The following is a 57,671-nucleotide window of genomic DNA, read 5'->3' on the forward strand; positions in this document are numbered from 1 at the left end:
GGATCGATTGATTCGATATTAAACAAAGTGACTTGATTTAGTTACGCTAAACGAACAAACTACTGCAACTCAGATATCTCTGTTAATGAATTCTATTTGGTAGAAAGCAAGGCAAAACGTAAGACCTAGCAAGTATCCATAAACAGTTGTGCTGGCGACCATAGCAAGAGTGAACCACCTGATCCCTTCCCGAACTCAGAAGTGAAACCTCTTAGCGCTGATGGTAGTGTGGGGTTACCCATGTGAGAGTAAGTCATCGCCAGCTCATTATTCCAAAACACCCCCGACCATAAGGCCAGGGGTGTTTTTTTATGCGAAAAATTAAGTATTTAAACAATTATTAGTCGCGAAAGACTAGAAATTTAAAATCCAATTTGTATGTTTTTTGGTAAATCTGTGTTATAAAAAATAAAACGGCATAAAAATTGCTTATAAAACGGGATTTTCTATTAAGGGGGGTAACAATGAGATTATCAGTGGGTATAAAAATTGCGAACTCGCTGTCATTAACTCCACAATTACAGCAGGCAATTCGGCTATTACAACTTTCAAGTCTGGAATTGGAACAAGAAGTTCAGTTGCAACTTGATAGTAATCCTCTATTAGAAAAAGTTGAAGAGCAAATTACCCTTGAAAGCTTATCTACAATTGAGTCAAATAATGAAAATCAAGATCTAACTAATCAACTTAATGCCGATCATCTGCCTGATGACTTACCTGTAGATACCGATTGGGATGATGTCTATACCCATCAACCTACAAGTCTGGGGGCAGCCGAGTTCGAAGAGCGTGAAGATAATCGTCAAGGGCATCAGAGCCTGCAAGAATATATGCTAGAACAAATTAATCTGCTGAATTTTTCACAGGTTGATAAATTAATCGCTTATTGCATAGTCGATTCTTTGGACGACAAAGGTTTTTTAGATGCTGAGTTGAGTGAAATTACTGCATCGGTACAACATTTACTCTCTTCTATGGGGTCTGAAGAAGAAATTGAAGATGATGAGGTTGCCGTTGTATTAAAGCATATCCAGCGTTTGGATCCGGTAGGTGTAGGTTCTAGAAGCTTGGCAGAATGCCTATTGGTTCAACTTGATAATTTACCTGCGTCAACGCCTTGCCGAAATGATGCGATCAAACTTCTGCAACATTATGAATTATTGATCACCAATGAGCTTCCTAAGCTGATCAAACAGACTGGCTTAAATCCAGAGCAGTTGCGTTGTGCCGTAGATTTGCTAAAAACATTAAAACCGCATCCTGGTCTGGAATTTGAAAACAAGGAATCGGATTATCAGGTGCCAGATGTCGTGGTGATGAAAAAGAATAACTGCTGGCAAGTCAATTTAAACTCGGATGTGCTGCCAAAGTTACGCGTCAATTCTTTTTATGCCAAAATGATTCGTCGTGCAGATCAAAGCGATGATAATCAGTACCTGCGTAATCAGATGCTGGAAGCGAAGAACTTCATTAAAAGTATCGATGAACGACATAAAACCTTATTGAAAGTCGCGACTTGTATTGTGGAACATCAAAAAATGTTCTTGGAAATTGGGGCGGAAGGCATGAAACCTCTGGTTTTAAGAGATATTGCCGAAGAAGTTGAATTGCATGAATCTACAGTTTCGCGCGTAACCACCAATAAATATATGCTGACCCCACGTGGATTGTTCGAGTTGAAATATTTCTTCTCGAGTCACGTTGGCACGACTTCAGGTGGTGAAGCATCTTCTACTGCTATTCGTGCCAAAATCAAAAAACTGATTTCCGAAGAAAATGCCCGCAAGCCTTTGTCTGATAATGCAATTGCCAATATGTTAAAAGATGAAGGCATTGATGTGGCACGACGTACGGTGGCGAAATATCGTGAATCGTTACATATTCCTTCATCTTCTGAGCGAAAAGTCTTGATCTAAAATTTGAAATCTGGCTATTCTAGAGATTCATTATGACAGCATAATGAATCTTTTTTTCTTTTGAGGAGCAGTAAAATGATTTGATCCAGGACTTAAAATACGGATATTTTATTTATAAGTTGCTGTATTTAAATTATTTTATATTGTGACTCTTCTAATCCTAACGAAGGTGAGGGATAGAACTATGCAAATAACAATTCGTGGACATCATTTATCGATTACGCCAGCTATTGAAGAAAGTATAAAAACCAAGTTTTCACAGATGACGAAGCACCTGGATCAGGTGAATAGTATGCAAGTGAAACTCTCAAAAGATCATCAAATTGATAAACGCTCTAGAAAGGGCAGTAGTAATCATATCGCAGAGGCTATTATCCGATTACCGGGCATTGAATTTTTTGCTCACGCCACCGCAGATGATATGTATACCTCAATTAAAATATTGACTGAAAAACTCAAACGGCAGATTGATCGATACCGGGAAATGCATTTACAGCAGCATCCTTTAGCCCTATAAAGGACAAATGATGAAAAAGAGGTTTTAAAAGCCTCTTTTTTTTATATATATAATGTATGGATCCATGAATTATTTTTGCTATTTATAGTAAAATGGCTCGTTTTACACCCTTAGTCCTATAAGAGGTCTTGTGATGAATAATGAACAGCTCGCTGAAATTTTAGAAGCCGCTTTTCCAGAGGCGGATGTTGCTGTGAGTGGTCAGGGCGGAAAATTTGATCTCCGTATTGTGGATGATCAATTTGAAGGTAAGCGTCCAGTTGCACGCCAACAAGCTGTTTATGCTCCTCTCAATGCCCATATTGCCAGTGGTGCAGTTCACGCAGTAACGATTCGCGCGATGACAAAAGAAGAATGGCGCAAAGCAAGCTTATTTGGAGCTTAATCATTTAATGGATAAATTTTTAATTCAGGGCGGTATCAAGCTCGAAGGTGAAGTGCGCATTTCTGGTGCAAAGAATGCAGCACTTCCATTATTGGCAGCAATGATTCTGGCTGATACCCCGATTACGCTCAGAAATGTTCCTAATCTAAAAGATGTCAATACGTTGGTGAAGCTGATTGCTGGTCTTGGGATCACCATGACTTATGAAGGCGATACGGTTGTTGCTGATACGTCTACATTAGATAACCAGTTCGCACCGTATGAGCTCGTAAAAACTATGCGTGCTTCTATTTTGGTGCTTGGTCCATTATTGGCGCGCTATGGCAGTGCAAAAGTGTCTTTACCAGGCGGTTGTGCGATTGGTTCCCGTCCTGTCGATCAGCATTTGAAAGCTTTAGAAGCTTTAGGCGCCGAGATTGAAGTCGAAGCCGGTTATGTACATGCCAAAGTCGATGGTCGCCTGAAAGGTGGCGAAGTTGTCTTTGATATGGTGACTGTGGGTGGGACAGAAAATATTCTGATGGCTGCCGTGTTGGCCGATGGTGTGACCACGATTCGCAATGCAGCACGTGAACCTGAAATCACTGATCTTGCGCAAATGCTGATCAAGATGGGTGCCAAGATTGAAGGTCTAGATACCGATACTTTAATTGTGACCGGTGTCGAACGTCTGCATGGCTGTGAATATGCGGTTGTTGCTGACCGGATTGAAACCGGTTCATATCTGGCAGCAGCAGCGATCACTGGCGGTCGTATCAAAACCACGCATACTGATCCGTCCCTGATGGAAGCAGTGCTGGACAAGTTTGAAGAAATGGGCGCAGAAGTGACCCGTGGTGACGACTGGATTGAACTGGATATGCTGGGTAAACGTCCGAAAGCTGTCAGCTTCCAAACCTTACCACATCCAGAATTTCCAACCGATATGCAAGCCCAGATTATGGCTGTGAATGCCATTGCTCAAGGCTTTGCGACAATTTCTGAAACGATTTTTGAAAACCGTTTCATGCATGTTCCTGAATTGGCACGTATGGGTGCCAATATTCAGGTAGAAGGTAATGATGCTGTGGTAACGGGTGTAGAAAAACTTTCTGCCGCACCCGTAATGGCAACAGATTTACGTGCTTCGTTCTCTTTGGTGCTGGCAGCACTTGCCGCTGAAGGTGAAACGCTGATTGACCGCATTTATCATATTGACCGCGGTTATGAAGATGTAGAAGCAAAGTTACAAAGTTTAGGTGCCCAAATTAAGCGAGTAAATTAATGAGCGATATGAGAAACGATGATCCAAACTTTGACGTAATGGGCAATTTTGATCATGGTTTAACTTTGGCATTAAGTAAAGGGCGTATCTTAAAAGAGACTTTACCTTTGCTAGAAACAGCAGGGATTAATCTTTTAGAAGATCCTGATAAATCTCGTAAATTGATTTTCCCGACCACGCATAAACAGGTTCGTATCTTAATTTTACGTGCTTCAGATGTACCGACTTATGTTGAAAATGGTGCAGCCGATATTGGCGTGGCCGGTAAAGATGTATTGATGGAACATGGCGCGCAAAACGTCTATGAACCATTAGACCTGAAAATTGCGGTATGTAAATTGATGACCGCTGGTAAGGTGGGGATGCAACGTCCTAAAGGTCGTTTAAAAATTGCGACCAAATACGTGAATTTGACCCGTCAATACTATGCCAGCCTGGGTGAGCAAGTTGATGTGATCAAGCTGTATGGCTCCATGGAACTTGCACCACTGGTCGGTCTGGGCGATTACATTGTCGATGTCGTGGATACAGGTAATACCTTGCGTGCCAATGGGTTAGAGCCACTTGAAGAAATTTGTAAAGTGTCTTCACGTTTAATCGTGAACAAAGCCAGTTTCAAGCGTAAGCAAGCATTGTTAAATCCGATTCTGGCACAGCTTGAAAAAGCCGTGGAAGAACGTGAAAAGGCAAAACAGGCTTAAATTTGTTGCGTAAAAAAACCGTCCTCTTAGGGCGGTTTTTTTATTCGATTGAACATAAATACGATGTAAATTCTTTCATCAATTTTACCAAAAGTTATTTCCAATAAAACTCATAGGGCTAGAGCACTATAGCTGCCGACAAAAGTCTGGAAAACAGGTAAACTAAAGCCTTCGAATTCAAACCTGATGGGTAAATTGATGCGACGTTTATCGACCCAAGATCAAAACTTCAAGCAAGCATTTGCTGACTTGTTGGCTTTTGAAACTGTTAATGATCCTGAACTTTTAAAAACTGTAGATCAAATTATTGCTGATGTTCGTCAGCATGGTGATGCTCAAGTTCTTAAACTCACTCAACAGTTCGATCGACATCCGGCGCATCAATTCTCAGAGCTGGAGCTGACCCAGGAACAATTGAAAGCAGCATTTGATGGTCTAAGCACGGAAGTGCGTGAAGCGTTAGAGCTTGCAGCAAATCGTGTACGTGAGTTCCATCAAGCGCAAAAGCAAGATGGCTGGACCTACGTCGATACTCTAGGAAATACGCTCGGTCAGAAAGTGACCCCTCTGGATCGTGTCGGGATTTATGTACCCGGTGGTTTAGCGTCTTATCCATCTTCAGTATTGATGAATGCGGTGCCTGCACATGTCGCAGGAGTGCCGGAAATTATTATGGTGGTACCTGCACCGAATGGTGATTTAAATCCATTGGTATTGGCGGCTGCATATCTGGCAGGTGTGACGCGTGTCTTTACCATTGGTGGTGCGCAAGCGGTTGCGGCATTGGCTTATGGTACAGAAACTGTCCCAGCAGTAGATAAAATTACCGGCCCAGGCAACCGTTTTGTGGCTGCGGCAAAACGTGCGGTGTTTGGTCAGGTCGGTATCGACATGATTGCAGGACCTTCTGAAATTCTGGTCTATGCCGAAGGCCAAAATAATGCTGAATGGCTGGCGATGGATTTACTTTCGCAAGCTGAGCATGACACTGTGGCACAGGCTATTTTCATCACACCAGATGAACAGTTGCTGAATGATGTTGAGCAGGCGATTGAAATGCATCTAGCAACATTACCGAAGGCAGAAATTGCCCGTACCTCGATTGCCAATCGTGGTGCTTTGGTCTTGGTGAAAGACCGTCAAGAAGCGTCAGATTTGATTAATCAGGTGGCGCCTGAGCATTTGATGTTGTGTTTAGATGATGCAGAAGCAATGTCTGATAGCATTCGTCATGCAGGTGCGATCTTTATGGGGCGTTATACGCCTGAAGCCATTGGTGATTACTGTGCCGGGCCAAACCATGTCTTGCCAACTTCAGGTACTGCGCGTTTTTCATCGCCACTTGGTGTCTATGATTTCCAGAAGCGTTCAAGTCTGATTATGTGCTCACAAGAAGGTGTAAAAACTTTAGCAAAAACTGCGGATATCTTGGCGCAACAGGAAAACCTAGATGCACATGCACGTTCTGCACGTTATCGTTATCAACCATAAATAGCATTACTACCTCTCCCTGACCCTCTCCTAAAAGGAGAGGAGAATTTAAACCACAAAAATCTTGTGTCTTTATTAATGAAAATTCCTCTATTGCGCCATATATGGCTCAGGGAGAGGTTAGGAGAGGGTTTAAAGAGAATACAAAATGAATATCACAACAGAACAAATGCGTTTTTGGAGTCCTGAAGTACGTGAATTAGAACCGTATACCCCAGGCGAGCAACCAAAAATCCAGAATATTTTAAAACTTAATACCAATGAAAATCCGTATCCGCCATCGCCTAAAGTCGTTGCGGCAGTACAACAGGTATTGGCAAATTCAGCAGATGTTTTGCGTTTATATCCAGACCCTGATGCGTCAGAGTTGAAACAGGCGATCGCTAAACAACAAAATGTACCTGTAGACACTGTCTTTGTCGGCAATGGCTCAGATGAGGTTTTGGCACATATCTTTAAAGCATTTTTTGTTCAAGAACAGCCTCTGCTTTATCCAGATATTACCTATAGTTTCTATCCGGTCTACAGCCAGTTTTTTGGGGTTAAAACCAAAATCTTGCCACTGAATGATGACTTTGAAATTGTTGTGGATGACTATAAACAAGCTAATGGCGGTATTATTATTACTAATCCTAATGCGCCGACCAGTATTGATCTGGGTTTGGCAGTCATTGAGGAAATTCTGCAAGCCAATCCGGATTCAGTGGTGGTGATTGATGAAGCCTATGTCGACTTCGGTGCTGAATCAGCAGTCAAGCTGGTTGAGAAATATGAAAATTTAGTCGTATGTCAAACCACATCGAAGTCACGTTCTCTTGCAGGTCTGCGAGTAGGTTTCGCGATTGCTCAGCCACATTTGATTGCAGCACTTGAAGCAGTCAAAAATAGCTTTAACTCCTATCCGATGGACCGTTTTGCGATTGCTGCAGCGGTGGCTTCATTTGAAGATCAGGCCTACTTTGAAGCACAGAATCAGAAAGTTATTGCCAGCCGTGAAAAGTTGGTGTCCCAATTAAATGAGCTTGGTTTTAAAATTTTACCATCGAGTGCCAACTTTATTTTTGCCTCCTTGCCATCTAAGGATGCAGGCGAACTTGCAAGTGAGTTGCGTGAACGTGGCATTATCGTGCGTTATTTTAATAAGCCACGTATTAACCAGTTCTTGCGAATTACTATTGGTACAGATGAGCAAAATCAGCGTTTAGTAAATACGCTAAAAAATGAGATTTTGGTGTGATCAAAATCCCTCCTAGCCTCCCTTTGAAAAGGGAGGAGTTCCCTCCTTTAGCAAAGGAGGGTTAGGGTGGATTTGTAGAAAAAGCGAATCAAATGATTCGCTTTTTTATTTACTCAGGCTGATACCACGTATTTAACAGATCCAGCATCGCTGAAACCTTATCAAAGCATTCCTGATATTCCGCATCACAATCCGAAGAAATGGTAATACCACCACCCGCCCATAAAGAAACATCTTCCTGATATTTTTGGATGGAACGAATCAGAATATTCCAGGAACCGGTACCATCAAAATTAAAATAACCCATTGATCCACAATAAGCCCCACGTGCAGCACCTTCCAATTCAGCAATAATCTGCATGGCACGAATTTTAGGTGCGCCCGTAATTGAGCCACCTGGTAGGGCTGACATTAACACCTCGAAAGGATTAACATCTGCTTTTAAGGTCGCTTCTACTTCGCTCACCATATGATGCACTTGATTAAAACTTTCGATATTAAATAATTTGGGTGTTTTAACCGAGCCTGTTTCCGCATAAACACTTAAATCATTACGTAATAAATCCACAATCATGACATTTTCTGCCTGATCTTTTTCCGATGCTTTTAAGGTTTGTTTAGATTGTTCATCTAGCACAGGGTCGCTATAGCGTGGCATGGTGCCTTTAATTGGTTTGGTGATAATTTTCCGATTTTTTTCGAAGTCAATAAATAACTCGGGTGAGCAGCTGAGTAATTCAAAATCACCAATACGCAGATAACCCGCATAGGGCGCTTCGGTTAATGTCCAGAATGCTTGGGCAGTCGCTAAGAGGGAGCCTTGGGCTCGACCTTTAAATTCTTGGGTTAGATTAATCTGATAGCAGTCACCTGCAACAATATAGTCCTGAATTTTCTGAAAAGCCTGAGTATAGACAGATTTAGTCCAGCGTGAGGTACAAGGATTTTTTAAATGAAATGTCGAGTGAATTTTATCTTGGTTAAGTAAGTTCTGAATATGATTGAAAATCTGTTCTGCTTGTGGATCATCACTATAGAACATCCAGCCATCAGGGGTTGGTTTAATGTAGGAAGAAAATTGACCAATAAATAAACCAGGTTGAGGACGATCTGGATACTGAATATATTGTTGAGCCGCATAATCGTAGCCGATAAAACCAACATAACCTCCATGAAATCCATTCTTTTGAAGATTTTTTAATGCATCGATTGCTAAATTAAATTCAGATGGGATGGGCTGGTATTGTTCAATCCCTGTTCTTTTAAAAGACTGAATTTGTGATGTTGGCGCAACAAAATATTCTTGAGCGCAGCAGGCAATAAAAGGCTGACCATTATTATTTAAATACACCAGATGATCCAATGTCTTCAATGCGGACAATAGATCTGCAACCAGACGTGATTCAAACTTTAAGGGACGATGATAGAGAGCTTCGGTCATTCAGTTATAGAGAGTTCGATATGACTCACTATTTTATATCAAGAAGTCAGGGGAAATATTTTTAAATCATGAAATACCGTTTATCGGTAAGCGACAGATTGCGACCAACAACAGTTGATCAAAAACTGACTCGACGCTACTTTAAGTGGGCTAGCAAATTACTCAAGGAAAGATGCTTAAGCTGTCAGAAAATAAAAAATACAGCCTAAACACTGAGTAATTCACAACCAAAAAAAATAGTACTCTTGGGAGAGTAAACAATGAAAAAATTTACAAAATTAGTTTTAGCGACTTCAGTTGCATTTAGTGCCAATGCGATGGCGATGCAAGCAATGGATGATGCATCTCTAAGTGAAACAACGGGTCAAGACGGTATTAGTATTGGTATCGGTATTTCAAAAATTGAAATCGAAAAACTATATATTCACGATAATAGCGGTTTAGATGCAAACAAAACTACTAAATCAGTAAAACTTGATGTTACGAATCCTTTAAACCCTAAGGGTGTATTCGAAACTAAACAATGGGATACTGGAGTAAAAGATTCGACTGGTGCCCCAGTTTATCGTGATGTTCAGGCTTTAGCATATGAGAGTAAAAGCGCTGGTGGTACAGATAAGGCCGGTGCGCTTGCAATTTATGGTAATGGGGAAGCAGGTCATGTTAATGAAAAACATGGTGTGGTAATTGGTGCAAACTATGACGAGGGTGGAAAATATCTTTTAGCTTCGCGTAACCTTATGGATTTGAAAATTGATTCAGATGCTGGTAATAATAACCCTTTTATTAATATTGCTGCTGAAGTTTCAGGTTTGGATATTCATATTGGTAAGATTGGTGTTGTAGCATCGGGTCAGGAAGGCACAGGTGATAACTCAGGTTCAATTCGCCGGGGTGGGGTAGGTGCCGTTAATGAAATTTTAACAGGTCTTTCTGTTAAGACAGGGCCTATGTCTGCAAACATTCAATTGGGTGCAGCACCACAAGGCGCGATGATCAAATTAAATGCTACAATGATTGGTGGTCTTGAAATTAAAGATCTGGGTATTGTGGATAATTCAACTCTAGGTGCAACAGTTGTTCCTGCAGCACTCTCTCCTACTCAGGCTGATATTAAGACAACTAAAGCTGGCGTAATTCATATTGATAGTATTAAGCTTTCTGATGCAGGAACTACAGATTTAACATTGAATCAGAATATTAGTATATTTGGTGAAAGCGCTGCAAATAAAGGTTTCTTACGCATTGTAAGTAACAGTGGTGCACATGATACCTATGTGAAAGGTATCCACTTAGGTAGCAAAACAGCAGCATCAATTGGTGATATGGAAGTACAAGGCATGCAGACTTACTATAGTCCAGCACAAGGTACATATCTTCCTGGGGCAGTAATTACTATTTCTGGTCACTAATTTTTACTTAAAAAAAGCGCGTATTTACACGCGCTTTTTTTATGACTAAATCATTTATCCAAAAAATAAAAAAAATGCTGTATTTTTTTGAAAAAGAAGGTATCTTTCTAGTTACAGGGAAGTAGAGTGAATGCTCTATAAAAAGAAAAATAGGCACATCATGCCCATTATAAGAAAAGTTCATAATTATGTTAGAGATCGCGTTGGGCTCGGCATTGATGTATTACGCTGCCAAAGAAGCTCTGGATATCAAAAAACAGCCGAATGGTGCTGTTCACTATACTGAAGTTCTTGATTCAAGAAATGACTCTTTTGTGCGTATGCACCGTGAAGCTGTGGAAGTAAAACCGGCACTTCTGGATCAGTTTCAGGGCATTGTACGTCAGGCTTATGATTACAGTTGTGGTTCAGCAGCACTTACGACCCTGCTCAATGGTTATGTCGGTACGCAGCTGGATGAGCAGCAAGTCATGAGTGGGCTGATGAAATTCGGTGAAACGGATAAAATTGTTGAACGCCGTAGTTTTTCTCTGCTTGATATGAAGCGCTTTGTTTCAGCCTTAGGGTTGGAAAGTGGAGGCTATCGAGGGGAATTCAAAGATTTAGTTAATCAAGATCAGCCCGCCATTGTTCCGATTTCCTATGCAGGATTTAAGCATTTTGTAGTTTATAAAGGTTATAAAAATGGCCGGGTTTATGTTGCAGATCCGGCACTTGGTAATATCAGTTTTGAGGAACGGCGTTTTCAGGATATTTGGGAAAATAACACTTTGTTCCTGATTAATGTACCTGAACAATATCGCAAAAATTTTCTAGCATTAAAAGAATCAGATATGCGTCATGTAGAAGATGCTACGATCAATCGCTATGCCTTGGTTGACATGCAGTATCCACAATTTTATATGGACAAAATTGCTGATAAAGCTTCTACGATCCGTATGGACCGTAATCGTAATACAGAGTCAGAAAAATTTGGGGAATATCAACATAACTTCCTGAGACTGTATTACAAGAATAAATAAAACGCAAAACAGTAATAAAAATTAAAATGGTGAAATGGATATGAACAGTAAATGGATGAACAAGACGTTCTTGGCACTGAGCATTCAAATGGTAATGGGCGTTGCATTTGCTGCAGAAGAACCAGCACTAGGTGAATACGAAACGGTTGATGAAGAAGTTGTTGAAACTACTGCATCTGTACCGGCTCAAACCGGGCAGGTCGAAACGCAGACTGCAGAAGAATCAGAACTAGGTGGATATGAAGCAGGTGAAGAGGCTGTCGTGGAAACAGCACCACCTGTCGAGACTCAGGCTGGCCAAGTCGTAGATGCATCTCAAGCTTTACAGCAACAAGAAGGAGATGCTACTCAGGCAGCTAATCTGGAAGAAGTATTTACGTCAAATGAACGCCAATACTCTCTGATAAAACAAGGCGAAATTTCATCATATTACGATATTGATTATACTTATTATCGGGACACTCAACTCGATATAGAAATGGCTCAGGGTCAATTATATCAACTACGTGTTCAAGAAAATGCAACACATAGTATGACCAATACTTTCACTTTCCAATATGGCGTGAAAGATAACCTGACCTTAACTGCATCCCTACCTTTAGTGGCCAAAACTGACTTGTTAAAAGATACGTCTACTGCAGGTTTGGGCGATATTAGTTTGGGCGCTCGCTGGGAACCCTTTCCATTAAAAGCGGGTCGTCTGCCTCTGATTTTATTTGGTAATTTATCAACTAAAACGGGTGACAGCCCTTATGAAATTAATGCCGCGACAGATCTGGCAGCAGGAAAGGGTTATTACTCTGCTGGCGTGGGTGCCAGTACGCGTAAATACATTGATCCAGTCGTATTGTTTGCATCCGTTTCTGCGAACTATGGTTTTAAAGAATCAGGCCTAAACCAGCGTCGTGGTTATCGTATTATTGAAGAGTTTGAACCGGGGATTAGTGGAGGCTTTGCCTTTGGTTTCGCATATTCATTTAACTATGACGTTTCGATGACCATGTCCTATCAGCAAAGCTTTAATACTGGTGCGGAATTTAACTATAACACGGGTGAAAGTTATTCTGCTGCAGATCAGACCAGTTCTACCTTTGCAATTTCCTTAGGTGTGCGAGTCTCTCCAGAAACAATTGTTAATGGTACTGTTGGCCTAGGGCTGACCGAAGATGCACCGGATGTTTCGTTGGGATTGTCATTCCCACTTGATATTTTAGGTTTTGGTAAAAAAATCAGTTAATAGGGGTGTCGTATGAAAAACATTCGACTTAGCCCGTTATTAACAGGAATTATTCTTGCGGGCTGTTCAAGTTATACCTTTGCACAATTGGGAACCAACCTTTCAGTTGATTTACGTGCACTATCCATGGGGAATGCTGTCACTGCAGATCCTCCAGGGGTCAATGCGGTCCACTTTAACCCGGCTGCACTGACTAAAATTAATGGGCTGCAAACCGAACAGCAAATCATTGTGGCTAATTTTGATATCCAGCGTGAGTTTTCAGTACCCGCCGGATATAACGTATTTGGCTATTCTGATGATCCTATTGTCTGTAATGACGGACCTGAAGTTTCATCTGATTTGTGTACCGATTTTAAAGGTCCGGTCAAAGGCGATGTGGAATATGTCAGCCTTTATGTCCCTTTTCTGAAAAAAATGGTGGATTTAGGGGAAGGCCTTCCTTTGACTGCACCGACCATGGGGATTGCATACAACCCACCTGGATCTAAAGCCACGTATGCGACTGCTGTTTATGCTCCTCTCATGGCAGGTTTTGGTCATGAAGATGGTAACCCGGCAAACTTTATGGGGCAGCAGGTTGCTTTAGAGCGGATTACCTATCTATCACCATCTATCGGTTATGAGGTTAATGACCAGCTGTCGATTGGTGCTTCTATCGGGATGTCTTATCAAGCTATCGGGATGAAAACTGACTTGCGTTTCCCGAATGAGTTGATCGGGATGTTGCGTATGATCGACGAAGTCGTGTGTACGCCGTTTAAAGAAAATTCCGACATTATTACAGATATTCTTTTGCTCGGGATCTGTAATGCGGATGAGGGGATGAACCCATTTGGCAAGTTTGGTCAAATGCAACTGGAGCTTGAGCAAAACTTAAGCCCAAGCTATAACCTGGGAATATTGTGGGAACCGCGTGAAGACTTTAGTTTTGGTATGGTGTACCAAAGTGCTGCGAAAATGCGCTTAAAAGGTAAATATCATATTGATAATGCCAAAGCTCCTCAGGAAATGATCAAAGGTTTAATGACCTCACCGACCGGCCAGATTCTGGCTGCAATTCTTGGATTTCCTACTTACATACCATCGAGTGAATCTGGTCTGGTGTCGCAGGATTTTGAATATCCGGCGCATTTTCAGGCAGGTATCAAATATAAAGTGATGCCAGATTTGCAAGTGAATTTTGATATTGGCTGGACAGATTACAAGGTCTGGGACGAATTTAAATTTGAATTTGATCGTACCATTTCAGCCCTAAAGATTGCCAAAATTTTATCTGCCAATGTTACTGACTCAACCTTGGCTTTACCGATGGGATTTGAATCGCCGTGGAACTTCGGTATCGGGATGGAATATTCCGCTACAGACCGTTTGAAGCTTCGGGCAGGTTATGAGCCACGTACCAGTGCTATTCCGAAAAATAAGCGTAATACCATGGTACCGATCAATGGTGCACAGTTATTTGGTTTAGGTGTAGGTTACCGATTTGATGCAGACACTGATCTGGATCTCTCGATTGGTTTCTTGCGCAGCAAAGATCAGATTCCAGCAAATACCAGTAGTTTAGCCAACCAGACCGGGGTAAATAACCTGTTATTAAACCCATATGCAGGTTTAAACGTAAAAACAGATACCAAAATTACAATTTTAGGTTTGAATTATCGCACGCGTTGGTAAGGGAAAAATGATCAAGACAGGGAACGTTGGATTGACAGCGGTACTGGCATTAAGTCTGGTATCCGTGTCTTTTTATACAAGCGCTAAAGAATTTATTACGATTATTGGTCCGGATGGACGACCATTAGTCGTACCCCGTAATAATGCAGAGAAAAAAACTGAGGACAAATCTCGATTGTCGAAAACAGCAGGAATTGCAGCAGTTCATTCCACACCTGTAAAGCAAGACTTAGAAAAAGTGCCTGTCGTAGAAAATGGACAAGTTAAACCTAAGCATGGCCATAATATGGTTGTACAACCAGTACAACCAGTACAACCAGTACAACCAGTACAACCAGTACAACCAGTACAACCAGTACAACCAGTACAACCAGTACAACCAGTACAACCAGTACAACCGGATATTGCGCAAGAAAAGATTCAGTCTAAACCACAATTAAAATCTGAATCTCAAGCTATTCAAAATCCTGATACTGGAGCTGTATCTTCTGTTGCTACCATACAAAAGCCGGGATTTAGCCAGGTTGAAGGCATTGAATATGTGGATAGTGAGTATCTGGAAAATAAAGAATTTAATTTGGAAGGCAAAAAACGTTTCTATAGCATGCCTGAAGGAGTAGTAGATAAAAATATCGGCACGACCCGGATCCAGACAATTGAACGTGAAAAAGGGGTGGGACAATCCGTATTAAAATCCTTGTTTCAAACGCCAGAAGTAGATTCTGGTCCTGTGGTACTGGCTCAAAGTTATTATCGTATTTCACAGTCGGAGACCATCGATAGCTTGGGCAAACAGTGTTTTAATGATAAGAAAATTAAAAAAGCTAAAGAAATCAGCCTTAAAAAAGCAGTTAACCTCTGGCCTCGTGCGCCTCTTAAAGCAGACCAATTTGATTTTGAAGTGGTAAAGCTTCAATCCGATATCCAGAATATTCAGATCAATTCTTATGCCTCTAGCCAGAAAAATCCAACGTATTATTGGCCTTTTGTTGTGTTTTTAGACAGTCGTGGTTGTGTGCTTGAAGGAGCGGGCGGTTATAAAAATCAGGAAGAACAGGCGAATATTATTCAACATGAGCGTATCGAAGGGGTTCTCCAGATTCCTGCTCAAAGTGGATATATATTATTGACGCCTTTGGCCTCCGCGATAGATGTTGAAGACAAGATGCTGACAAATCATGGACAACTAAAATTAGTCGCCATTCGATAAGGACTATTCGAGTACAAAAAGATGAAAAATAAAATATTATTTCCATTCGCTTTAACCACACTTTTAACGGCACTGAGCGGGTGTGGGGGGGAAAGTGCCAATGTCATTCCAGAAAAAAACGATGAAGCCACAACCAATGGTACTTGTACCCCAGGTACAACTAACTGTGTGGAATGGGGGCTGGAATATCCGCTCGATGGTTTGAACTTTAACTGTAGTAGCGATACAGAAAATACCTTTATTACGTTATTTGACAGTAAAAATGGGGTTGCTTCTGGAACCTGTCAAAAGACGGATAATATTGAGTTTTATATTCAAAGTTTTGCTTCGCGCAAGATTAATTTAGGTCAAATTAAACTCAGCGATTATGCCAGTTTTAGTGCCCAGACTCAGCTGCCACGTTTAAGTGTTATTGATATTGCGAGTGGGATTAGCGGACGTCGGGTAAGTAACTTGGAGCCTGGTGATCCTACCGTTCAGGTGGCCATGCGTCTGGTTAAAATTCTGCAAGCTTTGGCACTACAAAAGGGAAGTATTGTTAATCCATCTGATGTGCAACCTTTATATATTACTGAAGACATGCGCAAAAATTTGGCTAAAATCAGTGGAAATATTAGTCTGACTGATACTGATTTGGCGACTAAAATCAAAGATTTTGTTGATATCAGCACAATTTCGGATGAGGTTGCTTTTACCACAGTCAAAAAACTGGTGACGATTGCCAACGCAGCTGTGTATCAGCCAGAATTTTCATTATTTTCAACATCCGGCGTGATTGGAGGTAACCTGACGGGTTCAGATGGACTGGTGGGTTGTAATCAAAGCCCTTGTGATATTAAGAATAAGAATACTAAATATTTATTTGGCCATTTTATGCTGATTACCGATCGCCAGGGCTATACCTTTGGCAGTGGCTTACAATGGCGTGATACTCAGTTAACCTTGGCTAAAGAAAATTTATCTTCCTTAGGGGGGATTAATGCTCAACTCATCCGTAAGGTGAAACCGGTACAAATGACCGCTGATCCGCAAAGTTCATGGATTCATCCAACCAGTAAAACCATTAACACGCCTTACCGCTTGAATGTCGCAAATAATGCGACTCAGCTTGAACTCTATCAAGGCAGATTATTGAATGATTATGTGATCGCGGGTAAAGAAGCTTTCTATAAAGTGGTGACTGATAAAAAATTGCTTGATACTTCGGATCAAGCCAACCTGGGGTTGTGGCGTTTGCAGGCCGATGGTGAAAACTATACGGGAAGCGTTGATCTCTACAAGATTTTCCCGATTAGTTATCTGGATCGTCAGGTCTTTAAAACAGCGCAGAATGTCCCAGATGGGGAGAAATATATCTTCCCAATGTATGCCAATCTGGAATTTAAATTTACAGATACCACTGTCAGCCCAATTACTTTAGGAATTGTAATTGACAGTAATGGTGATGTACGCACCAATATGCAATCCTCTAGTAATTTTGCGACTGATCCGGTGAATGGCTGTCAAGGTGATGTATTGGCAGCTACGCTCTTAGATCATCAAGGCATACAACAATATCGCCTTGGAACTTTGGGACGTGCATTTGTGGCTGATAAAGCGGTTTCCATGCGCCTGATTTTGGCCAATGAAAAGTTTGGTAATATCAATGGCGCATTGGTAGGGGTAGATTCACGCATCCAGTCTTCACCGGATTCTAGGGATTCGATTGTGATCGGTGGTGCGCTGCTCAATTTGTCTAATGTGCTGGATACTAATGTTGGCCAGAATGGGCGTGTAACTTTCCTGAATTCGGCAGGTGATGGGGTACAATGGGCCAATACCTATGCGAGTTTTCAAAAAGTTTATAATAATAACAATGAGGGTGAAACACCGGCAGATATTAGCCTGGCAAAATTAAACGGTGGTTCGGTTGAGTTTAAACTCGCGGATTGCTATCAAGTCAAAGCTAAATAATATTCCTTAGAAATAAAAAAAATCCCATCTTAGTATGGGATTTTTTATACAGATTAGATTTAACCCGTGTGGTCTAGACGTGTGCCTAAGGTTTCCAGATGCATTGGGAAAGTGTTGCTTTTACGATCTTCAAAATAATGTCTGAGGGTGTGTTCTACACTCGGGAAGGCTAGTTCGGTCCAGGGAATATCTGCTTCATCAAATAAACGTGTTTCGATGGTCTCTTCACCCGCACCAAATTTTCCATCAATCAGATTGGCTTTAAATAGCACATAAATCTGACCAATACGTGGAATGTTATACATACAGTACAACTGTTCAATGTCTACTTCAGCTTCGGCTTCTTCGCGGGTTTCCCGGGCAGCCCCTTGCTCCATGGTTTCAAACAGTTCCATATAGCCGGCAGGTAAAGTCCATAAGCCATAGCGTGGTTCAATGGCACGACGGCACAACAGTACTTTGTTTTCGAACAGGACTAAAGTGCCACAAATCACTTTCGGATTAATGTAATGAATAGAGCCGCATGAATCACATACGCTGCGAATTTGCTGATCGCCCAAAGGAATTTTAGCAGTGGTTTTATGTCCACAATTCACACAGAAGTTCATATTCATCATCAATGATAAAAGTATGCTCAGGATAACTGAAAAAGCAAAATTTGGCATCATTTCTCTCCCGCCCCGGCTAAAATCAGCTATGATGAAATTATGATCATCGTCAGGGTTGAAAGAATGGATGCATGTGAATTGACACAAAGGTTGCAGCAACGCTTACGTTTTTCCAGGCGTATCCGATCTGCACATGCTGCCGTGTTGATTGCAATTACAGATGAAGCTGATCCGAAAGTATTGCTGACGCGCCGTTCAGCTTATTTGAATAATCATGCTGGAGAAGTCTCATTTCCGGGTGGCAAGCGCGATCCGCAAGATACCAGTAATATTGTGGTGGCTCTAAGAGAAGCCTATGAGGAAACGGCACTCAATCCTTTTGATGTACATTTAATGGGTGATTTGCCGATGCAAAAAGCCCGCAATGGCATGCTGGTCAAACCGATTGTGGGACTGATTCCTCCGCAAGTGAAGCTGATTCCACAACCGACGGAAATCGACCGGATTTTCTTTGCCTCATTGCAGCATTTGCTTGAAGTGACGCCTACGCCTTATGAAGTTCGCTTTGCCCAGCAATCTTTATATTTTCCGAGTATGCGGGTAGAAAATGAAGTGGTCTGGGGATTGACCGCACGTATGCTGATTTCTTTATTTCAATATGGGCTAGATTATAAAAAAGACTGGCCATTCTTGCTTAATTCTCCAACGTTTAAACGCTCCAAATTTTTTTAACCATTGAACAGGATTTTATCAATGTTGTACAAATTTCAGGGACATATACCTACCGCTACACATCAGCCCTGGGATGGCTGGGTGGCACCAACGGCAACAGTGATTGGACAGGTTGAGCTTGGACGACAAGTCAGTGTCTGGTTTGGGGCTGTAGTACGTGCAGATAACAGTAAAATTAAATTGGGTGACTTTAGTAATGTGCAGGAAAATGCAGTGTTGCATACGGATGCAGGCATTGAGATGCACATTGGTGATTATGTGACAATCGGCCATCAGGCCATGCTGCATGGTTGTACCATTGGCGATAACAGCCTGATCGGGATTCAAGCAGTCATTCTAAACAATGCCGTGATTGGGAAGAATTGTATTATTGGTGCCAATGCCTTGATTCCTGAAGGCAAGATCATTCCGGATAATTCCGTGGTGATGGGCTCACCCGGTAAAGTGGTGAAAATGCTGGATGATGACAGTATTCAAAAATTAACAATGAGTGCCATGCATTATGCCGAGCATTTTCAGAAATTTCAGGATTTGGAAGAAGTGCAACTTTAAGGCACTCTTTTAATGAGTGAATCATAAGCCTAGATTTTCTAGGCATTTTTGTATCTGTTTCGGGAAAATCTCGCGTAGCGGATATGAGTGGAGTATCATATCCGCGTTTTTTATATTCTCTGAATTAAGGTTGTGCATGAAAGTGCTGGCATTGGAGACTGCCAATGAGCAGTGTTCCGTTTCTGTAATCGATGATACTCAAGAACTATTTTTTCAGCTTGATGCGCGCGCCAAGGCACAAACGCAAACGATTCTCCCGATGATTGAACAAGGTCTGCAAGATCTTGGGCTGGCCATTGCTGATTTGACCGCGATTGCCTTTAGTCGTGGTCCGGGTTCTTTTAGCGGTGTGCGTATTAATGCTGCCGTGACTCAGGCCTTGGCTTGGTCAAATGATGTGCCGGTAATTCCGGTGTCGACTTTGCAGGCTTTGGCACAAGCAGCCTACCGCTTGCACGGTCTGACTGAAGTGTCTGCGGTATTGGATGCGCGCATGAGCGAAGTCTATATCGCGAGCTATCAACTGGATGCACAAGGAATTATGCAACCGGTCGATGAAGAACAACTGTTAAGTTATGCAGAAGGCAGCCAAGCTGTGCGCTTTACCCCGGTTGGCTCAGGTGCTGAACTGGTACAAAGCGAAACTTCAATTTATAAAGATGTGCATGCGACCGCACAGGATATTGCCAGCATTGCACGTGCAGCGGCACAAGCAGAAAACTGGGTCAGTGCAGAATTGGCATTACCCGTATATTTACGCGATAACGCGTGGAAAAAAATTCCAGAACAAGGCAAAGCATAATTAATTAGGATAAAGCATGGATCTTTTACTGCTACTCAAAGCGGCCATCATGGGTATTATCGAAGGCATTACCGAGTTTTTGCCTATTTCCAGTACCGGCCATTTGATTTTGGCATCAGAATTAATGAATTTCTGGACCAAGGAAAAGAGTGATGTATTCGTCATCGCGATCCAGATGGGGGCAATTGCTGCCGTTATTTATGAATATTGGGCGCGTCTTTGGGGGGCAGCGACCGGGATTGTCAGCGGTGAACCGCAAGGTCGCCGTTTAGGCATTGGCCTGATTCTGGCTTCTATTCCGATTATATTGATTGGTCTGACGCTGGGACAAACCGTCAAACAATTACTGTTTAATGATATTGCGATTGCCATTGGTTTGATCGTCGGTGGTTTGATCATTATCTGGATTGAAAAGAATCCACCACAAGTCCGTGTACATGAAGTTGAAGAACTCAGCATTAGAGATGCGATCTGGATTGGCCTGATTCAGGTTTTATCCTTGATACCGGGGACTTCCCGTTCAGGCGCAACCATTATCGGTGCGATGTTCTTGGGTGTGTCCCGTAAAGCAGCGACTGAATTCTCATTTTTTCTGGGTATTCCGGTGATTATTGGTGCTGGCCTGCTAGATCTTTATCAAAGCTATGATGTCTTAAATACCACTGAAGACTGGACCGTGATTGGGGTTGGGCTTCTGGTTTCCTTTATCTCGGCATTGATATTAATCCGTGCGCTGGTCGCTTATGTGGCCAAACGCGACTTTATGATCTTTGCTTGGTATCGTATTGCTTCGGGTCTGCTGATTTTATTATTTGCCTATACAGGTTGGAAATTATGGTAAGTGCGATTCGCTTATATGCCGAATCTGACTATCAAGAGAAAGCACAGCACTTTGAGGCTGTGCTTTCTTCTCGTGGGGTACAGGTCGAGATTGCAACCGTTGAAAAACTCAATGCTCGTTTTTTCCGTTTAAATCCTGAACTGGCCCTTTGTGTTGATGCTGACGGACTCTGGTTATGTGCCAACGGCATGAAGATGCAACCGGACTGGCAAGCGGAAACCGGGCGTTTAAAACGCGCATCTTTAAAGTCAGAAATGATCGCACGCGCCTGCAATTTAAGTGAAAAACCAAGCTTGGTCGATGCGACTGCGGGTCTGGGGCATGACAGTCTGTTGATGGCACACTTAGGCGCGCAGGTCACCTTGGTTGAACGGCATCCGATTTTGTTCACCTTGCTTGAAGATACCCATACGCGTGCCCAGTCGGATGCATTTCTAAGTCAGGTCGTATCACGGATTCATTTGGTTTTTTCTGATTCAGCCGATTATCTGCAACAACAGGCCCAGCAGCATAAAGTTGTCGATGTAGTTTATCTTGATCCAATGTTTCCACAGCGGGATCAAAATCAGCAGGCAGTCAAAAAGCAGGCGCAGGTCAAAAAACAGATGCAGCTGTTGCATATGTTATTGCCTGAAGATGGTGAAATGGATCTGGGCGACAACTTACTGGAACTGGCCCAGAAAATTGGCAAGCGTGTCGTGGTCAAACGTCCGCGTCTGGCGGTATTTCTGGCCGGAAAAGAGCCAAATCATCAATGGCAAGGCGATGCTTGTCGCTTTGATGCGTATTTTCAGCATGAACTTGTAGCTGAATAGGATAATGGCTTCTTTATTAAGCAAAGATTTGTTATATATTTAAAATTAGCATTGATTAAATGCTTATCAAGCATAAACTTATTCAGCACATTAGCGAGCCACTCATCTCCTTGAAATCCTATGATCGACTTTAAACCCTCCATTAATTTTTGGCACGATTTTAAGAGCAACCAAATTGCCGGGATGTGGTTATTTCTGGGGTCGAGGCGTTCTTTACAACTGGTCCGTCCATCCATCATGCAACTGGTGTTCTGGGGGATCTTGGGTGGCTGCGCCAACAGTTTGTTTAGCTGGCTCAGTTCAGGCCGTATGGGAGATTTTAACTCTCAAGGTCTGATCAGTTATGCGCTTTGGCCTTTCATTGCCCTGATTGTCGGTATTTTTCTGTCACAGCGGGTCAATAATCCACGCTTGATGCTGGTGCCAGCCTTGTTGTGGCTGGTGTTAGATACCCATATCATGCTGTTCCAATGTCTGATCCAGTATCTGGGTGATCTGGATTATCTGCCTTATATCCTCTACGACTATATTCCAACGCTCTTTGTCATGCTGTTTGTCTGGCAAAGTCTGGCAGTGGTCTGGGTGATTTCACGTGAATTAAAATGGCCGTGGTGGGAACGTGCGCTGATTATGCTGGCGACCTTGTTTACGCTAGTGGTCTGGCAGATTTCAGTCAAAGATCAGCCGATCTGGAAAGTTGAAGAAATTCCACCGAGTTTTGCCGAAGATGCTTTCTATGCCCAGCCAACTCTGCTGAACAAAGCGCTGGAAAATATTGAATATGGTGAATTCGCACAGTCGCACTGGTATTTCATGGGGGTGGCCGGAGCGAGCTATCAGGATGTATTCCATTCTGAAGTTGAGCGGATTAAAGAACAGTTTGATACCCGTTTTGGTACTTTTGGCCGATCGATTGCCTTGGTCAATCACCCAGCGACACGTACCACCATGCCGATTGCTTCCAAAACCAGTATGGAGCTGGCATTGCGCCGTATGGGGCAGCAGATGAACCGGGAAAGTGATGTGCTGTTTTTATACATGACCTCTCACGGTTTGCCGAATGTGTTTGAAATGGAAAATGCCCCACTGGATCTGGCGCAGGTCGATCCAAAATGGTTGCGTGAGACACTGGATGCCTCCGGAATCCGCTGGCGCGTGATTGTGATCTCGGCATGTTTTTCAGGCAGTTTTGCTTCTGCCTTACAGAATGATAATACCTTAGTGATTACGGCTTCAGCAGCCGACCGTCAGTCTTTTGGCTGTTCGAATGAAGCGGATTATACCTATTTTGGCCGTGCGTTCTTTGATGAAGCCATGCGTGAAAATAGCAGCTTGCAAAGCGCTTTCGCACAGGCCACAGATACCGTAGCAAAATGGGAATCAGCTCAAGGTTTTGAGCCATCAGAACCGCAATGGGTCATCGGTAAGAATATGGAATTGATGTTGCCACAACTGGAGCAACGTTTATTTCCACAGACCAGTACGGCGACACCATCTCCCTAGATCAATGTCATCCACAGACCGGTTGTAATAATAAGGAATAGCCATGGAACTTATACAGAACAATAGAAGCTTTGAAGGTGAACAGCGGATTTATCGTTTTGATTCACGCTATCTTAAAACACCGACCAAGTTTGGCATTTTTCTGCCGCCTCAAGCTTTAGAAGGTCACAGCTGTCCTGCTTTATTCTATTTGGCGGGTTTGACCTGTACCGAAGAAACCTTTGCCATCAAGGCACATGCACAGCGTCTGGCGGCACAGCTTGGCTTGATTCTGATTACACTGGATACTTCGCCACGTGGCGAATGTGTGGCAGAAGGCGACAACTGGGATATCGGTCAGGGCGCAGGTTTTTATATTAATGCCACTCAGGCACCATGGGCTGAACATTACCAGATGGAAAGCTTTATAGTCGATGAACTCTATGCACTGGTCACTGAGGAGTTCGTGATCCATCCCGGAAAAATCGGCATCTTCGGCCACTCTATGGGCGGTCATGGCGCATTGACCTTGGCATTTAAATATCCAGAAAAATTCAAATCTGTTTCAGCCTTTGCACCGATTTGTGCCCCGAGCCAGTGTCCTTGGGGTGACAAAGCCTTTTCAAATTATCTGGGTACTGAGAAAGAGGAATGGCTGAAACATGATGCGACCGCTTTGGTTCAGGAAAAGGGGGTATTATTTAGCGATATCTTGATTGATCAGGGTTTTTCAGACCAGTTCTATAGTCAGCTTAATCCAGCCCTGTTTCAGCAAGCTTGTGATGCCGTCAACCAGCCGCTAACTTTGCGTGAACATCAGGGCTATGATCATGGTTATTACTTTATTCAAAGTTTCGTAGATGATCATTTGCAATTCCATGCCGTGCAGTTAAATCCTTAAAGCAAGACTGCACATATGTAGTAAAGCCAAAAAGATTAAAAAACCTCCAAAATGTTTTTACATTCTGGGGGTTTTTCTTTTAATATCAGGTGTATAAAGGTATAAAAAATTGGGGTCGTCATGCAGCAGACAGCAGACGGTATTCATGTCAGTGAGCCATTATTTCCAGCTGCTTCAAGTTTTTCGACTGAAGCCATGCCTTCGGTCAGACCGAAATACCAGCGTTATGGATTCAGGTTTCATGGCAGTGCATCCGAATATTTTGGTATCTGGATGGTGAATCTGATGCTGACCATAGTGACATTGACCTTGTACAGCCCTTGGGCCAAGGCACGCCGTATGCGTTATTTCTACGGCAATACCCAATTTTTAAACCATCGCTTCGACTTTGTGGCCATGCCGAGCCGGATCCTGCTGGGTCGTCTGTTTGCACTGGAACTGTATCTGGTTACCGTCGTACTGACCAACTATTCAATCCTTGCTACCAGTTCTTTATTGATGGTTGCTGCGCTGTGTTTGCCTTGGCTTATTCGGATGACCCTGAAATTCAAGGCCAGAAATAGCAAATATGGCAATGTGCGCTTTTATTTTAATGGCAGCAATCGCGAGGCTTATAGGGTCTTATTTCTGGCCATCCTGATCAATATCTTTACTTTGCTGCTGTTTAGTCCGGTGATGATCTGGCTCTATAAACGCTATTGCTTTAATCATTTATCGATTGGTCAGCTGCAATTCAAGCTGAATATTAACTGGTCCAAGTTTATGTCTGCCGTTTATCTGCCCTTGGGTCTTTGCCTGCTGGTTGGTATTGGCTGGCTTGCAGCAGTAGTGTACTGGGTGGACCGGATTGGGACCAACTTGTTTAGCCTAGGTTTACTGCTTAGCTATCTGCTTTGTCTGGCGCTGGTCTGGCCGGTCATTTCTGCACGTTTATACCTCATTACCTGGAATCATGTGGAGCTTGGTCAAAGTTACTTTAAAACACGGGTAACTACCTGGCGTTATAGCTGGATTGTGCTGAGCAACTGGATAGTGCGTGTTCTTAGTCTGGGCTTAATGACGCCTTGGGCTGCCATCCGTTTATATCAATATCAGTTAAAACACTTAGAACTATATGTGGCAGAAGATGAAGCTAATCTTGAGCATATCTTGCAACCTGACCCGAGTGCTTTGGCCGATGAAATCCTGGACGTATTTGATTTCGATGCGTCGTTATAGGAGTAAATGTGATGAAACGACCTGTCGAAGTTAAGTTTTATGATGGAATTCTCGCTGAAGCTCGTCGTGCCTGGATTGTACCGGATCAGCAACAAGGGATTGTCCTGAAACTTGATGAGGATATTCCAGCACAAGTTAGCGATGCAGATTTTTATTTTGCTTATCCGGACATGGCCTATATTGGTGGTGTCGGTGGTCGTAAACCGATTATTGAGCTGCCTGAAGAGCGTCGGATTGAGTTTTTAAGCAAAGCGCCGCATTGGCTCAGGATTAAACATAAAGATATTTATCATGCGATCTGGAAGTTTGAACGTTCACCGATCCTGATTTTCTTTTCCATGATCATCGTGATTAGTGCAGTGATTGTTATTTTAAAATGGGGGATTCCTTATAGCGCCAAACAGCTGGCAAAACTCCTTCCGGAGCAGACTCTGGTTGAAGTAGGCAACCGGACAGAGCAACAGTTAATTGCCCAGACCCAACCAAGTACACTCCCGGCAGAACAGCAGACACGATTAAAAACTTTGTATGAACAAAAGATTGCCGTTGGACCACCGGCAAAAATTATTTTCCGTCAAGGTGGAATAAGCATGGGCATGAATGCCGCAGCCATCCCGAATAACACCATTATTGTGACCGATGAACTGGTGAGAATCAGCGGCACCGATGAAGAAGTCCTTGCAGTACTGGCCCACGAACAAGGCCATCTGGTACAGAAGCATAGCATGCAAAAAGTGATTTCTAATCTGGGTGTGGCGGGACTGTTTGCCTTGGTAACCGGAGATTTAAATGATGTGGTCACAGTCTCTGTAGTCGTGTTGACCGATGCCGGATATTCGCAGGCGATTGAACTGGATGCCGATGACTATGCCATGCAGCATTGGCATCAACAGCAGATTTCCAGTATTCACTTGTCTAACTTTTTGCAGCGGGTGGAAAATGCCAGAATACTGGCAGAGGAGTCTCAAACCTTAAAAATGAAAAATTTCACCCTCAATATCGATGGAAAAGACCGACACCTGACAGAAACCGAACTGAAATGGATTCGCCTGATCGGGAAGTTTAAAAAATATCTGGAATCTCACCCCGAACTGGATAAAAGAATTGAGCGTATTCATGCCTTTAATGAACAGGCGAATCATCGTATTTAGTTTCTGATCATTGCTATGCCTTGATCATCAAGGCATTTTAGTCTCTATCTTTGCCAGTCGGCAGTCAGATGTTCCTGTCCCATACGGATCAGATGATCCAGAACCACATTTTCGAGTTTATTCAGGTCAGTAAATTCATCTGTACTTTGAATCGTTACGGTTAGATGATCCTGTTCAGGAGCCAATATCACTTCAGCATTTGGAAAATGAATCAGGAAATTTTGTTCGGTTTCATCAATATTAAATTTATGTTTCCAGTGATTGGCCAGGCGTTTGGCAATTCGTGAAGCTTGTTGCGTCTGGATATGGGCCATACTTTTCATCAGTTTTCTACACTATTCATCATTATCCTGCACTTTAAACCAAGCGGTGATGCCGGCATAAGCCTCAAAGCGTTACACAGCGTTTTAATCTTGCAACATCGAATCACAGTAGCCGGAGCGGATTTGATATAATGGGAAAAATCCAATTTCAACAAGCCAGGTTCTCCCATGTCCAAGCCTTATTTAATTGCCCCTTCTATTTTATCTGCTGACTTTGCCCGTTTAGGTGAAGAAGTCGAGAATGTGTTGGAAGCAGGTGCAGACGTTGTTCATTTTGATGTCATGGACAACCATTATGTACCGAACCTGACTTTTGGTGCAGGTGTTTGTAAGGCCTTGAAAAATTATGGGATCAAGGCGCCCATTGATGTGCATTTGATGGTTAAGCCGGTGGATCGCATGATCGGGGATTTCCTTGAAGCGGGTGCTGATATCATTACTTTTCATCCAGAAGCTTCTGATCATATTGACCGTTCTTTACAGTTGATCAAATCAGGTGGTGCAAAAGCGGGGCTGGTATTTAATCCGGCAACACCATTGCATTACCTGGATTATGTGCTGGATAAAGTCGATCAAATCCTGCTCATGAGCGTGAACCCGGGCTTTGGCGGACAGAAATTTATTCCAATGACTTTGGATAAATTGCGTCAGGCACGCAAACTGATCGATGCTTCAGGTCGTGATATTCGTCTGGAAGTCGATGGTGGCGTTACGCCAAGCAACATTCGTGAAATTGCCGAAGCGGGTGCCGATATGTTTGTAGCTGGTTCAGCTATTTTTGGCAAGCCGGATTATAAAGCTGTGATTGATGAAATGCGTACGGAATTAGCGAGAGTAGGGCAGGTTCAACTGTAATCGTTAAAAACTCATAAGTGCATAAATATGTGGATAACTTTATGGATAAGTGTGTAGATATCTATGTTGATAACCATATGGATATGTTGCATAAAATGTAATCGTTTGTAGCCTGATTGATTGCGATTTAGACAAAATTTGTATAAAAAGAACTCAAATTGGGTTCTTTTTTATCGCCTATAACTCTTGTCTTTGGTGGTTGTTTATTCATCATAGGTTGATAATGGAACCGGGTAAAAAGTGATCAATGTGTCGTATATTTGTGTTTCATTATGTAATTTCTCCAGACAAAGTTTAAATTTAATTGATGTGTATAACTTAATATTCTGAGTCCATTCTCATGTAATTGTTGTGAATGAATTGCCCGATTATTAGAACTATTTCTGAGTTGACATTTTCAACATCTACCATAACCAGAGTGGCTATGAATGTCGTGAAGATTTGAGTAAGACAAAGTTAAGTTGTATCTCGATAAGTGATGTTTTGTAAAAATAGCCAGATTGCTGAAACGCGGTTTTATCAAATTTTTACACCTAGGAGGAACGACCTCCCTTGTGAATTACGTATCGGAATTTACAGGAAAAATCGTCAGGACGGCCTGATTCTTATATAAAAGGAGGAGGGCTGCATGGCCTGGATCGTACTTATTCTTGCGGGTATTTTTGAAATCGTTTGGGCATATTCGATGAAGCTGTCTGAAGGCTTTACCAGACTCACTCCAAGTATTATTACCATTGTCTTCATGGTACTCAGTTTTGCTTTACTGGCTTATGCGATGCGTACTTTGCCGCTAGGTACAGCCTATACGATCTGGACCGGGATTGGTGCAGTGGGTTCATTTCTCATCGGTATTTGGGTTCTGGGTGAACCTGCTACAGCATTGCGTATGCTGGCTGCCGTACTCATCATTTCCGGTCTGGTACTGATGAAAGTATCCTCTTCATAATTTGTTTCTGCCTGTCTCGGTGAACTGGGTTAATATAGAAAATGAATCAGTGATTGGGACAGGGCGCCATCATGAACTTAAGTTATCTCTATATGGATTCTCCCGTAGGTCAGCTACAACTGGTCGCGAATGAAACCTCGCTGGTGGCTGTGCTTTGGGACTGTGAACAGCCGAATCGGGTGAAACTGGCGACCTTGGTTGAAGATCCGCAGCATCCGGTTTTGATTGAAACCAGACGTCAGCTCCAGGAATATTTTGCCGGTCAGCGCAATGTTTTTGACCTGCCTTTGGACTTTGCCGGTACTGATTTTCAGAAAAAAGTCTGGCAGGCCCTACTGAATATTCCCTACGGACAAACGCGAAGCTATCGCGACATTGCTGAACAGGTAGGTAATATCAAGGCTGTACGCGCCGTGGGTGCAGCCAATGGCAAAAACCCGATTTCGATTATTGCACCCTGTCATCGGGTGATTGGTCGCAGTGGCAAGCTGGTAGGATTTGCCGGTGGTTTGGATAAAAAAGAAATCCTGTTAAATATTGAGCGGACGCATTCATAAATCTCTTTTATAAATCAAAAAATGATCGTTCTATTCATTTTAAAATGAATATTAAAAGTTCCTTCTCCCTCTGGGATAAGAAGCACTGCTTAGCAAGGAGATGAGGGGGTAAAAACCTCTCCCTCGCCCTCTCCTACAAGGAGAGGGTATTTCCTTTGTAGTGATTATAAAAAATGATTTATGAAAGAACTTTAATATCTAAAAATTTAAAACAAATGAAAAATTAGAATATGGATGTTCTGCTAGTAGAAATTAATCTATTCATACTTTGTGATTGGATTTATTTCGAAGTGGTATTCAAAACAGCCTAAGCAGTCATAAGCTTTTACGAGCCCATAAAAAAGCCTTTGAATGATTCAAAGGCTTTTTAGTTTTAAATATTTGAAGCTTTCAGTTTTTCGGTAATCTCGGCCAGAACTTTAATCCGTTTTACTTCATCCCATAATACTTTGGCTTCAGGATAATGTTTCGACATCATGCCCAGCCATTGTTTGTAACGACCGACCATGCCAATTTCAGTTTTGGCGGGGCCATTGATAAAACGAATTTGCAGTTCCAGCAGTTCATTCCAGTTCATCAAAGGTGCATCCGAGTTTTGACGGATACATTGGGTCAGGTCGGGTGTGGTCACGGCACCACGGCCAATCATCAGGTCTTCGCAACCGGATTCCAGACGGCACTGTTTGGCATCGGCATTGTTCCAGATTTCACCATTGGCAATCACATTAATTTTCAATGCTTCACGGATCGGTTGTAACTGGTCCCAAAATGCAGGCGGGGTATAGCCATCGGCTTTGGTGCGCGCATGCACCGTCACCCAAGATGCTCCTGCATCTTCAATAGCATGGGCATTGTCCAGCATAAAGTTGCGATCCATATAACCCAGACGCATTTTCGCAGATACCGGAATATGCGCCGGTACTGCATCACGCACGGCTTTGACTAACTCATGCACCACTTCGGGTTCATCCAGTAAAACGGAACCGCCGCGATGACGGTTCACGGTTTTCGCAGGACAACCAAAATTCAGGTCAATCGCCGGTGCGCCCATTGCGGCAACTTTGGCTGCATTTGCTGCCAGCATTTCCGGATTATTTCCCAGAAACTGCACATGTACCGGCGTACCCGCCGCCGTCTTGCCATCATTTAACAGTTCCGGGCAGTAACTGTGATAAACATGATCGGGCAGGATAGAGTCGGTGACACGGATAAACTCGGTCACGCACCAGTCAAAGCTACCTACGGATGTCAGCACATCACGCATAATCGGATCGGTTAAGCCTTCCATGGGAGCAAGCACAAGTTTCAACGGTGCACACCTGTAAATTTAAAACGGTGTTATACGTTTTTTTAGCCAGCCTGTCTAGGTTGGAGGGAGAATTGAAATTTGAGAACTTGAAAATTGAGCTTGTGGAATGGATATAAAAAAGGCCTTTAATGTGGATTAAAGGCCTTTCACAGTGAAGCTTAAGATGGCTGATTAATATCCAGCTATTTTAGTCAGCCAGTTTTTCGACTTTCATACTCTCACGATAATACTGACAGCCCTTATACAACAAGAAGAAGCCAATCACTCCGGCAATGGCATTGACGATCGAAATAGAATTACCAACCATCATCGTGTTCTGAAAATATTTATCCGTGATCAACGCCACTGCGGTGGTTCCGATGCCTAAGGCAATCAGATTTGAAATTAGCAGAAACTTGGCAGAGACCTGGGCTCGTAACTGGTTTGGTGTCAGCATTTGCGTAGCAGCAGCGGATGCAGGAATCGGGAAAGTGGAGAAGAACATCGCCACAAAAATCAGCGCAAATGAAAGCTGCATATTATCGACCTGAGTAAACAGCACACTCGGAATAATCAGCGCCGCACAGCCAATGGCACCGGTACGAATTGCAGCATCGCTATAGCCACGCTTTGAAAAGAAGTCGATCAGCCAGCCACAGAACAGGGCACCAGAGGTATTTGCCACTAAAATAATCGTCCCAAGGATATAACCGGTTTGACTCGCATCCAGACCGAAATTACGCATGTAATAGGCAGGTGCCCAGCCCAGCAGCGAATACAGCATCATGGTGTAAAAAGAAAAGCCGATAAAATGACAGAAAAAGGTCTTTTTATGTGTCTTGATAAAACCGATCGAATTTTTGAAAGAGGCTTTAATGACCTGACCATCCTGACCGACTTTCATGCCCTTACGTGCAGGCTCACGCACCGTCAAAACCATCAGCAGGGCCAGCAATACGCCTGGTAGACCCACAATCATAAAGGTAAGTTGCCAGGTTTTTACTTCACCAATGAGCGGTAAAGCCACGAAGCTGACATCTTTTAGCAGGCCAATCACATAGCCGCCAATCAGGAAAGCTAAACCCGAACCAATAAAGGCACCAATCGCATATACCCCGAGTGCACGGCCTAATTTATCTTTGGGAAATAAATCGGCAACGATTGAATAAAAGGCAGGGGAAAGCGCAGCTTCACCGGCACCCACACTCAAACGTGCAATAAACATTTGAATAAAGTTTTTACTGAGACCACAGGCCGCTGTAGCGAGGCTCCAGAATGCAATCCCGGTCGCAATAATTTTAATCCGGGACTTTTGATCCGCCAGCGCGGCAATGGGCAGACCCATAATGGCATAAAACAAGGAGAAGGCTAGACCCTGTAACAGGCTGAACTGGGTATCGCTTAGCATTAAATCGGCTTTAATCGGTTCAATCATTAAGGATAAAATTTGACGGTCTACAAATGACAGAATGTAAGCCACCATACAAATGACCACCACATACCATTGATAGGTGCTGCTTTCCGGTGGTGGTTCAATCTGTTCAGACAGCGGCACGGCCGTTTCTGTCGGTGTAGGCTCAAAACTTTGATTGGGCGGTTGAATCGTCCTTTCAACCATGTCTATGTCTAGCGATTTATCATTCATCATGCAACATCCTGTGCTGATCGTTTGAGATATTTATTTGATACTTTTAATTTATATATCATTTTTATTTTGTATCGTGTTTGATCAATCTAAAGTTTAATTGGATTGACGTCAATCTGTTTTTTAAGAATAGATACAAATAATATTTGAATCAAAAAAAAAGGAATCATAATGATTCCTTTTTTGAGTTTAAATGTTTAGCCGCGCTCAACCAGGGTCAAAATATCATAGGTTGCGACCAGTTCATTGCGCTGATTTTTGACTTTAATATCCCAGACCACCACACCATGTGGTTTCTGTGCCGGATCGCGCAGTGCTTTTGGAGTTTTCTGCTTACAGGTCAGTTCTACCTGAATGGTATCGCCAATTTTCACCGGCTCTACAAAGCGCAAGTTGTCCATGCCATAGTTGGCAATGACCGGGCCTGGAGCAGCCTCGACGAATAAACCGGCCGCGGCAGATACCACAAAGTAACCATGGGCCACGCGCTCACCAAACAGTGATTCTGCCGCAGCAATTTTGTCCATATGCGCATAAAAGTGATCACCGCTCAGGCAGCCGAAATTCACCAGATCGGCTTCGGTCACGCTACGTCGTGCAGTCAGTAAACGCTCACCGATACGCAATTCATCAAATGATTTTTTGAATGGATGCACACGGTCTTCAAAGACCTGAGCACCAGCCGTCCAGCTATGACCGACTTGGGTCATGGCATTCGGGGAACCTTGAATTGCAGTCCGTTGCATATAATGTTTCACTGCACGTAAGCCACCGAGCTCCTCACCGCCACCGGCACGTCCCGGTCCGCCATGCACCAGCAAAGGTAGTGGCGAGCCATGTCCGGTACTTTCTTTGGCACTTTCAGCATCCAGAATATGGACACGGCCATGCCATGGCGCAATTTTGCTGAGCAGTTGTTCAATATTTTCATCGGTATTGCGTACGATGGATGCTACCAGACTACCTTCGCCACGTGCCACCAGGTCAGCCAGCTGAGCCAGGTCAGTATATGGTATTAAAGTGACTACAGGTCCAAATGCTTCAATTTTATGAATATTTTCTGCCTGAGCCGGTGCTTTGCAGACCAAGACTGTTGGTGGATAACATGCGGACTTCTCAGTATTTTGTACTTGAATCTTAAAGTCCTGACGCAAGTGACTACCGAACACAATTTCTGCATCCTGGCTGAGCTGTTCAACTTTTGCCGCGACATCATGTTTCTGTTTGACGCTGGCCAAAGCACCCATTGTCACGCCTTCCTGAGCCGGATCACCGACAACCACTTTTTTCAGTTTTTCAATTAGGCGACTCTGTACGGTGTCCAAAAGTTCAGCCGGAATGAACGCACGACGAATTGCGGTACATTTTTGTCCGGCTTTAGAGGTCATTTCACGGAAAACTTCACGGACAAATAAATCAATCGTTTCATCATTGGCCTGCTCGGTCAAAATCGCACTGTTGACCGAGTCTGCTTCCATGGTAAATGGAATCGAGTAGGCATTTAAATGTGGATGCGAACGGAGTTTTTGCCCGGTTGAAGCAGAACCGGTAAAAGTGACCGTATCTTGAGGATTTAAATGATCAAATAAATCATAGATCTGTCCACAAATGAGCTGCAGTGAACCTTCTGGCAAGAAACCGCTTTCATGAATGGCTTTGACCACGGCATGGGTCAGCTCGGCACCTTCGGTCGCCGGTTTGACAATACAGGGTACGCCTGCCAGCAGTGTCGGTGCGATTTTCTCCAGCATGCCCCAGATCGGAAAGTTAAAGGCATTGATATGAACGGCGACACCGGCTTTAGGCGTCAGAATATGCTTCGCGCCAAAGCTACCTTGCTTAGAAAGAGGAATCCAGGCATCTTCAACCCATGCGGTTTCATCACTCAATTCACGACGTACCAAACTTGAATAGGCATATAAGGTTCCAATCCCGCCTTCAATATCAATCCAGGCATCTTTACGGGTACAGCCGGTCGCCTTGGCAAGCTCATAAAAGTCTTCTTTGCGCTCCATCAAATACTGTGCCACTTGCTTCAGTGCATTGGCACGTTGATGAAACGTCCATGTGGCAATAGTCGCGCCTTTTTGTTTGGCATACTTCACCACGGCTTGGGTATTGATGCCCTGACTGCCGACCTGATAAACCGCTTCACCACTAATGGCATGATAAACCGTACGTAAATCGGCTTGCGCTGTGTATTCATGGCCGTACACCAGTGAAGCTAAGCTTTTGATAGTAATGGGATTATTAATTGATTCAGTATCTTGATAATCCATTGTGCTTGAGCTGCTGTCTAACTCTAACATTGTAAAAACTCCATTTGTGATACGTTTTGAGAAGTATTTTTAATTTTGATGTTTCATAATTTGTGTTGAAAAATTGAAAATGTCAATCATAAATCTGTATTTAAAAATGAGTAATAATAAAATAAAAAATATTAAATGATATAAAACATATATTTATAAAAAATAAGGGGTAAAAATTAAATGATACAAATAAATATATATTGATTTTAATTACGTATCGTTTTAATTTGAATATATCAACACTTGGGATAAGTGAGGGAACAATGAATAATCAAATGAATAATCAACAACAAATCTTTGATCAAAAGATTGAAAAGGATATTTCCATAGAGCCGAAGGACTGGATGCCAGATGCTTATCGTAAGACTTTGATTCGTCAGATCGGTCAGCACGCGCACTCTGAAGTGGTGGGCATGTTACCGGAAGGCAACTGGATTACCCGTGCACCGACCTTGAAACGTAAAGCCGTGCTGATGGCAAAAGTCCAGGATGAAGCCGGTCATGCTTTGTATCTGTACAGCGCTGCAGAAACCTTGGGTGCGGATCGTGACGACATGATGGATAAACTGATTGCCGGTCGCATGAAATATTCTTCAATTTTTAACTATCCAACCCTGAGCTGGGCCGATGTTGCCGCGATTGGCTGGCTGGTGGATGGTGCGGCAATTGTCAATCAGGTTGCGCTGTGCCGTACGTCTTATGGTCCTTATGCCCGCGCTATGGTGCGTGTGTGTAAAGAAGAAAGTTTCCATCAGCGTCAGGGCTTTGAAGCCATGATGGAATTGGCCAATGGTACGCCGGAACAAAAGCAGATGGCACAGGATGCAGTGAACCGTTTCTGGTGGCCGGCACTGATGATGTTTGGTCCAAGTGACGATAATTCACCGAACAGTGCACAAAGTATGCAGTGGAAAATTAAATTATTCAGCAACGATGAGCTACGTCAGAAATTTGTCGATAACACCGTGTCGCAAGTCTTACAGCTAGGTTTAACCGTTCCAGATCCAGACCTCAAATTCAATGAAGCTACCGGACATTACGAATTTGGTGAAATCAATTGGGATGAGTTCTTTGCGATTCTTGCAGGCAAGGGACCTTGTAACCATGAGCGTATCGAAGCACGCCGAAAAGCCTGGGAAGGCGGTAAGTGGGTACGTGATTCAGCAGCAGTCTATGCGCAAAAACAGCAGCAACAGTCAGCAGCACAAAAAGTTGCTTAAAACATTTTGATCAATATAGGGAAATTTGCTCATGAATAACAAAAACAACTGGTCACTTTATGAAGTGTTTGTGCGTAGTAAACAGGGTCTGAGTCACCGTCATGTTGGCAGCCTGCGTGCGCCAGATGAGGAGGTCGCACTACAAAATGCCCGCGATGTGTATACCCGCCGCAATGAAGGGATCAGTATCTGGGTGGTGAAATCTGAATTGATTACCTCTTCCCAGCCAGATGAAAAAGCAGAATTTTTTGAACCGGCTTTGGACAAGGTCTATCGCCATCCAACCTTTTATAACATTCCAGCTGGCATCGAGCACATGTAAAGGGAAAGGTGAAGATTATGACAAATCAAGTATTGGCAGAATTTCTTTTACATGTGGGCGACAGTCAACTGGTGTTGTCGCATCGTTTGGCAGAATGGTGTGGCCATGCCCCTGAACTGGAACTGGATATTGCCTTGGCCAATATCGGACTGGATTTATTGGGTCAGGCACGTACTGCCCTCAGTCTGGCCGGTGAAGTGGAAGGACAGGGCCGTGATGAAGACAAACTGGCATATTTCCGCACCGAACGTGAATACCGTAATTTGCTGCTGTGTGAACAGCCGAATGGTGATTTTGCCCAGACTTTGGTGCGCCAGTGGTTGATGGATCACTACCACGCTTTATTGTTTAGCGCCTTAAGTCACAGTCAGCATGCTGAACTAGCTGCTTTTGCAGTGAAATCGCTCAAGGAAGTGAAATATCACCAGCGTTTTTCCACCACCTGGATGGAACGCCTAAGTTTAGGTACCGCAGAAGCGCATGAAAAAATCCAGCAAGGTCTAAACCAGTTATGGCGTTTTACCGAGGAACTTTTTGTCTTGACGGCTGATGAAAGACAGTTGGTCGATAGCGGTGTTATTCCAGAGATTGAACACTTGAAAGCCCAGTGGCTGGAAACAGTTACAGCAGAGTTAGCCCGATTTGAATTAAGTCTGCCAGAGCTGGGTGCTTATCGGAGTGGAGCTAAACAGGGTTTACATACAGAACATCTCGGTTTTGTTTTGGCTGAACTGCAATACATGCAGCGCTCATATCCAAACATGAACTGGTAATTCGGCACAATCACAGGGAGTGAGTCGCATGAATCTGATTCGACACGTAGAAGATCAATGTTGGGACGTTTTGCAGCAGGTTTCTGATCCAGAGATTCCGGTATTGTCAGTGATTGATCTGGGCATGATTCGTGGCGTCGAGCTGAATCAGCAGGATGAAATTGTGGTGCGACTCACGCCGACCTATAGCGGCTGTCCGGCCACGGATGTATTAAAAGCAGAAATTACCCAGGCTTTTGAGGCGAACGGTTTGACGCCGGTCAAAGTCATTGTAGATCTGTCTGAGGCTTGGACCACGGACTGGATGAGTGAATCGGGCAAACACAAATTACAGCAATATGGGATCGCCCCGCCGCAAGGTCAAGCGCATAGTTGTGGTACGCATGTGGCATTGAGCGATGGCATCACCTGTCCACAGTGCTTAAGTAACAACAGCAAACTATTAAGTGAATTCGGTTCGACCGCCTGTAAAGCTTTATATCAATGTCGGGACTGCTTAGAAACTTTTGACTATTTCAAATGTATTTAATTGTAACGATTGCGCGGTGGGCAGGGTAAACCAATAACAAGCCTGAACACCGTCACCTAAAAGAAGGATTTTGCCATGAGCCAATTTATACCATTAACCATTAAATCGATTCAGCCACAAACCGAGCAGGCGATCTGCATTGCCTTTGATCTCGCGCCTGAGCAGTTGGATGCTTTCCAATATCAGCCGGGTCAACACCTGACCATTCGTCATTTAACCGATGACGGCGAGCTGCGCCGTTGCTATTCGATTTGTAGTGATACTCAGGAAGACATGAGTATTGCGATTAAAAAAATTGATCAAGGTCAGTTCTCGACCTGGGCCAATGCGCATCTCAAAGCGGGCGATGTACTGGAAGTCATGCCACCGCAAGGGGTGTTCTTTCAGAAAGCAGCCAAGGCCGGTGGCCAGAATTATCTAGGGTTTGCAGCAGGCAGTGGCATTACGCCAATTTTATCGATTGTAAAATCGGTGCTAAACCGTCAAGCAGAAGCCACATTTACCTTGGTATATGGCAACCGTTCCTGGAAACAGACCATGTTTTCTGAACAGATCATGGACTTGAAAGACCGTTTTAAGGAACGTCTGCAACTGGTAAATATTTTTTCACGTGAACTGAATGACAGCGAAATCTTTAACGGTCGTATCAATGCGGATAAATTGCAGCAGCTGTTTCAGGCCAATCTGATTTCAGCCGACACAGATCACTGTTTTGCCTGTGGTCCTGAAGAAATGATGGCGGCGGTCGAAACGGTATTACCGACTTGGGGCATTCAACGCAGCAAGATTCACACTGAACGCTTCAATACGGGTACTGCACCGAAAGCAACCGCCCAGCAGATTGAAAGCCGCAGCGAAGAACGCGTCAATATCATCCTCGATGGTCGCGAGCTGATTGTTGAAGTCTCCAAACAGGATGACAGTATTTTAGATGCTGCGCTACGTGCCGGAGCCGATCTGCCTTATGCCTGTAAGGGCGGTGTTTGTGCCACCTGTAAATGTAAGGTGTTAGAGGGCCAGGTTGAAATGGCGGTGAATTACAGTCTGGAAGAAGATGAAATCCAGAAAGGCTATGTGCTCAGTTGTCAGGCACGTCCAACCACGGCCAATGTACGTCTGAGTTTTGATGAATAACAGCTGAATTTACAGCACTGAGCACAGCAGGAGTTCAAGGATGACCTATATTAAAACCAGCTCACCAAAACCCGGCGTAGTCCTGATTGAGCTGAATCGCCCGGAAAAGCGCAATGCCCTAAATAATGCGACCTTGCAAGGTATTGCAGCTTGTTTACAGGACTTGGAAGCAGATGCTGCCGTGAAAGCCGTGGTCATTACCGGAAATACGCAATGCTTTGCTGCCGGTGCTGATTTAAATGAATTGGCGCAGTTAGATGTGGTCAGCATCCAGCAGGATCAGCGGCCACTGCTTTGGAAAAAAATTGATGAATTTTCCAAGCCTGTAATCATGGCGGTGAATGGTTATGCCTTTGGTGCAGGGTTTGAACTGGCTCTACATGGTGACATGATTTTAACTGGCGACAATGCCCAGTTTGCCTTGCCTGAAATTGGTTTAGGCATGTTGCCGGGCGCCGGTGGAACACAGCGCCTTGCCCGTCTGGTCGGTCAGCAATTAACGATGCGCTGGGCCATGACCGGTGAAATGATTTCGGCACAGACCGCATTGCAACATGGCATAAGCAGTCAGGTTTGTCCGACAGGACTGACCGTGCAATACGCACTGGAACTAGCGGAAAAAATTGCCAAGCAGGCACCGCTGGCCATTCGCGCCATCAAGCAATCTTTAAAGTCGATTCATGAAGTGACATTAAGTCAGGGACTGAAATTGGAACGTCAGCATTTTGTCTGGCTGGCGGCGACCCAAGATCGCCAAGAAGGCATCAATGCATTTTTACAAAAAAGAAAACCAGAATTTAGAGGTGTGTAATGGATTATCAAACAATTATTGTCGAAGAAAAAAATGCAGTGGGCTACCTGACCTTTAACCGTCCAAAACAGCTCAACAGTTTTAATGAAACCATGCATCAGGAAGTCTCTAAAGTCATCAAGGCCTGGGCCAAAGACAGCCAGATTCGTGCCGTAGTGATTTCAGCAGAAGGTCGTGGTTTCTGTGCTGGTCAGGATCTGAATGATCGTGTGGTCGATCCGAATGCCGATGCACCGGACTTAGGCCTGTCGATTGAAAAATACTACAACCCTTTGATCAAGCTGATTACCGAAATGCCTAAACCCGTGATTTGTGCGGTGAATGGTGTGGCAGCAGGGGCAGGCGCCAATATTGCCCTGGCGTGTGACATTGTGGTGGCAGCAAAATCAGCCTCATTTATTCAAGCCTTCTGCCGTCTTGGTTTGGTGCCAGATTCAGGCGGTACCTGGTTCCTGCCGCGTCTGGTCGGCCGTGCCCAAGCGATGGGTCTTGCCATGCTTGGCGATAAAATTCCGGCTGAGCGCGCAGTACAACTCGGCATGATCTGGCAAGTGGTTGAAGATGAGCAATTGCAGGCAGAAGCGAAAAAACTGGCAGAGCATCTGGCGCAGCAACCGACCTATGGTCTGTCCCTGATCAAAAAAGCCATTCATGCCGCAGCAGAAAACAATTTGGATGAGCAGCTCATTTTGGAACGTGATTTACAGCGTCTGGCCGGACGTTCAAGTGATTATAAAGAAGGTGTACAAGCCTTTATGCAGAAGCGTACCCCTGAATATAAAGGATGCTAAATCATGCAACAGATCAATTTAGAGCAAGTCAAAGTTGCTGTGGTCGGTGCTGGAACCATGGGGATTGGCATTGCACAACTGGCAGCCATGCACGGGCATCCGACCTATGTGTTTGATCTCGATCGCAGCAAAGTTCAGAGTGCCCTAACTGCTTTAGAGGCGCAGCTCAGCAAGCGCGTACAAAATGGCAAAATGACCCAGCAATTGCTGGAGAGTACCTTCGCTAATCTGATCGTGGCAGAGGATATTCAGCAGCTTGCTGATGCGGGCTTGATTATTGAAGCCATTGTCGAGAAGAAAGAAGTGAAGCAAAACCTGTTTCAACAGCTTGCTGTTATTTGCCCGGAACAGACGATTTTTGCGTCCAATACTTCCTCTATTTCCATTACTGCAATTGCCTCGGCGATTCCGCATCCGGAACGAGTGATTGGGCTGCATTTCTTTAATCCGGCCCCCGTGATGAAACTGGTCGAAATTATCCGCGGACTGAAAACCTCAGAAACTATTGCAGATGCTGTATTTGAGCTAATGAAGGGCTGGAACAAAGTTCTAGTCAGAGCCAAATCGACGCCCGGTTTTATCGTCAATCGTGTCGCGCGACCTTATTATGCCGAAGCCTTTCGCGCCTTGCAGGAAAATGCTACCACCCCGGAACAGCTCGATTACATCATGCGCGAATGTGGCCGTTTTGCCATGGGACCGTGTGAACTCACCGACCTGATTGGTCAGGATGTGAATTTCTCGGTCACGCAAAGTGTCTATCAGGAATTTTTCTATGAGCCACGCTACCGCCCATCCTTGATTCAAAAAGAGCTGGTCGATGCCGGCTGTTATGGCCGCAAGTCCGGTCAGGGTTTTTATGATTATACGCAGTCCCAGCCTGCCCCTGTATATGAATTGCCAGTGTGTTATGCCAAGTCGCTGAATAAGCTCAAAGTCACGATAAAAGGTGAATGGCTGCATTCAGCAGCACTGATTGAACGTTTAAAACAGGCCTCTCATGTGGAGCTGAGTTTTCAGGCGGCAGAACAGAATGAAATCCTGATTGGTGATCTTTCCCTGCGATTATCGCTCGGCGAGTCGGTTGAACTGGCTTATCCGCATGAGCCTGTGGTGTTGATGGATTGGCATGCAGATTGGGAAAATGCCCAATCGATTCCAGTCGTTGCATCACCAGCATGTAGTGCTGAACAACGCCAGGCAGTGGAGCTATTCCTCATAGGTATGGATATGATACCTATTTGGTCTAAGGATCATCCCGGTCTTTATGTTATACGTAGTATTGCCATGTTGGTGAATGAAGCCTGTGAAGCGGTACTGCATGATACCGCATCAGAACAAGATATTGATTCTGCTATGAAATATGGTGTGAATTATCCTTGTGGTCCATTCGAATGGGCAGATAAAATTGGATATTACACAATTTTACAAATTTTAGAAAATATGTATCGTATTTATGGTGAAGACCGCTATAGAACTAGTATATATTTAGCAAAGAAAGCGGTGCAGGGATATGCACAGAAAACTCAGCAGCAACCATTACGTGTTGCTGGCTAAAAGGAAGAATCATGGAACAGGTTTATATTTTTGATGGAATTCGCACCCCGATCGGACGCTATGCCGGTGGACTGAGCAGCATTCGTGCTGATGATCTGGCAGCGCTACCGGTTCAATATCTGAAAGATCAGCATCCGGCCTTGCCATGGGCAGAACTGGATGAAGTGATCCTAGGCTGTGCCAATCAGGCCGGTGAAGATAACCGCAACGTGGCGCGTATGGCTGCTTTACTCGCAGGGTTGCCTGAATCTGTTCCAGCGCTCACCGTGAACCGCTTATGTGCTTCAGGTCTGGATGCCATTGGACTGGGAGCACGTGCCATCAAATCGGGTGAAGCACAATTTGTTTTGGCGGGTGGCGTAGAATCCATGAGCCGAGCGCCTTTCGTGCAATCCAAACCTACGACTGCCTTTAGCCGTACCCCTGAAATTTATGACACCACCATTGGCTGGCGTTTTATCAACCCAAAATTTAAAGCACAGTTTGGCGTTGACAGCATGCCGGAAACGGCCGAAAACGTCGCTGAAAAGTATCAGATTAGCCGTGCAGACCAGGACCTGTTTGCCTATCACAGCCAACAGAAAACCGCAGTAGCCCAGCAGAAGGGTATTTTTGCCGAAGAAATTCTGCCAGTCGAGGTCAAAGGTCCGAAGAAAAGCACTCTGACCATTTCCCAAGATGAGCATCCGCGCGCAGAGACGACGCTGGATAATCTGGCCGCCTTAAAAACCCCATTTCGTAAAGAAGGCGGCTCAGTCACCGCTGGCAATGCTTCGGGTGTCAATGACGGGGCGGCTTGCGTATTACTTGGGAATCAGCAGTTTGCCGAGCAGTATGGTTTGAGCCCGAAAGCTAAAGTGATCGGGATGGCCAGCGCCGGTGTCGAAGCTAAATATATGGGTATTGGGCCGGTTCCAGCGGTACAGAAAGTGCTGAAACAGACTGGCCTGAGTCTGGAGCAGATGGACGTGATTGAGCTAAATGAAGCATTTGCAGCGCAATCGCTGGCCGTGATTCGTGAACTCGGCTTGCAAGACGATGATTCCAGAATTAACCCGAATGGCGGTGCCATCGCTTTGGGTCATCCGCTGGGTATGAGTGGCACCCGTTTGGTGATCACGGCCATGAAAGAATTAAAACGTCGTAATGGCAAATATGCACTGTGCACCATGTGTGTCGGTGTGGGTCAAGGTGTTGCACTGGTTTTAGAAAATATGGATTAAACACATCATTCAATCAATGAATTAAACCGTGGTCAGGAAGACTGCGTCAGGAGTAAGAATATGAATAACAATGCAATGGAAAAAATTGAAAAAGTATCGGTTGATGAGCTACGCAGTGTTCAGCTACAGCGTATGAAAAAGACGTTGCAACATGCTTATCAGAACAGTCCGGTTTATAAAAAGAAATTTGATGATGCTGGCGTGCATCCAGACGATTTTAACTCTTTGGAAGACCTGGCCAAATTCCCGTTTACCACCAAACAGGATTTACGCGATAACTATCCGTTTGGCATGTTCGCTGTGCCACAGGAACAGATTGTACGTGTGCACGCATCTTCTGGCACCACTGGTCAGCCAACCGTGGTGGGTTATACCCAAAATGATATTAATGTCTGGTCAGATGTAGTGGCGCGTTCATTACGTGCAGCCGGCTTGAGCAGTAAAGATATCATCCAGGTCTCTTATGGTTATGGTCTGTTTACGGGTGGTTTAGGTGCGCATTATGGCGTTGAACGCCTGGGTGCAACCGTGATTCCAATGTCTGGCGGACAAACCGATAAACAGGCGCAACTGATTCATGACTTTAAACCGACAGCACTGATGGTCACGCCATCTTACTGCCTGAACATTATTGAAGCGCTTGAGAAGAAATTTGGCACAGCTAAAAACTGTTCGATTAAAACCGGTGTGTTTGGTGCAGAGCCATGGACCAATGAAATGCGCAAGGAAATCGAAGAACGTCTGGGTATTGATGCGCTGGATATTTATGGCTTATCTGAAGTCATGGGACCGGGCGTCGCAATGGAATGTCTGGAATCCAAAGATGGCCCAACCATCTGGGAAGATCATTTCTATCCTGAAATTATCCATCCGGAAACTGGCGAAGTGCTGCCAGATGGCGAACTGGGTGAACTGGTATTTACCACCATTACTAAAGAAGGCATGCCGGTGATCCGTTACCGTACCCGCGACCTGACCCGTTTATTGCCAGGCACGGCACGCACCATGCGCCGTATGGACAAGATTGTGGGCCGCAGTGATGACATGATGATTATTCGTGGAGTCAATGTATTCCCATCGCAGATAGAAGAGCAGATTTTACAGATCCAGCAACTGATTCCGAACTACCAAATCCAGATTTGCAAACAGGGACATCTGGATACATTGCATATCCGTACCGAAATGCGTAAAGATAGCAGCGACATTATGGCGCACCAGCTGGCAACTCAGCTTAAGGGCCAGATTAAAACCATGGTCGGAATCACTGTAAGTGTCGAAGTATTGCCTGAAGGAAGCCTGCCACGCTCTGAAGGTAAGGCACAGCGCGTTTTTGATATCCGCAAGTCTGCATGAAGTACTATTGGATGATAGCCAAATGGTCTATCATCCAGTTTCTATAAGGTAAAGTTAAACGCAATGAATCCGAAATTAAAACAAATAATTGATGACTTTATTCAAACTGAAGCACTCAGCGGAACCTCATTAATCATGACCATCTTCGGTGACTGTATTTTTCACCGCGGTGGCATTATCAGTCTGGCCAGCCTGATTCAGCTCATGGATGTCTTCGGATTTAATGAACGATCGGTACGGACCGCTGTATTCCGTCTGGTCCAAAATGGCTGGCTGATGTCTGAAAAAATTGGTCGCACCAGCTATTATCGCGTCACTGAAAGTAGTCGTCAGCGTTTTATTATGGCAGATCAAAAAATTTATAGTTTTCAGCATACCGAATGGGATCAGAAATGGGATCTGGTGCTACTCAGTTCGGTGGAACTGGACAATAAACTGGTTCTGAAAAAAGAACTGGAATGGCTAGGCTTTGCCAATATCGCCACCAATGTCATGGCCTATCCGGGCTGTGATCATCAGAAACTGCAAAACCTGCTGCTAAACCTGAAAATGACCGATCAGGTCGTGGTGTTTAAGGCCGAAACCTTGCAGCTCTGGCAGGAATCCTATCCAACCGTGAAACGCATGGTCGCCACCAACTGGCCGGTACAGGAACTGCATCAGCGCTATGAAAAATTCATTGCAGATTTCCGGGAATTCTTTCATCTGGTGGAACAGGAAGATGAACTGGATCCGGTTCAGGCTTTTCAGTTGCGAATTTTGCTGATTCATCAATTTCGCCGGATTTTATTAAAAGATCCGAATCTGCCTTTTGAATTATTGCCATCCAACTGGCTTTCCCTGAATGCTCGTAATCTTAGCAGTAATTTATATCAAACCGTGGTTGCGGCAGGGGATGAGTTTTTTATGGAGATCGCCCGAACTTCGGAAGGTTCGATGCCGCCGGTACATCCACAATTCTATAAACGCTTTGGCGGTTTGCGACTGGAAGCCGTCAGCTAATCTAATTCTGCATTTTTAAAGGAATAAAATAATGCCGTGTTATGCCATTGATGGTGTGATTCCTGTGGTCAGCCCTCGTGCTTATGTACATCCACAAGCCGTTCTGATCGGGGATGTGGTGATTGAAGAGGGCGTATATATCGGGCCTTTCGCAACTTTAAGAGCCGACTTTGGCGGGATTCACATCCAGAAAAATGCCAATGTTCAGGATTCCTGTACCATTCATGGCTTTCCCGGCAATGTCACGCTGGTCGAAGAATATGGTCATATCGGACACGGCGCGATTTTACATGGCTGTATCATTCGTAAAAATGTATTGGTCGGCATGAACAGCGTGATTCTGGATGAAGCCGAGATTGGTGAAAATACCATTATCGGTGCCAATAGCACGGTTAAAGCCAAAGCTCAGATCCCGGAAAATTCATTGGTGCTCGGTAGTCCAGCGCGGGTTATCCGTCCTTTGGACACCAAAGAAATCGCCTGGAAAAGCAAGGGAACGCAGGAATATATTCAGCTGACAGAGCGCTGCTTGTCCTCCATGCAGGAAGTCAATCCTTTAACGGAAGTCTCCGCAGACCGGCTGAGCTACAAAGCCTTCAAGGCAGAGTATCAGATCAAGCAGAATAGCTTGAATGACTAAGTCAAGAACATGATTCTATTCATTGGATGAATTCTGCATTTTAAAAACAGGAAGTGACTGAAACCAAATTCCAACTGCATTCCCTGACTGGCTATTTAGACTGAAATAAAACTGGTCTGGAAAGCATATATGGAAAACAGGGAATTTAAAGATCATTTCTCCCAGCAATCACAGGATTATGCCTTGTTTCGTCCGCATTATCCGGATGCATTGGGAAAGCTATTGGCAGAGCTGTCACCAAGTACTAAATTGGCTGTAGATGTCGGCTGTGGTTCTGGACAGCTTTCAGAAGTTTTGGCGAATTACTTTGATCAGGTGCTTGCTATTGATGCGAGTAGTGAACAGATTGCCCAAGCCAAACCGCATCCAAAAATTCAGTATGGTCAGGCGCTCGCTGAAGAGATCCCGTGTGCTGACCATAGTATTGATCTGATTTCGGTGGCTCAAGCAGCGCATTGGCTGAATCTCGAAAAATTCTACGCAGAAGTTCGCCGGATTGCTAAACCCAATGCCATTCTGGCTTTAATTAGCTATGGCGTGTTCAGTGTGGATGAGCCACATCTGGATCATTATTTTAAGCATTTTTATAAGGTGACACTCGCACTGTACTGGCCACCTGAACGTCGCCATGTAGATGAAGGATATAAAAATCTCCCATTTCCATTTCAGGAAATGGTGATTCAGCCACCGGTATTACAGGTTGAATGGAATTTTTATCAGTTAATTGGTTATATGAGTACTTGGTCAGCCGTGAAAGCAGCCACTCAAGCACTTGGACATAATCCATTAAATGCACTGGCAGATGCCTTATTGCCAGAATGGGAAGATCCAGAATTGCCTAGAGTGATTCGCTGGCCATTGTCAGTGCGTGCGGGGCGTATAATCGTTTAAAAAAATATTAGAGCTAGAATCTGTTTATTGAACAATGAATTGAATATTCACGGCTCAGAATTATCGCCCTAGAATCATTTCCAGCACAAATTTAGAACCAATAAAACCCAGTGCCAGCAAGCCAAAACCGAGTAGGGTAAAGCGCACAGCTTTTTGGCCACGCCAGCCAAACTTCCAGTGTCCAATTAATAGTGAACCGTAAACAAGCCAGGAAATGATACTGAACGCCGTTTTATGTGCCAGATGCTGAGCAAAGAAATTGTCGATAGTAAAAAAGCCAAAGCCCAAAGCGAGGGTAAGTAAAACAAAACCGGTCATCAGCATATCAAACAGCAATGATTCCATGTCTTGATAAGAGGGTAGCAAACTGACCCAAACGCGGCGTTTTTGCTTCTTTTTCAGCTCACGATCCTGAAAGCGTAAAATTACGGCCTGAATGGTCGCCATGAGCAATACCGCATAAGCAGACAAAGACAGGATAATATGAATATCCAGACCCAAAGAGTTTTGTGTGATGATTTTTGCAGGCTGAGTAAACGCAAAGCCAAGAATTAATCCGGTCGCAGCCACCGGAATCCCGATCAGGTTCAGGGCAATAATCGGACGATAAGTGCTGTAAATAATGCTGAGTAACAGCATCAGACCAGAGGTAAAGGAAAACAGGGCAAAGACATCATAATTGATGCCCAGCGGGGTATGCATATCGCCATATAAAACCAGCGCATGCAAGCCCAGTCCAAGCAGTGCGGTTAGCGAGACAAACCATTGATTAGGAGCACGTTTAGACATTAAATGAATGAACAGATACCAGAAGGAAGCGGTATAAGCGACTAATGCTAAGATCGTATAAACCAAGGGGAGGCTAACCATGTCAAACCTTTTTAAGGGTGATGAATATTCATTTATATAAATTCGCTGCGAACTACAGTATCCTATAGCATTCTATGCATAAATTTTCTATTTTAAGAAACAATTTTTTGCTCATGGCTATTTTAAGCGGATTTTGCAATGTTTGATACCTTAACAGAACGACTCACGCAGAGTTTAAGAAATGTTACTGGCTCAGGGCAGCTAACCGAAGACAATATTAAAGATACGTTACGTGAAGTGCGTATGGCGCTTCTTGAGGCCGATGTTGCGTTACCTGTAACTCGTGAATTCATCGCGAAAGTTAAGGAAGAAGCATTGGGCCAGGAAGTGATGACTCAGTTATCTCCTGGGCAGGCTTTTGTCAAAATCGTTCATGACGAATTGACCAAAATGATGGGCGAGGCCAATGAAAGCCTCGACCTCGCTGCAAAACCACCTGTGGTTGTCCTGCTGGCAGGCTTGCAGGGTGCAGGTAAAACAACAACTGCAGCGAAACTTGCACGCTTCTTACAAGAACGTCAAAAGAAAAAAGTCGCGATGGTCTCTGCCGATGTGTATCGTCCGGCTGCGATCAAACAGCTACAGACTGTCGCAGGTGAAGTCGGTGCGATTTTCCTAGAATCCAGCGCAGACGAAAAACCGATTACGATTGTGAATCGCGCGATTGAACAGGCAAAAATCCAGTTTGCCGATGTACTGATTGTCGATACGGCAGGCCGTTTGCATATCGATGATGACATGATGGGTGAAATCAAAGAGCTGCATGCAGCGATAAACCCGACTGAAACCCTGTTCGTGGTCGATGCCATGACCGGTCAGGATGCGGCAAACACCGCCAAAGCATTCAACGATGCCTTGCCTTTAACTGGTGTGATCCTGACCAAAACTGATGGTGATGCGCGCGGTGGTGCGGCATTGTCAGTACGCGCGATTACCGGTAAGCCAATCAAATTCTTGGGTATGGGTGAGAAACTCGATGCCTTGGAGCCATTCCATCCTGAGCGTGTCGCACAGCGTATTTTGGGTATGGGTGATGTACTTTCTTTGGTTGAAGAACTTGAACGCAAGGTCGACAAAGAAAAAGCCGAAAAAATGGCGAAAAAACTGCAAAAAGGCGGCAGCTTCAACTTTGAAGACATGTTGATGCAGTTTGAGCAGATGAACAAGATGGGCGGCATGATGGGCTTCCTGGACAAGCTTCCTGGCATGAGCAATGCCGGTCTGCAAGATGCGTTGGCGCAAGCCAATCCTGAAAAGCAGGTCAAGAAAATGGAAGCGATTATCCAGTCAATGACCTTGAAAGAGCGTCGTAATCCGGACTTGATGAACCCAAGCCGTAAAAAACGTATCGCAGCAGGTTGTGGTATGGAAGTGGCAGAAGTCAACAAGCTGATCAAGCAACATGCCCAAATGGCCAAGATGATGAAAAAATTTGCCAATCCATCCGGTATGGCAAAAATGATGAAGTCACTCGGCGGCTTGCAGAAACAGTTTGGCGGCGGCGGTGGCATGGGACCACTGTTCGGCGGCAATGACAAGAAATAAAATTCTGATTTAAAAAAGGCGCGAAATGCGCCTTTTTTATTATGTATCAATCAGAAAACCGGTTTAAACAAAACAACATTTACTTACCCAAAATAAAAATCCAATCAGGCAGACTCAGGAACATCAGCACAAAACAAAGAGAAATTTAAAATGGCTCAAGTGATCATCGTCCATGGTTATACTGCAAGCCCGGAAGAAAACTGGTTTCCATGGATTCAGGAAAAAGCCCAACAGGAAAATGTCAGCTTAAAAGTACTGCGACTTGACCCATCGACCACACCCAAGCTGGAGGTGTGGGACCAGCAAATGCGTGAGCAGATTGAGGGGATTGATGAAGACAGTATTTTTATCGGGCATAGCCTGGGAACTGTGGCTGTATTGCATTACTTATCCAGAGAATTAAAACAGCAAAAGATTCAGCAATTGGTATTGATCGCAGGATTTAATGGCCGCTTGGGTCGTTTAGATGAAGTAAACCCATTTATTGATGCCGCTGAGATCGATTTTGATCTGCTTAAACAGCAGGTGGCAGAACGTGTGGTGATTTATTCTGAAGGCGATGATCGGGTGGAGCCTGAATTTAGCCTGGAACAGGCAGACAGTCTGGATGCGATTGTGGTGAGTGCCAAGCATCAGGGACATTTTATCGATTCAGAAGGCTGTACCGACCTGCCAGAACTCTGGAAAGTGATTGAGCCTTATCTGATTAAAGCTGAATCTTAAGCAGGTTGTTGGATTCGTTCAATTTGCAAATTGAGTCTGAGATGGGATGCAAAAAGTTACTTGAATTTCATCTTCAGACTGTTTAATAGTATTTTTTGCCAAAGCACTTTGTGCTCAATTATAATAAGTAAAACACGATGAAAAATATAATCAACAAAGTCTATATCGTGCCTGATTATCAGGCCACCTCAAATGACCATTGGTATCCGTGGCTGAGTCGCCAACTCAAAAATGTCGGTGTTGATTCAAAACGGATTATGCTGGCCAATCCTTTTCAGCCTGATCTAGAAGAATGGCAGCAAAATCTGAAACTGCATATTCCACATCTGGATGAGCATACGTTTTTAGTTGCCCATGGCCTGAGTGGACTCAGTGTTTTAAGTTTTTTACAGCAACATTATCTCCAGCAGCACCGCAAGACCGGCGGCATCATTCTGGTCTCGGCCTTTGATACGCCCTTGGTGGCCTGGTCAGAACTGAATAAAATACTGCAGGCTGTGCGACTCGATCTGAAAAACTTGCCCTATAGCTATAAACGTGCGGTGATGCTGATTTCCAGTAATGATCCCTATGTGCCTGCACCGATTTCCTTGCGTTTAGCACATAGCTTGAATGCACAAATTTTTGAGATCAAAAAAGCCGGGCATTTTAATAAATCTGATGGGTTTGCCGAATTCCCTCAGTTGCTGGATATTATCAAACAGTGTCTGGCAAATGAGCTGCAAAATGCTGCAGGCCTTTAAGCAAAAGATCCGGTTCAATCCGGGGCTGATACTGAGCGAGATGCTGCGCAAATAGCGGGGCATCTCCACCGGTTAAAACCAACTGTGCTGGAAAATCATGTAGTACTTTCTCAATCGTGCTGAGCAGACCCAGTAGGATGCCATGATGAACAGCATCGATGGTGTTGCGTCCAGGATTGAGTTCAGAAAAAGCGGCATCCGGGATTTTAATGCCTTTGGTATTCTGAATCAGTGAATCACGTTGCAAGTACAGATTTGGCAGAATAAAACCACCCAAATGTTGTTGTCCTTGCGCCAGATCAATGGTCAGCGCCGTACCGCAACTAATCACACAATAATTTTCATGCGCTTGCGTCGCCACTGCAAGTACCTGTAACCAGCGGTCAATCCCCAGTTGCGAAGGTTCATCATAGCCACAGATCAGACCGGCATATTCTGCTTGTACCTGAGCAAAAATCACTGGAATATGTAGACTTTCTAAAATGCTGAGAATACGCTCATTATTGATTTTATCTTGGACAGAAGATAATCCCACCTGATGCAAGCCCAGCGCTTTGAAATGCTGGATCAGGCCAAGTAACAAATCAGCAGGAGACTGTAAATGTAATTCTGCTGCCTGTTCAATAATCTGATCATGCTCGGTAATCCAGTATTTAAGCCGGGTATTGCCGATATCCAACCATAATTTTTTCATTGCTGTATGCCTGTTCATCCACCGTGTTGAAGGCGGAGCTGTCCCTGATAAAAGGTCTGGATTCCCTGATCGGTCAAAATCTTGACTGCACCATCATCCTGAATCCCGAGAAAAGTACCGGAATATTGCCCTTGCACGTCAGTAAATTCAACCGTTTGTTGCATAAATGCAGCCGATCGATTGAAACGCGCCGCCAGGTTTTGACTGCCATAATTAAACCATTGCCCGGCTTGCTGAATCGCCAGATATAACTGGGCAATCAGCTCGACTCTTGAGGTATGTGATAATCCCAACTCGTTCAAGGAGCTAACCTGCTGATCTGGAAGGTCAGTGGGCAGAGGATCGATATTTAAACCTACACCGACCACCACCTGTGTAGATGAAATCGGCTCGACCAGAATGCCGCCCCATTTTCCGTGCAGGCTATACAGGTCATTCGGCCATTTCACCTGTAATTCCAGGCCTTTTAGACTGGGCATTTGCAGGATATTTAACGCAATTTCTAGCGCCAGACGACCATCGATGGGTTTTTGTGTATGCAGCAATGTGCTTAAATAGATGTTCCCTTCAGGTGAAATCCACTGACGTTGACGCTGTCCACGGCCTTGGGTCTGCACATGACTGCATACCAGAACCTGCTGTACCCCCTTCATTGCCAATTCGCGCACATCATCATTGGTCGATGTCGTAATCGGTTTGATGAGTAAGACTTCCGGGAGTTGGCCTGCATCGCTTAATCGTTGTTGCAGTTCACGAGTTTCTACATCCATTTGAATCTAAACGTGGTAAATATCGTTATGGAGTTAATCATATATTTATTGATTGGTGCAATTGCCGGATTCACCGCAGGCCTGTTTGGGGTCGGTGGTGGTTTGATTATTGTGCCGATCCTGTACATTGTTTTTACCCAGCTTCAGCACGATCCCAGCGTGATTATGCATATGGCGGTGGGCACTTCCTTGGCAACGATTATTGTGACTTCTATCAGTTCGGTGATGGCGCATCATCAGCGAGGGGCAGTACTATGGCCTGTGTTTCGTAATCTGGCGCCAGGTCTGATTATCGGTTCTTTCCTAGGTGCGGGGATTGCCGATTATTTATCTGGTCAGGGTTTGCAGTTAATGATTGGCTTTTTTGCGGTCTGGGTGGCATTTAGAATGTTCAAGGGAGCGCATATCCAGATTGATCCGAATCAAAAATTGCCTTCAACCCCGGTACAAATTGCTGCAGGTGGTGGAATCGGTGTGGCATCGGCGATCTTTGGGATTGGCGGGGGAAGTCTGACCGTCCCATTTCTGAATCGCTGCGGAATCGTGATGCAAAAAGCCGTAGCGACCTCTGCGGCTTGTGGATTGCCAATTGCAGTCGCAGGTGCGCTGGGTTTTATCTGGTTTGGTAAACAGGCGCAGGTCACCGTGCCAAATACTATTGGCTATATTCATATTTATGCCTTTATCGGTATCAGCATGATGAGTTTTTTCACGGCCAAGCTAGGGGCAAAAGTGGCACATCTGCTTTCACCGGCCGTATTAAAAAAATGTTTTGCTGCACTACTGACCACCGTCGGCCTGTATTTTATTTATCAAGGGTTTATGGCCTGATTTAAACCTTTTCGGTTGGACTGATGTACCGTATAAGGAGAATAGCTCACTATTCTCCTTTTTTATGGGCCTAAGTTGGCTATATAGACATAAGATTGTCTGACAATGTCAAAGTATTTATGGATAAAAACCCGTTTAATAGCAACATAGTCCAAATAAAGGGCTAAACCAGTATCCATAAAAATAAAGACAGGAACGGTATGCCATTAGAACAAGCGCACAGTTTGTCTGAGCAGATTGCCAAGCACATTAGCGAACAGATTATTCGCGGTGAACTGGTCGAAGGCGAACGTATACAGGAACTCAGGATTGCCTCAGAGCTTGATGTCAGTCGGGGTTCGGTTCGTGAAGCCCTGCTTTTGCTGGAACGCACCCAGCTGATTGAAATTTTCCCGCGCCGTGGGGCGATTGTCTCGGAAATGTCGGCCTTGCAGGTACGTGCCTTATTTGACATGACCTCATTATTGCTCGGGCAAATGGTGTATCGCATGGCGGAAACCTGGCGGGTGCATGAAGCTGAGCGCATTCAGCTATTATTAGAGCAATTGGAAGCAGAAACTCGCCAAGGACACACTGAAAAGTTTTATGATCTGATCTTTCAGGGCATGGCCCAGCAGCATGAGATGGTGGGGAATCCTTATCTGATGCGCTACTATCAGGAACTGCTGCCATCTTTACGTCGGAGCTATTTTCTGACCCTGAATATTTCCAGACGCGAGTTACAGGAATCTTTTGACTTATTTAAACTGGTCACTGAAGCAATTTTGATACGAAAAAGCCATCAGGCCACTTTATTTATGGAAGATTTTTGTCGACACTTGCGCAACCTTGTGTTGGAATCTCTGACACGGATGAAACAAATTGAACTCGCGTGGGCCAGACGCTCACGACGTTAAATCAGGACATTATGCGTTTAAGCAGTTTAAAACTTTCAGGCTTTAAATCTTTTGCCGACAGTACCACTTTGCATTTTAAAGATAATCGTACTGCGGTCGTGGGACCGAATGGTTGTGGTAAATCTAACGTCATTGATGCCATACGCTGGGTCATGGGCGAGTCCAGTGCGCGCCAGCTGCGTGGTGGCAGCATGCAGGACGTAATCTTTACCGGAACTGCGAAACGTAAACCGGTGGGCATGGCCAGTGTAGAACTGCGCTTTGACAATACCTATGGCAAGCTGGGCGGTGCTTATAATGCCTATAATGAACTGGCAGTACGCCGTCAGGTCAACCGCGATGGCAAGTCCGAATATTTCCTGAATGGCAGCAAATGCCGTCGTCGTGATATTACCGATATTTTCCTTGGTACCGGTCTTGGGCCACGTTCTTATGCGATTATCGAGCAGGGCATGATCAACCGTCTGGTCGATGCCAAGCCAGATGAAATGCGGGTTTATATTGAAGAAGCCGCGGGTGTATCACGCTATCAGGCGCGTCGCCGTGAAACGATGCTGCATCTGGATCACACCACACAAAACCTGTCGCGTCTGGGAGATATCGCCTCCGAACTGAAATCTCAGCTAAAAACCCTGAAACGTCAGTCGGAAAGTGCGATTCAATATAAAGAACTGGAAGGGCAGATACGTACCATCAAGATTGAAATTCTGTCTTTTCAATGTGAGCAGAGCCAGCGCTTACAAGAAGAATATACCCTTGAGATGAATATGCTCGGGGAAAATTTTAAGCTGGTGCGCTCTGAACTGACTACCGTTGAACATGATTTGGGCAGTACCAGTGAACTGTTTCAGCGTCTGATTCAGCAATCCACCCCTTTGCAAAGTGAATGGCAACAGGCCGAGAAAAAACTGGCTGAACTGGAAATGACCCTGCAACAAAAGCAGTCTTTGCTGGAGCAGAATTCCACCAGTCTGATCAAGTTGGAACAGCAAAAAGTCCAAACCAAAGAGCGTTTGCAGTTGATTGAACTGCAACTCGAAACCTTGCAGCAGCAACTTGAAGATCAGCAGGCACAATTGCAGCAGCAAGATGGTCAGAGTCAGGCGCAAAGCCAGAATCTGACTGAGCTTAAATCTCAATATAGCACTGTGGCAGCGCAATTTACCCAGATAAAAACCCAGGTTGAACAGCAGCAACAGCGTAAATTACAGATGTTGGCTCAAAGCGAGCAACTGGCAAAGAATATTGAGCGGATTGAACAGCAGAAACAGACGCTCCAACAGCAAAGTGCACAGATTCAGCAACAGGCGCAGCAAGATGAGCTGGAGCAGTATCAGGCAGACAAAGCCCAAGCTGAACAGCAAATCGTTGGCTATGAAATTCAATTAACAGATTTAAGAACTCAATTCGAGCAGATTCAGGAAGAGCAGGCGACCCAACAACAGCGCTTGATGCAGCTCAAATCTGAAATTCAGGTACTTCATTCAGAAAAGAAAAACCTGAGCCAATTACTGACCAAAGCTAACCCAAATGCCAAGAGTGATGCGGTCCAGTTGATGCATGTGCTTAAGCTCAATGATGCAGGCAAAGGACATGCCAGCCTGATCGAAAAGTTTTTGGCCAAGTGGCTGTCTGCCCAGATTCTGGCCGAGGGCGAGCACTTCCTTGAAGATTGTGCGCGTCAGTTAAAGCAACAGGCTGTTCAGAATAAAATTCAGATTGCCAATACGATGTGTCTGGCCGATTGGATTGAATCTCCACATTATTCACTGTGGCAACAAGTCGCGGTCGTAGATACATTAGCGCAAGCATTGCCTCTTCAAACTGAGCTATTACAAGGCCAGTCAATCCTAAGTCTGGATGGCTATCATGTTGGGTCAGACTGGGTCATTGCGCTGGACTATGATGAAGCCAGTCAGGCCGGACAAGGCGCATTGAGTCATCGAATCCGTCTGGATGAAATCGAGCAGCAGCTTGCGGAACTTGAACCTAAGTTTATGCAGCTGGAGCAGCAGTTACCTGAATTCGCCAATCAGGTTAAAGCTTTGCAAAATCAGATTCAGAGTATCAGCGAGCAGCAGAAACAAGCTCAAAAGCAGCTGCAGCAACTCGATGTCAATATTGCTAAAGTACAAAGTAGTGCACAGGCTTTTGCATTGCAAAAGCAGCAATTACAGCATCAGCTGCAACAACTGGATGAGCAGCTTGAAGAAGATGCCATGCAGAAAGATGATCTGGAAATTGACCTGCATGCCTTGAATATCAAGCTGGAACAGGCGTTACCAAATTATAAAACCCTACAATTCCAGCTGGAAGAATTGAGTGCTCAGCTGGATGACTCACAGCAGCTCAGTCAGCAAGCGCAGCAGGAACTAGAAGTGCTGCGTCGGCAAAATGTGCAAAGCCAGCAGCAGATTGAATTACTGGAAAAAGATCAGGTTTTCCTAAAAGAACAGTCTCAACAAATTACTGCACAAATCGAGCAAGCCAAGAAATTTGTCGATCCGGTACAGCTGGAATTACCTGCTTTACAGAGCCAGTTTAATGAACAGGCGCAGATCACTGAAAAGCTGCAAAAGACCTGGGCCGACTGGCAGATTGAATTAAATCAGGTGCAGAGCAAACAGCAGCAGCTGACCGAACAGCGTCACAGCTTCCAGCAGCAGGATGAAAAACTCCGCAGTACACTGGAAGAAAAACGTCTGGCCTGGCAGGCAGCCAAATCTGATTTGCAGCATTATTCTGAACAGCTGAAAGAATTGAATAGTGAAGTAATTTCCGGACTGAATATTGACCTTAAAGCACATCAGGCGAAACTGGAAAAAGCTCAGGCTCAGTTCGATAAACTTGGTGCAGTCAATCTGGCGGCTTCTGAAGAATATGAAGAAGTGTCAAAACGTTATGAGGAACTGAGTCACCAGATGCAGGATCTGGAAAATACGGTTGAACAGCTACAGGCCGCGATGAAGAGTATTGATCAGGAAACCCGTAAACTGTTTATGCACACGTTTGATCAGGTCAATGCTGAACTGCAAAACCTGTTCCCGAAAGTGTTTGAAGGCGGTGAGGCGAGTTTAAGCCTTGAAGATGGCTGGCAGTCGGGTGTAAAACTGATGGCCCGACCACCGGGTAAACGAAACAGCTCATTGGCCTTACTCTCTGGTGGAGAAAAGGCCTTAACCGCATTAGCATTGGTATTCGCGATTTTTCGCTTAAATCCGGCACCATTTTGTGTACTGGATGAAGTCGATGCACCGCTGGATGATGCCAATGTGGGACGCTTTTGTAATTTAGTTAAAGAGCTTTCTGAACACGTACAATTTATTTATATTACCCATAACAAACTTGCAATGATGATGGCGACTGATCTTTTAGGTGTAACCATGCCTGAACCGGGAACATCAAAATTAGTGACAGTTAATTTGGAACAGGCAAAAGAATACGGCCTAGCTGCGGAGGTATAATATGGAAATCACCACCATTATCGGGATTGTTATCGCAATTGTGATTATGCTGTTTGGTATAAGAATGCTGTTCAAAAAACCTGTAGAGGCTGTACCTTCACTGGATGCCAACCTGCATATCGACCCGGATAGCCAGACCCCGATCATTCCAAGGCATGTACGTTCTCAGTTGGCACAACAGGATGTCGAATCTGATCGTATCGAGCCAAGCTTGGGTATAGATGAACCGGCTCCTGAAAAGCCTTCCGCCTTTCGCAAGGCTGAATCAACTCCGGTTGAGCCAAAAGCAGTCGAAACTCCTGTAGCTGCCCCGTCAACAGAAGCTGAAGTAGTGGAAAAGTCGGTAGTCACGGCAGCAGATGTTCAACAGGTAGAAGCGGAACAGAAGAATAGCCAGATTG

At 44.3% G+C, this 57,671-nt stretch carries 54 protein-coding genes and 1 rRNA gene (1 of these 55 running past the window's edge); 46 read left to right on the plus strand and 9 right to left on the minus strand.

Annotated elements, in window-relative coordinates:
- The first annotated feature begins 150 nt into the window (after positions 1-150).
- The 8 genes from rrf (at position 151) to hisC (ending at position 7,511) form a co-directional block, all read left to right on the plus strand.
- Positions 151-265, plus strand: a 5S ribosomal RNA gene (gene rrf / locus BFN00_RS09775).
- A gap of 199 nt (positions 266-464) precedes the next feature.
- Positions 465-1,916 carry an RNA polymerase factor sigma-54 gene (locus tag BFN00_RS09780; RefSeq protein ID WP_071851365.1) on the plus strand — a complete coding sequence of 484 codons (1,452 nt, stop codon included), beginning with the start codon at positions 465-467 and terminating at the stop codon, positions 1,914-1,916.
- A gap of 184 nt (positions 1,917-2,100) precedes the next feature.
- Positions 2,101-2,433 carry a ribosome hibernation-promoting factor, HPF/YfiA family gene (gene hpf / locus BFN00_RS09785; protein ID WP_004730744.1) on the plus strand — a complete coding sequence of 111 codons (333 nt, stop codon included), beginning with the start codon at positions 2,101-2,103 and terminating at the stop codon, positions 2,431-2,433.
- Positions 2,434-2,566: 133 nt separating this feature from the next.
- Entirely contained in the window at positions 2,567-2,818 is a 252-nt protein-coding gene (ibaG, locus tag BFN00_RS09790; protein WP_004730742.1) for a BolA family iron metabolism protein IbaG, read from the plus strand.
- A 7-nt stretch (positions 2,819-2,825) separates the two neighbouring features.
- Positions 2,826-4,082 (plus strand): UDP-N-acetylglucosamine 1-carboxyvinyltransferase, encoded by a 1,257-nt coding sequence (gene murA, locus BFN00_RS09795; RefSeq protein ID WP_004279150.1) that lies wholly within the window; start codon positions 2,826-2,828, stop codon positions 4,080-4,082.
- A complete protein-coding gene (gene hisG, locus BFN00_RS09800) occupies positions 4,082-4,783 on the plus strand; it encodes an ATP phosphoribosyltransferase (RefSeq protein WP_004646025.1) in 702 nt (233 codons plus the stop codon). The genes murA and hisG overlap by 1 nt, the downstream gene beginning before the upstream one ends.
- Positions 4,784-4,969: 186 nt before the next feature.
- A complete protein-coding gene (gene hisD / locus BFN00_RS09805; RefSeq protein ID WP_071851367.1) occupies positions 4,970-6,274 on the plus strand; it encodes a histidinol dehydrogenase in 1,305 nt (434 codons plus the stop codon).
- Positions 6,275-6,422: 148 nt separating this feature from the next.
- A complete protein-coding gene (hisC, locus tag BFN00_RS09810) occupies positions 6,423-7,511 on the plus strand; it encodes a histidinol-phosphate transaminase (RefSeq protein WP_071851369.1) in 1,089 nt (362 codons plus the stop codon).
- A gap of 109 nt (positions 7,512-7,620) precedes the next feature.
- Here hisC and BFN00_RS09815 read toward each other — a convergent pair whose 3' ends face one another.
- A complete protein-coding gene (locus tag BFN00_RS09815; protein WP_071851370.1) occupies positions 7,621-8,952 on the minus strand; it encodes an anthranilate synthase component I family protein in 1,332 nt (443 codons plus the stop codon).
- Positions 8,953-9,212: 260 nt separating this feature from the next.
- Here BFN00_RS09815 and filA point away from each other — a divergent pair, with 260 nt between their 5' ends.
- The 6 genes from filA (at position 9,213) to filF (ending at position 17,463) form a co-directional block, all read left to right on the plus strand.
- The gene (filA, locus tag BFN00_RS09820) at positions 9,213-10,364 is read left to right on the plus strand and encodes a putative pilus system protein FilA (RefSeq protein ID WP_071851372.1); all 1,152 of its coding nucleotides are present in this window, start codon (positions 9,213-9,215) and stop codon (positions 10,362-10,364) included.
- Positions 10,365-10,552: 188 nt separating this feature from the next.
- A complete protein-coding gene (filB, locus tag BFN00_RS09825) occupies positions 10,553-11,386 on the plus strand; it encodes a putative pilus system C39 family peptidase FilB (protein ID WP_004646031.1) in 834 nt (277 codons plus the stop codon).
- A 34-nt stretch (positions 11,387-11,420) separates the two neighbouring features.
- The gene (filC, locus tag BFN00_RS09830; protein ID WP_082180564.1) at positions 11,421-12,623 is read left to right on the plus strand and encodes a putative pilus system protein FilC; all 1,203 of its coding nucleotides are present in this window, start codon (positions 11,421-11,423) and stop codon (positions 12,621-12,623) included.
- A 12-nt stretch (positions 12,624-12,635) separates the two neighbouring features.
- A complete protein-coding gene (gene filD, locus BFN00_RS09835; RefSeq protein ID WP_071851376.1) occupies positions 12,636-14,300 on the plus strand; it encodes a putative pilus system OmpP1/FadL family transporter FilD in 1,665 nt (554 codons plus the stop codon).
- 7 nt (positions 14,301-14,307) lie between these two features.
- Entirely contained in the window at positions 14,308-15,510 is a 1,203-nt protein-coding gene (filE, locus tag BFN00_RS09840; RefSeq protein ID WP_071851378.1) for a putative pilus assembly protein FilE, read from the plus strand.
- 21 nt (positions 15,511-15,531) lie between these two features.
- A complete protein-coding gene (filF, locus tag BFN00_RS09845; protein WP_071851380.1) occupies positions 15,532-17,463 on the plus strand; it encodes a putative pilus system protein FilF in 1,932 nt (643 codons plus the stop codon).
- 59 nt (positions 17,464-17,522) lie between these two features.
- On the opposite strand, the gene BFN00_RS09850 is transcribed toward filF, so the two are convergent.
- Positions 17,523-18,071 carry an NUDIX hydrolase gene (locus tag BFN00_RS09850; protein WP_171260787.1) on the minus strand — a complete coding sequence of 183 codons (549 nt, stop codon included), beginning with the start codon at positions 18,069-18,071 and terminating at the stop codon, positions 17,523-17,525.
- 123 nt (positions 18,072-18,194) lie between these two features.
- Here BFN00_RS09850 and BFN00_RS09855 point away from each other — a divergent pair, with 123 nt between their 5' ends.
- From BFN00_RS09855 to BFN00_RS09895, 9 genes are all read left to right on the plus strand, one after another.
- Positions 18,195-18,803, plus strand: coding sequence for an NUDIX hydrolase (locus BFN00_RS09855; protein ID WP_071851384.1), 609 nt, complete (start codon positions 18,195-18,197; stop codon positions 18,801-18,803).
- 24 nt (positions 18,804-18,827) lie between these two features.
- On the plus strand, positions 18,828-19,355 hold the full coding sequence (locus tag BFN00_RS09860; protein WP_171260788.1) for a gamma carbonic anhydrase family protein: 528 nt from the start codon (positions 18,828-18,830) through the stop codon (positions 19,353-19,355).
- Between the two features lie 136 nt (positions 19,356-19,491).
- Entirely contained in the window at positions 19,492-20,157 is a 666-nt protein-coding gene (gene tsaB / locus BFN00_RS09865) for a tRNA (adenosine(37)-N6)-threonylcarbamoyltransferase complex dimerization subunit type 1 TsaB (RefSeq protein ID WP_071851389.1), read from the plus strand.
- Between the two features lie 16 nt (positions 20,158-20,173).
- A complete protein-coding gene (locus BFN00_RS09870) occupies positions 20,174-20,998 on the plus strand; it encodes an undecaprenyl-diphosphate phosphatase (RefSeq protein WP_004279167.1) in 825 nt (274 codons plus the stop codon).
- Positions 20,992-21,813 (plus strand): class I SAM-dependent methyltransferase, encoded by an 822-nt coding sequence (locus BFN00_RS09875; protein WP_071851392.1) that lies wholly within the window; start codon positions 20,992-20,994, stop codon positions 21,811-21,813. Before BFN00_RS09870 ends, BFN00_RS09875 begins: the two co-directional genes overlap by 7 nt.
- Positions 21,814-21,933: 120 nt before the next feature.
- On the plus strand, positions 21,934-23,316 hold the full coding sequence (locus tag BFN00_RS09880) for a C13 family peptidase (RefSeq protein WP_071851394.1): 1,383 nt from the start codon (positions 21,934-21,936) through the stop codon (positions 23,314-23,316).
- A gap of 43 nt (positions 23,317-23,359) precedes the next feature.
- Entirely contained in the window at positions 23,360-24,196 is an 837-nt protein-coding gene (gene fghA, locus BFN00_RS09885) for an S-formylglutathione hydrolase (RefSeq protein ID WP_071851396.1), read from the plus strand.
- 120 nt (positions 24,197-24,316) lie between these two features.
- Positions 24,317-25,414 carry a YjgN family protein gene (locus BFN00_RS09890; protein WP_071851397.1) on the plus strand — a complete coding sequence of 366 codons (1,098 nt, stop codon included), beginning with the start codon at positions 24,317-24,319 and terminating at the stop codon, positions 25,412-25,414.
- Positions 25,415-25,425: 11 nt separating this feature from the next.
- Positions 25,426-26,565 carry a M48 family metallopeptidase gene (locus BFN00_RS09895; RefSeq protein WP_071851399.1) on the plus strand — a complete coding sequence of 380 codons (1,140 nt, stop codon included), beginning with the start codon at positions 25,426-25,428 and terminating at the stop codon, positions 26,563-26,565.
- A gap of 44 nt (positions 26,566-26,609) precedes the next feature.
- Here BFN00_RS09895 and BFN00_RS09900 read toward each other — a convergent pair whose 3' ends face one another.
- Positions 26,610-26,888, minus strand: a complete 279-nt coding sequence (locus BFN00_RS09900) for a DUF2218 domain-containing protein (RefSeq protein WP_071851402.1) — start codon at positions 26,886-26,888, stop codon at positions 26,610-26,612.
- Positions 26,889-27,056: 168 nt separating this feature from the next.
- Between BFN00_RS09900 and rpe the strand changes: the two genes are divergently transcribed.
- The 3 genes from rpe (at position 27,057) to BFN00_RS09915 (ending at position 29,246) form a co-directional block, all read left to right on the plus strand.
- Entirely contained in the window at positions 27,057-27,743 is a 687-nt protein-coding gene (gene rpe / locus BFN00_RS09905) for a ribulose-phosphate 3-epimerase (RefSeq protein WP_005247170.1), read from the plus strand.
- Positions 27,744-28,371: 628 nt separating this feature from the next.
- Complete coding sequence (locus BFN00_RS09910; RefSeq protein ID WP_004279177.1) at positions 28,372-28,689, plus strand: DMT family transporter; 318 nt, start codon at positions 28,372-28,374, stop codon at positions 28,687-28,689.
- Positions 28,690-28,760: 71 nt separating this feature from the next.
- On the plus strand, positions 28,761-29,246 hold the full coding sequence (locus tag BFN00_RS09915) for a methylated-DNA--[protein]-cysteine S-methyltransferase (RefSeq protein WP_071851405.1): 486 nt from the start codon (positions 28,761-28,763) through the stop codon (positions 29,244-29,246).
- A gap of 373 nt (positions 29,247-29,619) precedes the next feature.
- Here BFN00_RS09915 and BFN00_RS09920 read toward each other — a convergent pair whose 3' ends face one another.
- The 3 genes from BFN00_RS09920 to paaZ all read right to left on the minus strand — a co-directional run bounded on the left by BFN00_RS09920 (position 29,620) and on the right by paaZ (position 34,488).
- On the minus strand, positions 29,620-30,555 hold the full coding sequence (locus BFN00_RS09920) for a tRNA dihydrouridine synthase (protein ID WP_213032102.1): 936 nt from the start codon (positions 30,553-30,555) through the stop codon (positions 29,620-29,622).
- Positions 30,556-30,742: 187 nt separating this feature from the next.
- Complete coding sequence (locus tag BFN00_RS09925) at positions 30,743-32,182, minus strand: spinster family MFS transporter (protein ID WP_005172468.1); 1,440 nt, start codon at positions 32,180-32,182, stop codon at positions 30,743-30,745.
- A 194-nt stretch (positions 32,183-32,376) separates the two neighbouring features.
- Positions 32,377-34,488: a phenylacetic acid degradation bifunctional protein PaaZ gene (gene paaZ / locus BFN00_RS09930; RefSeq protein ID WP_071851411.1), complete on the minus strand. Its 2,112-nt coding sequence runs from the start codon at positions 34,486-34,488 to the stop codon at positions 32,377-32,379.
- 275 nt (positions 34,489-34,763) lie between these two features.
- Between paaZ and paaA the strand changes: the two genes are divergently transcribed.
- From paaA to BFN00_RS09995, 13 genes are all read left to right on the plus strand, one after another.
- Positions 34,764-35,708 carry a 1,2-phenylacetyl-CoA epoxidase subunit PaaA gene (paaA, locus tag BFN00_RS09935; protein ID WP_004646055.1) on the plus strand — a complete coding sequence of 315 codons (945 nt, stop codon included), beginning with the start codon at positions 34,764-34,766 and terminating at the stop codon, positions 35,706-35,708.
- 31 nt (positions 35,709-35,739) lie between these two features.
- A complete protein-coding gene (gene paaB / locus BFN00_RS09940) occupies positions 35,740-36,030 on the plus strand; it encodes a 1,2-phenylacetyl-CoA epoxidase subunit PaaB (protein WP_004279183.1) in 291 nt (96 codons plus the stop codon).
- A gap of 17 nt (positions 36,031-36,047) precedes the next feature.
- On the plus strand, positions 36,048-36,803 hold the full coding sequence (paaC, locus tag BFN00_RS09945; protein ID WP_071851413.1) for a 1,2-phenylacetyl-CoA epoxidase subunit PaaC: 756 nt from the start codon (positions 36,048-36,050) through the stop codon (positions 36,801-36,803).
- Between the two features lie 28 nt (positions 36,804-36,831).
- Positions 36,832-37,332 (plus strand): 1,2-phenylacetyl-CoA epoxidase subunit PaaD, encoded by a 501-nt coding sequence (paaD, locus tag BFN00_RS09950; protein WP_071851415.1) that lies wholly within the window; start codon positions 36,832-36,834, stop codon positions 37,330-37,332.
- Positions 37,333-37,407: 75 nt separating this feature from the next.
- The gene (locus tag BFN00_RS09955) at positions 37,408-38,466 is read left to right on the plus strand and encodes a 2Fe-2S iron-sulfur cluster-binding protein (protein ID WP_071851417.1); all 1,059 of its coding nucleotides are present in this window, start codon (positions 37,408-37,410) and stop codon (positions 38,464-38,466) included.
- Between the two features lie 40 nt (positions 38,467-38,506).
- Positions 38,507-39,277 (plus strand): enoyl-CoA hydratase-related protein, encoded by a 771-nt coding sequence (locus BFN00_RS09960; RefSeq protein WP_071851419.1) that lies wholly within the window; start codon positions 38,507-38,509, stop codon positions 39,275-39,277.
- Positions 39,277-40,068, plus strand: coding sequence for a 2-(1,2-epoxy-1,2-dihydrophenyl)acetyl-CoA isomerase PaaG (gene paaG / locus BFN00_RS09965; RefSeq protein WP_004279188.1), 792 nt, complete (start codon positions 39,277-39,279; stop codon positions 40,066-40,068). Before BFN00_RS09960 ends, paaG begins: the two co-directional genes overlap by 1 nt.
- A 3-nt stretch (positions 40,069-40,071) precedes the next feature.
- Positions 40,072-41,625, plus strand: a complete 1,554-nt coding sequence (locus BFN00_RS09970; protein WP_071851421.1) for a 3-hydroxyacyl-CoA dehydrogenase — start codon at positions 40,072-40,074, stop codon at positions 41,623-41,625.
- Positions 41,626-41,636: 11 nt separating this feature from the next.
- Entirely contained in the window at positions 41,637-42,848 is a 1,212-nt protein-coding gene (pcaF, locus tag BFN00_RS09975) for a 3-oxoadipyl-CoA thiolase (protein ID WP_071851423.1), read from the plus strand.
- A 60-nt stretch (positions 42,849-42,908) separates the two neighbouring features.
- Positions 42,909-44,201, plus strand: coding sequence for a phenylacetate--CoA ligase PaaK (gene paaK, locus BFN00_RS09980; protein WP_005247155.1), 1,293 nt, complete (start codon positions 42,909-42,911; stop codon positions 44,199-44,201).
- A 63-nt stretch (positions 44,202-44,264) separates the two neighbouring features.
- The gene (gene paaX, locus BFN00_RS09985) at positions 44,265-45,203 is read left to right on the plus strand and encodes a phenylacetic acid degradation operon negative regulatory protein PaaX (RefSeq protein WP_071851425.1); all 939 of its coding nucleotides are present in this window, start codon (positions 44,265-44,267) and stop codon (positions 45,201-45,203) included.
- A gap of 31 nt (positions 45,204-45,234) precedes the next feature.
- Positions 45,235-45,843, plus strand: coding sequence for a DapH/DapD/GlmU-related protein (locus BFN00_RS09990; RefSeq protein ID WP_071851427.1), 609 nt, complete (start codon positions 45,235-45,237; stop codon positions 45,841-45,843).
- A 129-nt stretch (positions 45,844-45,972) separates the two neighbouring features.
- Positions 45,973-46,734 carry a class I SAM-dependent methyltransferase gene (locus BFN00_RS09995; RefSeq protein ID WP_004646067.1) on the plus strand — a complete coding sequence of 254 codons (762 nt, stop codon included), beginning with the start codon at positions 45,973-45,975 and terminating at the stop codon, positions 46,732-46,734.
- 60 nt (positions 46,735-46,794) lie between these two features.
- On the opposite strand, the gene BFN00_RS10000 is transcribed toward BFN00_RS09995, so the two are convergent.
- On the minus strand, positions 46,795-47,604 hold the full coding sequence (locus BFN00_RS10000) for a cytochrome C assembly family protein (RefSeq protein ID WP_004730673.1): 810 nt from the start codon (positions 47,602-47,604) through the stop codon (positions 46,795-46,797).
- Between the two features lie 138 nt (positions 47,605-47,742).
- Here BFN00_RS10000 and ffh point away from each other — a divergent pair, with 138 nt between their 5' ends.
- From ffh to BFN00_RS10015, 3 genes are all read left to right on the plus strand, one after another.
- Positions 47,743-49,149, plus strand: a complete 1,407-nt coding sequence (gene ffh, locus BFN00_RS10005) for a signal recognition particle protein (RefSeq protein ID WP_005247147.1) — start codon at positions 47,743-47,745, stop codon at positions 49,147-49,149.
- Positions 49,150-49,299: 150 nt separating this feature from the next.
- Positions 49,300-49,872, plus strand: coding sequence for an RBBP9/YdeN family alpha/beta hydrolase (locus tag BFN00_RS10010; RefSeq protein WP_005095930.1), 573 nt, complete (start codon positions 49,300-49,302; stop codon positions 49,870-49,872).
- A 137-nt stretch (positions 49,873-50,009) separates the two neighbouring features.
- On the plus strand, positions 50,010-50,615 hold the full coding sequence (locus BFN00_RS10015; protein ID WP_071851429.1) for an RBBP9/YdeN family alpha/beta hydrolase: 606 nt from the start codon (positions 50,010-50,012) through the stop codon (positions 50,613-50,615).
- Here the strand turns inward: BFN00_RS10015 and BFN00_RS10020 are convergent.
- The gene (locus BFN00_RS10020) at positions 50,569-51,309 is read right to left on the minus strand and encodes a type III pantothenate kinase (RefSeq protein ID WP_004730667.1); all 741 of its coding nucleotides are present in this window, start codon (positions 51,307-51,309) and stop codon (positions 50,569-50,571) included. The genes BFN00_RS10015 and BFN00_RS10020 overlap by 47 nt on opposite strands.
- A gap of 14 nt (positions 51,310-51,323) precedes the next feature.
- On the minus strand, positions 51,324-52,079 hold the full coding sequence (locus tag BFN00_RS10025; RefSeq protein ID WP_071851432.1) for a biotin--[acetyl-CoA-carboxylase] ligase: 756 nt from the start codon (positions 52,077-52,079) through the stop codon (positions 51,324-51,326).
- A gap of 27 nt (positions 52,080-52,106) precedes the next feature.
- Here BFN00_RS10025 and BFN00_RS10030 point away from each other — a divergent pair, with 27 nt between their 5' ends.
- The 4 genes from BFN00_RS10030 to BFN00_RS10045 all read left to right on the plus strand — a co-directional run.
- Positions 52,107-52,910, plus strand: coding sequence for a sulfite exporter TauE/SafE family protein (locus BFN00_RS10030; RefSeq protein ID WP_071851435.1), 804 nt, complete (start codon positions 52,107-52,109; stop codon positions 52,908-52,910).
- A 200-nt stretch (positions 52,911-53,110) separates the two neighbouring features.
- Positions 53,111-53,806, plus strand: a complete 696-nt coding sequence (locus tag BFN00_RS10035; RefSeq protein ID WP_004279202.1) for a GntR family transcriptional regulator — start codon at positions 53,111-53,113, stop codon at positions 53,804-53,806.
- An 11-nt stretch (positions 53,807-53,817) separates the two neighbouring features.
- On the plus strand, positions 53,818-57,270 hold the full coding sequence (gene smc, locus BFN00_RS10040; RefSeq protein WP_071851437.1) for a chromosome segregation protein SMC: 3,453 nt from the start codon (positions 53,818-53,820) through the stop codon (positions 57,268-57,270).
- Position 57,271: 1 nt separating this feature from the next.
- Positions 57,272-57,671 carry the beginning of a cell division protein ZipA C-terminal FtsZ-binding domain-containing protein gene (locus tag BFN00_RS10045; RefSeq protein WP_071851439.1) on the plus strand. Its footprint extends 566 nt past the window's final position, so only the first 400 of its 966 coding nucleotides appear in the window; its start codon is at positions 57,272-57,274; the stop codon falls past the right edge of the window.

Source organism: Acinetobacter sp. AR2-3 (genome assembly GCF_001878775.1).
Lineage (GTDB): Bacteria > Pseudomonadota > Gammaproteobacteria > Pseudomonadales > Moraxellaceae > Acinetobacter > Acinetobacter lwoffii_D.

Bases quoted from the DNA above. Each gene is read 5' to 3' on its own strand.
- BFN00_RS09780 (WP_071851365.1), top strand. From the start codon at position 465: ATGAGATTATCAGTGGGTATAAAAATTGCGAACTCGCTGTCATTAACT.
- hpf (WP_004730744.1), top strand. From the start codon at position 2,101: ATGCAAATAACAATTCGTGGACATCATTTATCGATTACGCCAGCTATT.
- ibaG (WP_004730742.1), top strand. From the start codon at position 2,567: ATGAATAATGAACAGCTCGCTGAAATTTTAGAAGCCGCTTTTCCAGAG.
- murA (WP_004279150.1), top strand. From the start codon at position 2,826: ATGGATAAATTTTTAATTCAGGGCGGTATCAAGCTCGAAGGTGAAGTG.
- hisG (WP_004646025.1), top strand. From the start codon at position 4,082: ATGAGCGATATGAGAAACGATGATCCAAACTTTGACGTAATGGGCAAT.
- hisD (WP_071851367.1), top strand. From the start codon at position 4,970: ATGGGTAAATTGATGCGACGTTTATCGACCCAAGATCAAAACTTCAAG.
- hisC (WP_071851369.1), top strand. From the start codon at position 6,423: ATGAATATCACAACAGAACAAATGCGTTTTTGGAGTCCTGAAGTACGT.
- BFN00_RS09815 (WP_071851370.1), bottom strand. From the start codon at position 8,952: ATGACCGAAGCTCTCTATCATCGTCCCTTAAAGTTTGAATCACGTCTG.
- filA (WP_071851372.1), top strand. From the start codon at position 9,213: ATGAAAAAATTTACAAAATTAGTTTTAGCGACTTCAGTTGCATTTAGT.
- filB (WP_004646031.1), top strand. From the start codon at position 10,553: ATGTTAGAGATCGCGTTGGGCTCGGCATTGATGTATTACGCTGCCAAA.
- filC (WP_082180564.1), top strand. From the start codon at position 11,421: ATGGATATGAACAGTAAATGGATGAACAAGACGTTCTTGGCACTGAGC.
- filD (WP_071851376.1), top strand. From the start codon at position 12,636: ATGAAAAACATTCGACTTAGCCCGTTATTAACAGGAATTATTCTTGCG.
- filE (WP_071851378.1), top strand. From the start codon at position 14,308: ATGATCAAGACAGGGAACGTTGGATTGACAGCGGTACTGGCATTAAGT.
- filF (WP_071851380.1), top strand. From the start codon at position 15,532: ATGAAAAATAAAATATTATTTCCATTCGCTTTAACCACACTTTTAACG.
- BFN00_RS09850 (WP_171260787.1), bottom strand. From the start codon at position 18,071: ATGAACTTCTGTGTGAATTGTGGACATAAAACCACTGCTAAAATTCCT.
- BFN00_RS09855 (WP_071851384.1), top strand. From the start codon at position 18,195: ATGGATGCATGTGAATTGACACAAAGGTTGCAGCAACGCTTACGTTTT.
- tsaB (WP_071851389.1), top strand. From the start codon at position 19,492: ATGAAAGTGCTGGCATTGGAGACTGCCAATGAGCAGTGTTCCGTTTCT.
- BFN00_RS09870 (WP_004279167.1), top strand. From the start codon at position 20,174: ATGGATCTTTTACTGCTACTCAAAGCGGCCATCATGGGTATTATCGAA.
- BFN00_RS09875 (WP_071851392.1), top strand. From the start codon at position 20,992: ATGGTAAGTGCGATTCGCTTATATGCCGAATCTGACTATCAAGAGAAA.
- BFN00_RS09880 (WP_071851394.1), top strand. From the start codon at position 21,934: ATGATCGACTTTAAACCCTCCATTAATTTTTGGCACGATTTTAAGAGC.
- fghA (WP_071851396.1), top strand. From the start codon at position 23,360: ATGGAACTTATACAGAACAATAGAAGCTTTGAAGGTGAACAGCGGATT.
- BFN00_RS09890 (WP_071851397.1), top strand. From the start codon at position 24,317: ATGCAGCAGACAGCAGACGGTATTCATGTCAGTGAGCCATTATTTCCA.
- BFN00_RS09895 (WP_071851399.1), top strand. From the start codon at position 25,426: ATGAAACGACCTGTCGAAGTTAAGTTTTATGATGGAATTCTCGCTGAA.
- BFN00_RS09900 (WP_071851402.1), bottom strand. From the start codon at position 26,888: ATGAAAAGTATGGCCCATATCCAGACGCAACAAGCTTCACGAATTGCC.
- rpe (WP_005247170.1), top strand. From the start codon at position 27,057: ATGTCCAAGCCTTATTTAATTGCCCCTTCTATTTTATCTGCTGACTTT.
- BFN00_RS09910 (WP_004279177.1), top strand. From the start codon at position 28,372: ATGGCCTGGATCGTACTTATTCTTGCGGGTATTTTTGAAATCGTTTGG.
- BFN00_RS09915 (WP_071851405.1), top strand. From the start codon at position 28,761: ATGAACTTAAGTTATCTCTATATGGATTCTCCCGTAGGTCAGCTACAA.
- BFN00_RS09925 (WP_005172468.1), bottom strand. From the start codon at position 32,182: ATGATGAATGATAAATCGCTAGACATAGACATGGTTGAAAGGACGATT.
- paaZ (WP_071851411.1), bottom strand. From the start codon at position 34,488: ATGTTAGAGTTAGACAGCAGCTCAAGCACAATGGATTATCAAGATACT.
- paaA (WP_004646055.1), top strand. From the start codon at position 34,764: ATGAATAATCAACAACAAATCTTTGATCAAAAGATTGAAAAGGATATT.
- paaB (WP_004279183.1), top strand. From the start codon at position 35,740: ATGAATAACAAAAACAACTGGTCACTTTATGAAGTGTTTGTGCGTAGT.
- paaC (WP_071851413.1), top strand. From the start codon at position 36,048: ATGACAAATCAAGTATTGGCAGAATTTCTTTTACATGTGGGCGACAGT.
- paaD (WP_071851415.1), top strand. From the start codon at position 36,832: ATGAATCTGATTCGACACGTAGAAGATCAATGTTGGGACGTTTTGCAG.
- BFN00_RS09955 (WP_071851417.1), top strand. From the start codon at position 37,408: ATGAGCCAATTTATACCATTAACCATTAAATCGATTCAGCCACAAACC.
- BFN00_RS09960 (WP_071851419.1), top strand. From the start codon at position 38,507: ATGACCTATATTAAAACCAGCTCACCAAAACCCGGCGTAGTCCTGATT.
- paaG (WP_004279188.1), top strand. From the start codon at position 39,277: ATGGATTATCAAACAATTATTGTCGAAGAAAAAAATGCAGTGGGCTAC.
- BFN00_RS09970 (WP_071851421.1), top strand. From the start codon at position 40,072: ATGCAACAGATCAATTTAGAGCAAGTCAAAGTTGCTGTGGTCGGTGCT.
- pcaF (WP_071851423.1), top strand. From the start codon at position 41,637: ATGGAACAGGTTTATATTTTTGATGGAATTCGCACCCCGATCGGACGC.
- paaK (WP_005247155.1), top strand. From the start codon at position 42,909: ATGAATAACAATGCAATGGAAAAAATTGAAAAAGTATCGGTTGATGAG.
- paaX (WP_071851425.1), top strand. From the start codon at position 44,265: ATGAATCCGAAATTAAAACAAATAATTGATGACTTTATTCAAACTGAA.
- BFN00_RS09990 (WP_071851427.1), top strand. From the start codon at position 45,235: ATGCCGTGTTATGCCATTGATGGTGTGATTCCTGTGGTCAGCCCTCGT.
- BFN00_RS09995 (WP_004646067.1), top strand. From the start codon at position 45,973: ATGGAAAACAGGGAATTTAAAGATCATTTCTCCCAGCAATCACAGGAT.
- BFN00_RS10000 (WP_004730673.1), bottom strand. From the start codon at position 47,604: ATGGTTAGCCTCCCCTTGGTTTATACGATCTTAGCATTAGTCGCTTAT.
- ffh (WP_005247147.1), top strand. From the start codon at position 47,743: ATGTTTGATACCTTAACAGAACGACTCACGCAGAGTTTAAGAAATGTT.
- BFN00_RS10010 (WP_005095930.1), top strand. From the start codon at position 49,300: ATGGCTCAAGTGATCATCGTCCATGGTTATACTGCAAGCCCGGAAGAA.
- BFN00_RS10015 (WP_071851429.1), top strand. From the start codon at position 50,010: ATGAAAAATATAATCAACAAAGTCTATATCGTGCCTGATTATCAGGCC.
- BFN00_RS10020 (WP_004730667.1), bottom strand. From the start codon at position 51,309: ATGAAAAAATTATGGTTGGATATCGGCAATACCCGGCTTAAATACTGG.
- BFN00_RS10025 (WP_071851432.1), bottom strand. From the start codon at position 52,079: ATGGATGTAGAAACTCGTGAACTGCAACAACGATTAAGCGATGCAGGC.
- BFN00_RS10030 (WP_071851435.1), top strand. From the start codon at position 52,107: ATGGAGTTAATCATATATTTATTGATTGGTGCAATTGCCGGATTCACC.
- BFN00_RS10035 (WP_004279202.1), top strand. From the start codon at position 53,111: ATGCCATTAGAACAAGCGCACAGTTTGTCTGAGCAGATTGCCAAGCAC.
- smc (WP_071851437.1), top strand. From the start codon at position 53,818: ATGCGTTTAAGCAGTTTAAAACTTTCAGGCTTTAAATCTTTTGCCGAC.